General features: G+C 63.2%; 51 protein-coding genes and 2 pseudogenes (2 of these 53 only partly in view). 23 read left to right on the forward strand and 30 right to left on the reverse strand.

Features of this window, described 5'->3' with window-relative positions; translation table 11 throughout:
• The 3 genes in view from purL to Q9293_RS05475 are tightly spaced (at most 41 nt apart) and all read left to right on the forward strand, a layout consistent with a single transcriptional unit that may run on beyond the window.
• Positions 1-560, forward strand: the 3' portion of a protein-coding gene (gene purL / locus Q9293_RS05465; protein ID WP_306250824.1) for a phosphoribosylformylglycinamidine synthase subunit PurL. The gene continues 1,741 nt to the left of window position 1, outside the view; the window shows 560 of its 2,301 coding nt (coding positions 1,742-2,301); the start codon falls outside the window, past its left edge; its stop codon occupies positions 558-560.
• Positions 561-601: 41 nt separating this feature from the next.
• Complete coding sequence (locus Q9293_RS05470) at positions 602-1,060, forward strand: isoprenylcysteine carboxylmethyltransferase family protein (protein ID WP_306250826.1); 459 nt, start codon at positions 602-604, stop codon at positions 1,058-1,060.
• A 2-nt stretch (positions 1,061-1,062) separates the two neighbouring features.
• Positions 1,063-1,602 (forward strand): hypothetical protein, encoded by a 540-nt coding sequence (locus tag Q9293_RS05475; protein ID WP_306250828.1) that lies wholly within the window; start codon positions 1,063-1,065, stop codon positions 1,600-1,602.
• Between the two features lie 6 nt (positions 1,603-1,608).
• Here Q9293_RS05475 and Q9293_RS05480 read toward each other — a convergent pair whose 3' ends face one another.
• Positions 1,609-1,794 carry a hypothetical protein gene (locus tag Q9293_RS05480; RefSeq protein WP_306250830.1) on the reverse strand — a complete coding sequence of 62 codons (186 nt, stop codon included), beginning with the start codon at positions 1,792-1,794 and terminating at the stop codon, positions 1,609-1,611.
• Between the two features lie 125 nt (positions 1,795-1,919).
• Here Q9293_RS05480 and Q9293_RS05485 point away from each other — a divergent pair, with 125 nt between their 5' ends.
• Genes Q9293_RS05485 through Q9293_RS05495 form a run of 3 tightly spaced genes read left to right on the forward strand, consistent with a single transcriptional unit; the run spans position 1,920 to position 4,254 of the window.
• Positions 1,920-3,524, forward strand: a complete 1,605-nt coding sequence (locus tag Q9293_RS05485; protein WP_306250831.1) for an amidase — start codon at positions 1,920-1,922, stop codon at positions 3,522-3,524.
• A 48-nt stretch (positions 3,525-3,572) separates the two neighbouring features.
• Positions 3,573-3,866, forward strand: coding sequence for an Ada metal-binding domain-containing protein (locus tag Q9293_RS05490; protein ID WP_306250833.1), 294 nt, complete (start codon positions 3,573-3,575; stop codon positions 3,864-3,866).
• A gap of 31 nt (positions 3,867-3,897) precedes the next feature.
• Positions 3,898-4,254: a hypothetical protein gene (locus Q9293_RS05495; protein WP_306250835.1), complete on the forward strand. Its 357-nt coding sequence runs from the start codon at positions 3,898-3,900 to the stop codon at positions 4,252-4,254.
• A gap of 66 nt (positions 4,255-4,320) precedes the next feature.
• On the opposite strand, the gene Q9293_RS05500 is transcribed toward Q9293_RS05495, so the two are convergent.
• From Q9293_RS05500 to purS, 3 genes are all read right to left on the reverse strand, one after another.
• Positions 4,321-5,181 (reverse strand): AraC family transcriptional regulator, encoded by an 861-nt coding sequence (locus Q9293_RS05500; protein ID WP_306250837.1) that lies wholly within the window; start codon positions 5,179-5,181, stop codon positions 4,321-4,323.
• 107 nt (positions 5,182-5,288) lie between these two features.
• Positions 5,289-5,987, reverse strand: a complete 699-nt coding sequence (gene purQ, locus Q9293_RS05505) for a phosphoribosylformylglycinamidine synthase subunit PurQ (RefSeq protein ID WP_306250839.1) — start codon at positions 5,985-5,987, stop codon at positions 5,289-5,291.
• Positions 5,987-6,223 (reverse strand): phosphoribosylformylglycinamidine synthase subunit PurS, encoded by a 237-nt coding sequence (gene purS, locus Q9293_RS05510; RefSeq protein WP_306250841.1) that lies wholly within the window; start codon positions 6,221-6,223, stop codon positions 5,987-5,989. The genes purQ and purS overlap by 1 nt, the downstream gene beginning before the upstream one ends.
• Positions 6,224-6,570: 347 nt before the next feature.
• Here purS and Q9293_RS05515 point away from each other — a divergent pair, with 347 nt between their 5' ends.
• Positions 6,571-7,839 carry a response regulator gene (locus Q9293_RS05515; protein ID WP_306250843.1) on the forward strand — a complete coding sequence of 423 codons (1,269 nt, stop codon included), beginning with the start codon at positions 6,571-6,573 and terminating at the stop codon, positions 7,837-7,839.
• 14 nt (positions 7,840-7,853) lie between these two features.
• A complete protein-coding gene (locus Q9293_RS05520) occupies positions 7,854-8,360 on the forward strand; it encodes a hypothetical protein (RefSeq protein WP_306250845.1) in 507 nt (168 codons plus the stop codon).
• 32 nt (positions 8,361-8,392) lie between these two features.
• Here Q9293_RS05520 and Q9293_RS05525 read toward each other — a convergent pair whose 3' ends face one another.
• Both Q9293_RS05525 and Q9293_RS05530 read right to left on the reverse strand, forming a co-directional pair.
• Positions 8,393-8,743 carry an MGMT family protein gene (locus Q9293_RS05525; protein WP_306250847.1) on the reverse strand — a complete coding sequence of 117 codons (351 nt, stop codon included), beginning with the start codon at positions 8,741-8,743 and terminating at the stop codon, positions 8,393-8,395.
• Positions 8,744-9,106 (reverse strand): DUF2203 domain-containing protein, encoded by a 363-nt coding sequence (locus Q9293_RS05530; RefSeq protein ID WP_306250850.1) that lies wholly within the window; start codon positions 9,104-9,106, stop codon positions 8,744-8,746.
• Positions 9,107-9,134: 28 nt separating this feature from the next.
• On the opposite strand from Q9293_RS05530, the gene Q9293_RS05535 reads away from it, so the two are divergent.
• Genes Q9293_RS05535 through Q9293_RS05545 form a run of 3 tightly spaced genes read left to right on the forward strand, consistent with a single transcriptional unit; the run spans position 9,135 to position 11,543 of the window.
• Entirely contained in the window at positions 9,135-9,842 is a 708-nt protein-coding gene (locus Q9293_RS05535; RefSeq protein ID WP_306250852.1) for a hypothetical protein, read from the forward strand.
• On the forward strand, positions 9,839-10,972 hold the full coding sequence (gene lpxB, locus Q9293_RS05540; RefSeq protein ID WP_306250853.1) for a lipid-A-disaccharide synthase: 1,134 nt from the start codon (positions 9,839-9,841) through the stop codon (positions 10,970-10,972). Before Q9293_RS05535 ends, lpxB begins: the two co-directional genes overlap by 4 nt.
• A gap of 52 nt (positions 10,973-11,024) precedes the next feature.
• Positions 11,025-11,543, forward strand: a complete 519-nt coding sequence (locus tag Q9293_RS05545; protein WP_306250856.1) for a hypothetical protein — start codon at positions 11,025-11,027, stop codon at positions 11,541-11,543.
• Here the strand turns inward: Q9293_RS05545 and Q9293_RS05550 are convergent.
• From Q9293_RS05550 to Q9293_RS05590, 9 genes are all read right to left on the reverse strand, one after another.
• Complete coding sequence (locus tag Q9293_RS05550) at positions 11,530-12,741, reverse strand: hypothetical protein (protein WP_306250858.1); 1,212 nt, start codon at positions 12,739-12,741, stop codon at positions 11,530-11,532. The genes Q9293_RS05545 and Q9293_RS05550 overlap by 14 nt on opposite strands.
• A 53-nt stretch (positions 12,742-12,794) precedes the next feature.
• Complete coding sequence (locus Q9293_RS05555) at positions 12,795-13,610, reverse strand: cell envelope integrity protein TolA (protein WP_306250860.1); 816 nt, start codon at positions 13,608-13,610, stop codon at positions 12,795-12,797.
• Positions 13,607-14,035: a biopolymer transporter ExbD gene (locus Q9293_RS05560; protein WP_306250862.1), complete on the reverse strand. Its 429-nt coding sequence runs from the start codon at positions 14,033-14,035 to the stop codon at positions 13,607-13,609. Before Q9293_RS05560 ends, Q9293_RS05555 begins: the two co-directional genes overlap by 4 nt.
• A 54-nt stretch (positions 14,036-14,089) precedes the next feature.
• Entirely contained in the window at positions 14,090-16,228 is a 2,139-nt protein-coding gene (locus Q9293_RS05565) for a bifunctional diguanylate cyclase/phosphodiesterase (RefSeq protein WP_306250864.1), read from the reverse strand.
• Positions 16,229-16,317: 89 nt separating this feature from the next.
• The gene (locus tag Q9293_RS05570; protein ID WP_306250866.1) at positions 16,318-17,448 is read right to left on the reverse strand and encodes a sorbosone dehydrogenase family protein; all 1,131 of its coding nucleotides are present in this window, start codon (positions 17,446-17,448) and stop codon (positions 16,318-16,320) included.
• A 131-nt stretch (positions 17,449-17,579) separates the two neighbouring features.
• Entirely contained in the window at positions 17,580-18,434 is an 855-nt protein-coding gene (locus Q9293_RS05575; RefSeq protein ID WP_306250868.1) for an MBL fold metallo-hydrolase, read from the reverse strand.
• Positions 18,435-18,552: 118 nt separating this feature from the next.
• On the reverse strand, positions 18,553-20,520 hold the full coding sequence (locus Q9293_RS05580) for a thiamine pyrophosphate-dependent enzyme (protein ID WP_372342198.1): 1,968 nt from the start codon (positions 20,518-20,520) through the stop codon (positions 18,553-18,555).
• Positions 20,521-20,713: 193 nt separating this feature from the next.
• The gene (locus tag Q9293_RS05585; protein WP_306250872.1) at positions 20,714-21,706 is read right to left on the reverse strand and encodes a GAF domain-containing protein; all 993 of its coding nucleotides are present in this window, start codon (positions 21,704-21,706) and stop codon (positions 20,714-20,716) included.
• A gap of 194 nt (positions 21,707-21,900) precedes the next feature.
• Positions 21,901-22,446, reverse strand: coding sequence for a NifU family protein (locus Q9293_RS05590; RefSeq protein ID WP_306250874.1), 546 nt, complete (start codon positions 22,444-22,446; stop codon positions 21,901-21,903).
• A 72-nt stretch (positions 22,447-22,518) separates the two neighbouring features.
• Here Q9293_RS05590 and Q9293_RS05595 point away from each other — a divergent pair, with 72 nt between their 5' ends.
• The 10 genes from Q9293_RS05595 to Q9293_RS05640 all read left to right on the forward strand — a co-directional run bounded on the left by Q9293_RS05595 (position 22,519) and on the right by Q9293_RS05640 (position 35,442).
• Positions 22,519-23,187 carry a hypothetical protein gene (locus Q9293_RS05595; RefSeq protein ID WP_306250876.1) on the forward strand — a complete coding sequence of 223 codons (669 nt, stop codon included), beginning with the start codon at positions 22,519-22,521 and terminating at the stop codon, positions 23,185-23,187.
• Entirely contained in the window at positions 23,184-24,659 is a 1,476-nt protein-coding gene (locus Q9293_RS05600) for an SDR family oxidoreductase (RefSeq protein WP_306250878.1), read from the forward strand. Before Q9293_RS05595 ends, Q9293_RS05600 begins: the two co-directional genes overlap by 4 nt.
• A 22-nt stretch (positions 24,660-24,681) precedes the next feature.
• Positions 24,682-25,458 carry an inositol monophosphatase family protein gene (locus Q9293_RS05605; protein ID WP_306250880.1) on the forward strand — a complete coding sequence of 259 codons (777 nt, stop codon included), beginning with the start codon at positions 24,682-24,684 and terminating at the stop codon, positions 25,456-25,458.
• A gap of 226 nt (positions 25,459-25,684) precedes the next feature.
• Entirely contained in the window at positions 25,685-27,388 is a 1,704-nt protein-coding gene (locus Q9293_RS05610) for a DUF1800 family protein (RefSeq protein ID WP_306250882.1), read from the forward strand.
• Positions 27,389-27,397: 9 nt separating this feature from the next.
• Positions 27,398-29,341, forward strand: a complete 1,944-nt coding sequence (locus Q9293_RS05615; RefSeq protein WP_306250885.1) for an IPT/TIG domain-containing protein — start codon at positions 27,398-27,400, stop codon at positions 29,339-29,341.
• 375 nt (positions 29,342-29,716) lie between these two features.
• Positions 29,717-30,205 carry a hypothetical protein gene (locus Q9293_RS05620; RefSeq protein WP_306250888.1) on the forward strand — a complete coding sequence of 163 codons (489 nt, stop codon included), beginning with the start codon at positions 29,717-29,719 and terminating at the stop codon, positions 30,203-30,205.
• Between the two features lie 10 nt (positions 30,206-30,215).
• Entirely contained in the window at positions 30,216-31,916 is a 1,701-nt protein-coding gene (locus tag Q9293_RS05625) for a DUF1800 family protein (protein WP_306250890.1), read from the forward strand.
• A 9-nt stretch (positions 31,917-31,925) separates the two neighbouring features.
• A complete protein-coding gene (locus Q9293_RS05630) occupies positions 31,926-33,884 on the forward strand; it encodes an IPT/TIG domain-containing protein (protein WP_306250892.1) in 1,959 nt (652 codons plus the stop codon).
• Positions 33,885-33,925: 41 nt separating this feature from the next.
• On the forward strand, positions 33,926-34,105 hold the full coding sequence (gene tatA, locus Q9293_RS05635; protein WP_306250894.1) for a twin-arginine translocase TatA/TatE family subunit: 180 nt from the start codon (positions 33,926-33,928) through the stop codon (positions 34,103-34,105).
• Between the two features lie 446 nt (positions 34,106-34,551).
• Positions 34,552-35,442: an IS481 family transposase gene (locus tag Q9293_RS05640; protein ID WP_306250896.1), complete on the forward strand. Its 891-nt coding sequence runs from the start codon at positions 34,552-34,554 to the stop codon at positions 35,440-35,442.
• A 205-nt stretch (positions 35,443-35,647) separates the two neighbouring features.
• Here the strand turns inward: Q9293_RS05640 and Q9293_RS05645 are convergent, their stop codons facing one another.
• The 5 genes from Q9293_RS05645 to istA form a co-directional block, all read right to left on the reverse strand.
• Positions 35,648-36,337, reverse strand: coding sequence for an HAD family hydrolase (locus tag Q9293_RS05645; protein WP_306250899.1), 690 nt, complete (start codon positions 36,335-36,337; stop codon positions 35,648-35,650).
• Positions 36,334-37,323: an ATP-grasp domain-containing protein gene (locus Q9293_RS05650; protein WP_306250900.1), complete on the reverse strand. Its 990-nt coding sequence runs from the start codon at positions 37,321-37,323 to the stop codon at positions 36,334-36,336. The genes Q9293_RS05645 and Q9293_RS05650 overlap by 4 nt, the downstream gene beginning before the upstream one ends.
• A gap of 249 nt (positions 37,324-37,572) precedes the next feature.
• Positions 37,573-38,469 carry a beta-1,6-N-acetylglucosaminyltransferase gene (locus Q9293_RS05655; protein WP_306250902.1) on the reverse strand — a complete coding sequence of 299 codons (897 nt, stop codon included), beginning with the start codon at positions 38,467-38,469 and terminating at the stop codon, positions 37,573-37,575.
• 559 nt (positions 38,470-39,028) lie between these two features.
• Positions 39,029-39,919, reverse strand: a complete 891-nt coding sequence (locus Q9293_RS05660) for an IS481 family transposase (protein ID WP_306250904.1) — start codon at positions 39,917-39,919, stop codon at positions 39,029-39,031.
• A gap of 175 nt (positions 39,920-40,094) precedes the next feature.
• Entirely contained in the window at positions 40,095-41,141 is a 1,047-nt protein-coding gene (istA, locus tag Q9293_RS05665) for an IS21 family transposase (RefSeq protein WP_306250906.1), read from the reverse strand.
• 598 nt (positions 41,142-41,739) lie between these two features.
• Between istA and Q9293_RS05675 the strand changes: the two are divergent.
• Positions 41,740-41,934, forward strand: a pseudogene (locus Q9293_RS05675) (IS5/IS1182 family transposase); the annotation flags it as partial.
• A gap of 75 nt (positions 41,935-42,009) precedes the next feature.
• Here the strand turns inward: Q9293_RS05675 and Q9293_RS05680 are convergent.
• The 10 genes and pseudogenes from Q9293_RS05680 to cutA form a co-directional block, all read right to left on the reverse strand.
• Positions 42,010-42,249, reverse strand: a pseudogene (locus Q9293_RS05680) (RNA polymerase sigma factor); the annotation flags it as partial.
• 239 nt (positions 42,250-42,488) lie between these two features.
• Positions 42,489-43,979, reverse strand: coding sequence for a glutamine synthetase family protein (locus Q9293_RS05685; RefSeq protein ID WP_306250908.1), 1,491 nt, complete (start codon positions 43,977-43,979; stop codon positions 42,489-42,491).
• Between the two features lie 167 nt (positions 43,980-44,146).
• Positions 44,147-46,201, reverse strand: coding sequence for an OPT family oligopeptide transporter (locus tag Q9293_RS05690; RefSeq protein WP_306250910.1), 2,055 nt, complete (start codon positions 46,199-46,201; stop codon positions 44,147-44,149).
• A gap of 124 nt (positions 46,202-46,325) precedes the next feature.
• Positions 46,326-48,104 (reverse strand): M1 family metallopeptidase, encoded by a 1,779-nt coding sequence (locus tag Q9293_RS05695; RefSeq protein WP_306250912.1) that lies wholly within the window; start codon positions 48,102-48,104, stop codon positions 46,326-46,328.
• Between the two features lie 130 nt (positions 48,105-48,234).
• Positions 48,235-49,866 carry a dipeptidase gene (locus tag Q9293_RS05700; RefSeq protein ID WP_306250914.1) on the reverse strand — a complete coding sequence of 544 codons (1,632 nt, stop codon included), beginning with the start codon at positions 49,864-49,866 and terminating at the stop codon, positions 48,235-48,237.
• A 40-nt stretch (positions 49,867-49,906) separates the two neighbouring features.
• Complete coding sequence (locus Q9293_RS05705) at positions 49,907-51,913, reverse strand: M13 family metallopeptidase (protein WP_306250916.1); 2,007 nt, start codon at positions 51,911-51,913, stop codon at positions 49,907-49,909.
• 56 nt (positions 51,914-51,969) lie between these two features.
• Positions 51,970-53,994 carry a M13 family metallopeptidase gene (locus Q9293_RS05710; RefSeq protein WP_306250919.1) on the reverse strand — a complete coding sequence of 675 codons (2,025 nt, stop codon included), beginning with the start codon at positions 53,992-53,994 and terminating at the stop codon, positions 51,970-51,972.
• A gap of 32 nt (positions 53,995-54,026) precedes the next feature.
• Positions 54,027-54,491 (reverse strand): DUF4442 domain-containing protein, encoded by a 465-nt coding sequence (locus Q9293_RS05715; RefSeq protein WP_306250921.1) that lies wholly within the window; start codon positions 54,489-54,491, stop codon positions 54,027-54,029.
• 4 nt (positions 54,492-54,495) lie between these two features.
• Positions 54,496-55,476 (reverse strand): class II fructose-bisphosphatase, encoded by a 981-nt coding sequence (gene glpX, locus Q9293_RS05720; RefSeq protein WP_306250923.1) that lies wholly within the window; start codon positions 55,474-55,476, stop codon positions 54,496-54,498.
• A gap of 25 nt (positions 55,477-55,501) precedes the next feature.
• Positions 55,502-55,828 (reverse strand): divalent-cation tolerance protein CutA, encoded by a 327-nt coding sequence (cutA, locus tag Q9293_RS05725; RefSeq protein ID WP_306250925.1) that lies wholly within the window; start codon positions 55,826-55,828, stop codon positions 55,502-55,504.
• A gap of 422 nt (positions 55,829-56,250) precedes the next feature.
• On the opposite strand from cutA, the gene Q9293_RS05730 reads away from it, so the two are divergent.
• Positions 56,251-57,051: the 5' portion of a hypothetical protein gene (locus Q9293_RS05730; protein ID WP_306250927.1), read on the forward strand. 336 nt of this gene lie beyond the right edge of the window; the window shows 801 of its 1,137 coding nt (coding positions 1-801); the start codon lies at positions 56,251-56,253; its stop codon lies beyond the right edge, outside the window.

A 57,051-nucleotide genomic window follows, 5' to 3' on the forward strand; every position in this document is an offset into this window, starting at 1 on the left:
CGGCCCTGGCCAAGGTGGGCAACCGCATCTGCGGCTCGGGCTTCCGCGCCGCCCACGATGGCATCTTCCTCCTGGGCGAAACCCGGGACGAACTGGGCGGCAGTGAATACCTGCGCCTGCGCACGGGCAAGACCCAGGGCGCCTGCCCGGAGCTGCGCCTGGACGAGGAACTGCGCCTGCAGGCCTGCGTGCGCGAAGGCATCCGCCTGGGCCTCATCCGCAGCGCCCACGACACCAGCGAGGGCGGCCTGCTGACCGCGGCGCTGGAGAGCGCGTTCGGCGGGAACATGGGCTGCCAGCTCCTGCTCCACAAGGGCGCCCTGCGCCTGGACAGCCTGCTCTTCGGGGAATCCGTGGGTCGCATTGTGGTGAGCGTGAGCCCCGAGGGCGAGGCCAGCCTTGCCACGCTCTGTGCCACCCACCGCGTGCCCTTCGCCAAGATCGGCACCTCGGGTGGCAGCCGCATCACCGTGGCCGTGGACGGCCAGCCCCTGGTGGATGCCGACGCCGCCGAGCTGAAGGCCCTCCATGCCAACGCACTGGAAGCGGCCCTGAGCTGAATTCAGCTGGCCAAACAGGCACCCGCACCAGGAGGCCTCCATTGAATCCCACCGGGAAAACGCTGCCACCGCCGCTGCTATTCCTGGGGTGCCTCCTGGCGGGGTGGGGATTGGGGTTCCTGAAGGCCCTCCCCACCCATCTCGGGGAAGGGCTCAGGCTCAGCCTTTGGCTGCTGCTGTGGATGGCCGCGGCAGGACAGGCTGGTTGGGCGATCCTCACGTTCAGGCGCCATCACACCACGTTGAAGCCCCATGGTGTCGCTTCGGCGCTGCTTACATCGGGGCCCTTCCAGTTCACTCGCAACCCTCTGTATGTAAGCCTTGTCAGTCTGCTCGCCGGATTCGGGCTCCTGCTGGATTCCGCCTGGCTGTTGATGCTGGTGCCGGTCCTTGCAGGACTGTTGGATCGCTTGGTCATCGCCCGCGAAGAGGTCCGGTTGCGAACCCAGTTTGGCGAGGCCTACTTGGCCTACTGTCATCGAGTCCGACGGTGGTGCTGAACATGGATTACCGTTTCGCAGGCCTTGTGGCCGTTCTGATCGGGATTGGCCCCACGCTCCACGCCCAATCCATCGAGAACCGTCGGCTGGTGTGGGAGGACTTCAAAGGCACCCCGGATGCCGCCAGCCCCTACGACGCCTACACCTATTGGTCGGTGCGCTACACCTTCGATCCCCCCCAGCGCACGGCGACGGGATTGCGGATCCGCTTCCACGTGTCGAACCGCCTGGGAGAACGCTCCTGGGTGAAACGGGGCACGCCGCGGGAGAGCCAGTTGGCCGAACTGCTGAACCATGAGCAGGGCCATTACAGCCTGGGCGTCATCTGCGCCCTTGAGTTCAAGAAGGCTGCCGAGGCCTTTTCCTTCACCTCCAACTACCGTGCCGAGGCCTCCCGCCTGTTCGGGGAAACCCTGGACCAGGTGCTGAAGCTGGAGAAGGCCTACGACGCCGAAACGCGCCACATGTACGACCGTGCCCAGCAGAAGGCCTGGGACGCGAAGCTCGCACGGAGGATCGAGGAACTCTGGGAGTATCGCTAGGCCCGTTTAACGGAGCAATCGGCTGGGCAGCAGGAAAAGCCCGCGTACCAACCCGAAAGCGCCCTCCACGGCGAAACCGAGGATGCGGAACGGCAGGAGCAGGAGCCAGATCAACGGATAGAGGATGAGGAACAGGATGGCCAGGGGCCAGCAGATCACCAGCAGGATGAGCCAGAGCAGGAACGCGGCCATGGAAGCCTCCTGACCAAGGATCCGCGCCGCCACCGCCGCTGGCGCGCTTGGATCGGCGAACAGGCTCTGGGCATCGGCGGATGGTCCGTCATTGGTATGATCCTTCCAAATCCCCGGGGCCCTCGATGCCGAACCAAGACGCCTTCCTGACGCTCGATCGCCGAGCCTTTCTGGGCGCAGGATTGGCCACGGGGGCCATGGCGCTCCTGGGTGGGGATGGCAAGGCGCTGCCAATGGCCTCGGGCCTGGTGCTGGAAGAAGCCACGGTGGCGCAGCTCCAAGCCGGCATGGCCGCCGGGCAGTGGACATCAGCAGAATTGGTACGTCGTTACCGGGCCCGGATCCGGGCCTTTGATCAAGCTGGGCCGAAGGTGAACGCCGTGATCGAATTGAATCCAGAGGCGGCAGCCATCGCCCGCGCGCTGGATGCAGAACGGAAGGCGGGCAAGGTGAGGGGGCCGCTGCATGGCATTCCCGTGCTCATCAAGGACAACATCGATACCGCTGACCGGATGAAAACCACGGCAGGCTCCCTGGCTCTGGTGGATGCCCCCGCGCCGAAGGAGGATGCGTTCATCGTGAAAAGGCTGCGGGAGGCAGGCGCGGTCATCCTGGGCAAGACCAACCTCAGCGAGTGGGCCAACCTGCGCTCCACCCGCAGCAGCAGCGGCTGGAGCGGCCGGGGCGGGCAGACGCGGAACCCCTACGCCCTGGACCGGAGCCCCAGCGGATCCAGCTCGGGCTCAGGTGCTGCCGCCGCTGCCAGTTTTTGCGCCGTGGCTGTGGGCACAGAGACGGATGGCTCCATCGTGAGTCCGGCCAGTGCCAACGGCCTGGTGGGCCTGAAACCCACGCTGGGCCTGCTGAGCCGCAGCGGCATCATCCCCATCTCGCACACGCAGGATACGGCCGGGCCCATGACCCGCACGGTGCGTGATGCTGCACTTCTGCTGGGGGCCTTGGCGGGCAGCGATGCCAAGGATGCCGCCACCCTTGAGGCCGCTGCGCGGCGGGAGTCGGACTACACCCGCTTTCTCACGAAGGATGGCCTCAAGGGTGCCCGCCTCGGCGTGGTGAAGAACCTCCTGGGTGTCCATGCCCATGTGGATGCGGTCATCCAGCCAGCCTTGGATTCGCTGAAGGCGCAGGGCGCCACGCTGGTGGAGGTGGAGCTGAAAGCCAGTGCCTACGAGGAGGCAGAATTCGAGGTGCTGCTCTACGAGTTCAAGGCGGATCTCAACGCCTACCTGGCTGGACGGGGCGGCGCCGTGAAGGACATGGATAGCCTCATGGCCTTCAACGAGGCCCGGGCGCAGGAGGAACTGCCCTTCTTCGGCCAGGAGCTGTTGAAGCAGGCCCAGGCCAAGGGACCGCTATCGGATCCCGCCTACCTCAAGGCCTTGGATACCTGTGCCCAGGCCCGCCGAGACATCGTCCAGCTGCTGGCCAAGGAGAACCTCCAGGCCCTCGTAGGGCCCACGGGGACGCCGGCCTGGCTCATCGACCACGTGAACGGCGACAGCTCTGGGTTCAGTTTTTCCACGCCAGCGGCCGTGGGCGGATGTCCCCACATCACCGTGCCCGCGGGTTTTGCCTTTGGTCTGCCCGTGGGCCTTTCCTTCGTTGCGGGGCCCTGGCAGGAGGGCCTGTTGCTGAAGTTGGCCCATGCCTTTGAGCAGGCCACACACGCCCGCCGGGGCCCAAGGTTCGCCACCACGGCCTCCCGTTGACAGGACCAGGCTGACCTCTCACCCTGGCCATTCCCCACAGGAGAATTCATGAACCGAGCCCTGCTTTCCCTGCTGTTGGCAGCCTCATCCGTCCAGGCCATGGCCCAGGCCAAGCCCACGCCCGCTCCCGCGGCCAAGCCCGCTCCAGCTCAGGCCGCCAAGCCTGCCCCGGCACCGGCCAAGGCCACCGGCGCCATCCTGGCCAACAAGGATTCCAAGATCTACCACCGCGCCGACTGCAAGGCCGCGGCCAAGATCAAGGACGCCAACAAGACGTCTTTCGCCTCGGCGGCCGAGGCCGACAAGGCTGGCTACAAGGCCTGCAAAGTCTGCAAGCCCTGACCGCCACCATCCCACCCTTCCGGAGGATTCCATGAAGCTGTTCGTTCCGCTCCTGATCAGCGCTTCCCTGGCGCTTTCCGCCCAGATCCCCACCAAGGAGGAACTGAAGGCCAAGGCCGACGCCGCGGTGGATGCTGGCAAGGCTAAGGCTGATGCCAAGGCCGACCAAGGCAAGGCCAAGGCCGACCAGAAGGCCTCTGAGGCCAAAACCAAGATCGATGCCAAGGCGGGTGGTGTCCCCGTGGCTGGGGAGAAGGTGAAGGCTGCCACCGCCAAGGGCGAGGGTTCTGCCAAGGCCGGTTCGGACAAGGCCAAGGGGAAGACCAAGAAGGGCACCGACAAGGGCGCCACCAAGGCCAAGGAAGTGACGAAGAAGGTGGCCGAGTAAGATCTCCGAACCTTAAAGCAAAAGCCCGGCTCAGCCGGGCTTTTGCTTTTTCATGCGGTGCGTCCGTCAGGATTTCTTGGGGAACTGCCGGTCGTAGGCTTCCTGCGCGTACTCGCTGGGGGGCACGCCGAAGCGGCGCTTGAAGGCGCGGGTGAAGGCGCTCGCATCGTAGAAGCCGAGGATCTTCGCCACATCGCTGGGCCGCTCACCGTTGGCCAGCAGCGTGACGGCGCGCTGCAGGCGCCGCTCGATGAGGTACTGGTGGGGCGTGGTGCTGGTGGCCTCGCGGAAGAGGCGGATGAAGTGGTCGGGCGTACAGCGGGCCATGGTGGCCAGCTCGGGCACGCTGTTCTTGGCGCCCAGGTGCACTTCCATGTGATCCAGCACCAGCTGCAGGGTGGAGCGGTTCAGGCGGTAGGGGAAGCGACCGCGGTCTTCCTTCTCGGTGAGGCGGGACAGCTCCGCGCCCAGCAGGATGAGGAACAGCTCACGGGTCATGAGCTGCACACCATCAGGGTTCGCCAGCTCCTGGCTGAAGATGCTGAAGAGCTGCTTGAGGCTGAGGCTGCGCAGCACGGCGAAGCTGGATTCCTGCCACTTGCGGGGCGGGTGCTGCAGCGAGGAGAGCAGCGGCTCCGGGAATGGGCCTTCCATGAACAGCGCGGTGAACCCGAAGGGCGTGTTGGCGTGATGCCGCTTCAGGGTGTGGCCGAAGCCCGGCAGCAACAGGGCCAGATCGCCGGAGCGGATGACGCCCTCTTCGCGGTCTTCGCCCGTGCACACGCGAACGGCGTGGGTGGGCTGCAGCAGCGTCCAGGCGTCCCGGGCAGGCAGCAGTTTGCTGGGGACGGGGTCGCGCTTCAGCACGGCTAAGCGGAGCGGTCCGCTGGTGTAGGTTAGGAGGTTTTTGGTTTCAGAATCGCTCATGGCTCAGGAAGAAACAGAGATGCCTACCGAGGCGTTCCGGAAGAATGGCAGGAAAAATCATCCCCAGGGCATGAAATTTTCACACCCTCGTTTCTTTGTGATACTGGTCAGACCGTGGCGAAGGTTTCGGCAAGACTCTGAAATACGCCCAGACCGCCCGTGGGGCCCAGTTTGGGGTCCACGGCCCGCTCGGGGTGGGGCATCATCCCCAGCACGTTGCCCCGGATATTCACGATGCCCGCGATGCCGTTCATGGCGCCGTTGGGCACATGGGCTTCGCCGAGTTCGCCCGCCGGTGAACAGTAGCGGAAGGCGACGCCGCCCCGGGCTTCCAGATCGGCCAAGTCAGCCGGGTCAATGGTGAAATTGCCCTCGGCATGGGCGATGGGCACCTGAAACACGGCGCCGGGTTTCATGGCGCGGGTGAAGGGCAGGTCGGCCCGCTCGACGCGCAGATGCACGTCCTTGTGGATGAAGCGCAGGGATTCATTGCGCAGCAGGGCGCCGGGCAGCAGCTGGGCTTCGCAGAGGATCTGGAAGCCATTGCAGACCCCCAGCACCAGGCCGCCATTTTCGGCATGGCGCTTCACGTCGGCCATGATGGGCGCCAGGGCCGCGATGGCGCCGCAGCGCAGGTAGTCGCCGTAGCTGAAACCGCCGGGCACGACGACCAGTTCGGTGTTCTCAGGCAGCCGCGCTTCCTGATGCCAGACGGGAATCGCCTCCCAGCCCATCACCGTGCCGCAGGCATGCAGGGCGTCATGGTCGCAGTTGGAGCCGGGGAAGACCGGCACAGCCACCCGCATCACACCACCTCGATGGAGGCCTTCTCCATCACGGGATTGACCAGCAGCTTCTCGCACATGGCCAGGGCCTTGGCCTTCACTTCGGCCGGATCGGTGCCCGGTACGTCCATCTCAATGAGGCGCCCGATGCGGACGTGGTCCACGGCAAATCCGAAATCGTGGAGGCCATGTTCCACCGCCTTACCCTGGGGATCCAGGATCCCGGGCTTCAACTGCACCGACACACGCACCTTCATGGGGCCCTCCGCGAACCAGTGTACCCGGAGTGGGGAGGTGGGGGCGTGCCCACACCTCCATGCGCCCAGGGAAAACGTCCCTTCCTGGCCTGGAGAGCAGGCTGCAGATTCAGGTCTGAAGAACTGATCTCATTTTCCACTTATCGGAAACAGTGACTTCAATAAATTACAAGATCAGTTCTAACCGTTTCATTTTCAACCGATGTGCGTAATTTATCAATCGAGTGTGTAAGAAAGTGTAAGTTTGATCGGGTGAAAATATTGTTAAAACATTAATATTTTCATTATTTATAGACATATTTGCAACGCTTGAAAAGCCTGAAAATCCGGAATACATTTGAGCACTTATGTTTCACGAAAAATTAAGATCGATACGCCAGCAACAGCGAATTTCGCTTGATAAGCTGTCATTGCTTGCGGGGGTGAACCGGGCCACCATCTATCGTATTGAGATGGCTGCTGTTTCTCCCCGTGTTGACACGCTAGAGGCCATCTGCAAGGCCCTAGGTGTATCGATTATTGACCTGTTTATGGAATGGCCTGCCGCGGTCAATGATCCAAAAAATGAGGTTTATCCATCCAGCGACTTTGAAACCCGATCCAAGGGAGGAGTGACCCTCAATGTTTCGCCTTTCCCAGCTGGGTTGGGCCAGCGGCCGAGGGCCCCGAAGGGCGGGAAACGCGGCTCCAGGGGACGGCAGGTGGCGTGGGTGCATGTGAATGAGGCGGTTGCGGAACTGATCCACATCCGCAATGCAGCTGACTTCGCCACGCGGCCCATTCAGTTTGAACCCGCGCCTTTTCTGCCACTCATTCCGCAGAGAGATCCGAACCTGCACCGCGTGCTCGAATCCACCCTGGATTGCTTTTCGGCGAACCTGGGCCTCCTGCGCTCGAATCCCTGCCTGCGTGTGAACCTGGTGTCGCCGGAACCCGCTTGGGAAACGAGGGGGGAAGGGCCCACGGCCGTTCCGGAGCACGGCATCTCCATTGACTGGACCTGCGCTCTGGACCGCAAGGGATTGGCCTCCATCGAAGAGGCCCTGGCCGCATCCCTGCCCCGTGAGGAGGCCGGCCAGGAGTCTTCGATCCGGGTGTCCTGGGCGGTGGAGCCGCCCGGCCTTGCGGAGGTTGCGGCTGAGGCGGTCGGGAGCGCGACAGTGAGAATCCGGATGGCTTGTCAGCTGCAGCCGCACACCCCAACACGGGAGGAATGCATGGGCCAAAGAGAAACACACGCCGCCACGATTCTGGTCGTCGAGGACGATCAGATGCTCCGCCAGTGCATGGTTGAATACCTGGGGCTGATCGGCCACCCCTCCCTGGAAGCCTCCAACGGGATCGAGGCGGTGGAGATGGTGAGGCGCCACGGGCTTTCGCTCGGCCTGGTCTTCATGGATATCGACATGCCGCTGATGACCGGGCTCGAGGCCATCCAGGAGATCGAAGGTGAGTTCCCGCTTTCGCGCATCGTGGTGATGTCGGGGGCAGACCCCGATCTAAGCGAGATCCGGAGTGGGATGAACGCCTTGCAGGGTTTCATCCATAAGCCGTTCTCGCTCAAAGAAATCTTCAGCGTGATCGCCCGGCTCGAAGCCAAACCCATGGCCTGTTGAGCCGGGAGCACCCCATGACCCACGTGTGTTCCTGGTGCAAGACGAACATCTATCTTGAGGAGGATCCCGAGTCCTTCGGGGGAGTCACGCACGGCATCTGCCAGGCCTGTGCACGGAAGCTGTTCCAGGAAATCCCCATCCAGATGGACCACTACCTCAACGAGATGGACACGCCGGTGCTGCTGGTCAATCAGGACATCACCACCACCTTCGCCAACCAATCCGCGCTTCAGATGCTTGGCGCGGGAGATGGGGAGCTTTCCGGCCTGAAGCTGGGAGCGGTGCTTCTCTGTCCGTACGCCCAGTTGAAGGAGGGCTGCGGCCGACAGATCCATTGTTCGGGCTGCACCATTCGGCGCTGCGTGGAGATCACCCGCGATACAGGGGCGCCCTTCTTCGAGGTGCCAGTCACCCTTTCCCGCGCAGGGACCTCAGAGCCCTCGGAACGGCCCTTCCTGCTCTCCTCGATTCGTCTGGGAAGCATGGTGGTTCTGAAGTTGGACCCCCTGGCCGAAGCCTGAGGCGGCACGACGGTGGATTGCCGATCCGGGTCCTATCGGGGGTTCCAGCGGTGGGCCTCCAAATCAAGGTTGCCCAGGTCATCCACGTCGATGCCCTCGTCACGCAGTCGTCCGATCTGTTCGAAAGCGCCCCACCAGCGCCCACGGCTGGGCACGTAGCCGCGGGTGTTGACCACCCGGTGCCAGGGCAGCTTGGTGCCCTCCGGCAGGCCCGACAGCACCATGCCCACCTGGCGGGGCCGCCGCGGGAATCCCGCCAGGGCCGCCACTTGGCCATAGGAGGCCAGCTTGCCCTTCGGAATCCGTCGCACCACGGCCAGCACGAGGGCGCGGAAATCCTTTTCAGGAGATTCGTCGGACGGCTGTGCCTTTGCCCGGGGCATTTAGGCCTGCACGCCCGGGCGTTGATGGGCCGGCACGCGAGAGCCGAAGCCGCCTTCGTAACTGTGCCAGTGCCCCAGTTCGCCCTCGGGGTAGGCCCAGCACCAGTAGCCATCACCGGAATCGAAATCCACCAGCCAGAGGCCCTTCACTTCGGCCTCGAGATCCTGCATGCTCTGCTGCCAGCTTTGCACCAGGACCTGCAGGCGCTCCCGGAGAGCCTCGGCGCGGTCATCGTCGTTGGCTTCTTCGGCCTGACTCAATTCCTCCGCCAGGCTGGCTGCCAGGGTGTAGACGGGTTCCGTGGTGGCCTTCACCTGGGGCATGAGGGCCCTCGCTTCATCCAGGGTGAAAATGCGGCCCATGGTGCCTCCGATGCTCCATGATAAACCCATGCGGTTCGTGCCCCTGATTCCATCCTGTTTCGATCCTGTTCCGTGGCAGTCCCTGGCGCCCCTCATGCTCCGCTGGGATGGCTCCCTCCACGATGGTTGGGCCCCCGCCGCCCGCAAAGGGTTGGAGATCCATGCGGTGATCCTCCCCGGTCTCGCTCCCGTTGAAGAGGCGCTGGAGGTTCTGCGTCATGGCCTGGGCCCGGATTTCCTTGTGCTCCCCGTCCAAAAGCCTGAAAACCGCGAAGCGGGGTTCCGCCTTCTCAGGGCCCTGGAAACCCTTCTGGAGGCCACCTCGGGAAGGGGCGTCAAGCTGGCGCTGCGGCTCGAAGGCGGTGCCGAGGCGGCGGTGCTGGACCTCCTTCGTCAGGCCCATGGCGATGCCGTGGGTTTTTGCTGGCATCCCGGCATCCGTGATGCTGAGCCGCTGGCAGACCGGCTCTGGTGCGGCCAGTGCGAACCTGGATCCGATCTGCGGTCCTTGCAGGCCCTGGGGTATCGCTGGGACATGGCGATCGAGGCGGAGCACCCCCAGGATTTCCGAGCCAAGGCGGCCCTACTGGAAGCCACCCACCCAACGGTGCTCTTCCCGGCGGAGATGCCCACCACGGCCCTGGGCCGTCCCGTGGTGCCTGATGACAGCGTGGTATTCGGCCGACACCTCCAGTCCGAGGACCCCTTGTTGGACCGACGGCAGGGGCGGGCATGAGCCGGACCCAAACCCTTCTGGTGATCGCGGGCGAGGATTCGGGAGATTTGCATGGCGCCGAGTTGCTGCGTGAGCTGAAACGGCGACGGCCGGACCTGCGCATCATCGGCGTCGGCGGCCCCCGCATGACGCCCTACCTGGATCGCAAGCTGGCGGATGTGAAGGATCTCGCGGTGGTGGGGTTCATCGAGGTCATCAAGCATCTGCCGCGGCTGAACCGGCTCTTCAAGCAGATTCTGGCGGCGTCGCATGAAGAGGCCATCGCAGGCGCCCTGCTCATCGACTATCCGGGATTCAACTTGCGGCTGGCCAAGGCCCTGCGCAAGCAGATGCCCTCGGTGAAGCTGCACCAATACGTCTGCCCGCAGGTGTGGGCCTGGAAGAAAGGCCGCATCCCGGATTTGGGCCGCACCCTGGACACCCTCTACTGCCTGTTCGATTTCGAGCCGGAGTTGTTCCGGGGCTATCCCGTGGACGCGCAGTTCGTGGGGCATCCCCTGGTGGAGGTGGTGAAACCTGAATGTGACCGCGCCGCTTTCTTTGCGGAGACGGGCCTGGATCCCCTTCGGCCGCTGGTGGCTCTGCTGCCGGGCAGCCGCAAAGGGGAGATCCAGCGGTTGCTGCCGCCCATGGCCGACCTGGCCCGGCGCTGGCGGCAGGAGCAGCCTGAGGTGCAGTGGGTGCTGCCCGTGGCCCCCACGCTGGACCCAGCCTTTGTGCGGGCGTATCTGGGCGATGCCCCCATCCTGCTGGTGCAGGATCGCACTTACGCCGCACGGGCCCATGCGAACGCTGCGCTCGTGGCCTCGGGAACGGCCACCCTGGAGACGGCGCTGCTGGGCACGCCCTTCGCCATCGTCTACCGCCTTAACGCCCTCACCTACCAGCTGGCCCGCCGCATCGTGAAGGTTCCCCACTTCGGCCTCGCCAATGTGGTGGCTGGCCGCGAGGTGGCCCGCGAACTGCTGCAGGATGACGTTTCGGCCGAACGGCTTGGGCAAGAGCTTCGTCGGCTGCTGGACCCGGATGTGGCCTGCAAGGTCCGGGCGGAGCTGGCTGAGGTGCGCGGTCACTTGGGCGATCCGGGCGCCGCCGGCCGGGTGGCGGAAGACCTCCTAAAAAAACTCTGACGCCATTCAACCGGATGTCCGCCTCGGCGCATCTCATGGGGTGGAGGTGTCTATGAACCCACTGTTCTTGATGATCCCCCTGGTGGCTCTGCAGACCCCGGATGCCCCCATCCCCGACGTCGAGGCCAAGGACCTGCCCGCCGCACCGCGGGGGCCCATGGTGCCCAAGGCTCGTGACATGGGCGCTGAGCACGGCATCACCGGCGCCCTCCGGCGGGGTGCGCGGAGCGGGCCCTCCATTCCGGCCCTGCAGCTTCCCGCGGGCAATGTCCGCGTGAAGGACAAGATTCCCGACATGAGTGGGTGGCGAGCCTATGCCATCGAAGTGCCGGCCGGTGGATCCGTGAAGGCCCATGTGGTCGAAGGTCGCAAGGCCTGGTTTCGGGTGCTGGGTGTGAATGAGTGGGGCCGGGACGAGCCCGGGCTCCTGCAGAACCGCATCTACCTTGGCGAGCCGCAGGCCACCTACAAGAACCCGAATCCAGAGGCCCGTACCGTCTACTTCATCGTGGACACGCAGGACGCCAACATGGTGGGCGAGCCTTTCACCCTTGAGGTCACTCGGGGCTAGGTGAAGTCGCCGCGGCGCTCTTGGGAAGCGGCTGGGGCAGAGCATCCCCGAAGGCCTGACGCAGGGTCTTCGGGGCTTTGAACCAGGCGTTGAGCGCCTCAGTGCGGCTGCCAAAGGTGCCATAGCAGGCCTGCCAGATGCGGAGGCCGTCGCGCCGGAAATAGGGCAGGATGAGGATTTCCTGAACCTTCGGCCCGGCGATGCGGGCCACCTGTTTCAGCCCTTCGGTGCGCCCCGACACGACCATCCGAATGGTCCAGGACCCATGAGGGGCGGCGCTCCGCCGGGTTTCGCCCCAGTGGAACGCCTCGGCCAGATCCATCTGGTCCAGGGGCTTGGCGGCCTCCTCGGGGTTCTCCAGGTCCTTCTCGGTGAGTACGCGGCGGGGCTCTTCCACGCGCACTTCCACGCTGCGCGAGGAGCCGCCCATGAGGTTGCTCACGCTCAGGGTATAGACGGTGGTCTTGTCGGGTACCACAGCGATGCTGGAGCGGCCATCCAGTTCAAGGCCGCCGGGCTCCAGGCGCACCTTGGCGTCGCCCTGGCAGATCCATTTCAGATCCACCTGTTCGCCGGGCTTCACAAGGGTGCGGCTGGCCTCGAAGGTGCAGACCGATGCAATACCTGCGGCGATCCCCGTGGCTGGAGGTGCGGCAGGGGCCACGCGGCCCAGCACGGCGACTTCCACCGTCCGGCTCTGTCCGCCGGCAGCGTTATTGGCGGTGATGGTGTAGCGGGTGCTCTCCAGGGGCGTGACCGTGACCTCGCTCTTGCCGTCCAGCTCCAGGCCACCGGGCTCCAGACGCACCTTCGCGCTCCCCGCACATTCCCAACGCAGCACCACCGGATCGCCAGGCAGCACGGCCTTGGCGCTGGCGTCGAACGCGCAGATGCGGGCGGGATCACCCAGGGCCAGCCCTGGCGTGATGCGCACTTCCGCGTGGCCCAGTTCCAGGCCGCCCGGCCGCGCATCGAACACGCGGTAGGTGGTGGTGTAGGCGGGCCTCAAGGTCACCTGGAAATGGCCCGGCAGCACCATGCCGCCAGGCTCCAAACGCACCTGGGGCACCTGGGGGCAGTCCCAGGTCAGCAGGACGGATTCACCGGGGCGCACTTCCCGAGGCTCCAGGGTCATGGCGCACGGTGCGGGAGCCTGGGCGAGGCAAAGCAGAGGGGCCAGGACAAAGGGGACGGGCATGGTCGGAGTCTATCAAGATCTTGGCCGGGGATCTTGACTGGGGGCCCGGGCCGTCAGTTTCCCAGGTAGGTGAACCAGAAGCGCACGCCCAGGTATTGTCCTTCGAAACCTTCCGGAAGGCGTTGCAGGGGGGCGGAGCGCAGCACGGCCATGCGGGCGCTTTCATCCATGGCGGCGTTGCCGCTGGGGATCTCCACGCGCACCCGGTCGAGGCCGCCGTCCTTGGCGATGCGGAAGTAAATCTGCACCCGGCCCTGGGTGCTCGACACCCGGTTCCAGTTGCTGGTGATGCGGGCCTGCACCTGCTGCAGGTACCAGGTGAAGGGGAAGTCGCCATCCACGCCTCCCACGAGGCCCAGTCCGCCCTGAACGCCGGAGGTGGGATTGAGGCCCGGAATGCCGCTGCCTGCGCCGAAGGCGGCGCCATTGCCCGTGCCCACGGCCCCGGCCACGGGGTTGGTTGCCGCGGTCTTGCCCTTGGCGGCGGTGGTGCCGGTGCCCTGGCTGGCGGCATCCTTGTTGTCGCCCTTGGCGGCGGCCTTGGTGGTCTTGAGGGCGAAGGGATCTGGGGCCGTGGCCGAGGGCGAAGTGTCCCGCACCGGGGCAACCTCCTCCACGCGGCGAAGGCGCTCACCGGACTTGCCGACTTCCATGGCCTCGGACCCGCCGGAGGCTCCGGCCTGAGCCGCGGGGAGGTTCACCCAGGTGACTTTCACATCCTCGGCCTTGTCCGTCCCGCTGCCCCGTGGCCAGAAGAACGCTGCGCCCAGGGCCAGGTGCAGGCCCAGGCTCAGGGCCAATCCCGGGCCCCAGCGCAGCTCACCCAGATGGGAGCGGCTGCGGAGGAAGGCTTGAAGATCCTGGCTCATTTCGTTTCGGAAGGCGGCGCGGCGGGCGCGGCGGCGGTGACGAAGCCCACCTGGGTGAAGCCCGCTTCGCGGATGGCATCCACCACCTGGATCACGCGGCCGTAGGGAACGTTGTGATCGGCCCGTACCAGCACGGGCCGCTTGCCATCGGCCTGGGCCTTGGCCTTCAGCTGGTTGGCGAGGACGGGCAGGGCCAGGAAGCTCTGGCCGAACTGAAGCCGGCCGTCAAAGGTGATGGACACCGTGAGGGCCTCGCTCTCCAGGTTCCGGCCGGTCCGGCTTTCGGGCAGCTTCACTTCCACGCCGGTGGTCATCATGGGGGCCGCGATCATGAAGATGATCAACAGCACCAGCATCACGTCGATGAGCGGTGTCATGTTGATGTCGGCCATGGCGCCGCGCCTGGAACCGGGTGTGAAGGCCATGGGACTCCTGGACTGAAGGTTCCAGTCTAACAAGTTGGCTCCGGGACGAGGTTCCTACTCCTGCTCCGGATCTCTCTTGCCCATGCGGTTCCAGTAGAAGGTGCGGAAATCTCCGGGGCTCATGGGGTGTCCGTAGAGGAAACCCTGGGCGCGGTGGCAGCCGCGGTCCAGCAGGAACTTGGCCTGATCGGCGTGCTCCACGCCCTCGGCGATGAGTTCCATGCCGAGGCTCTGGCCCATGGCGATGATGGCGGTGGCGAGGCTGCGGCTCTGGGAGGCGTTGGTGAGCGACTGCACGAAGGATTGATCGATCTTGAGGATGTCGAAGGGGTACTGGTGCAGGTAGCTGAGGGAGCTGTAGCCTGTTCCGAAATCGTCCAGCGCGAGGGTGATGCCCAGTTCCTTCATGCGTTGCAGGGTGGCGATGGCCCGGTCGGAGCTTTCCAGGAGGACGCTCTCCGTGACCTCCACTTCGAGGCAGCGGGGATCGGCGCCGCTGAAGGCGATGCACAGTTCGAGACGCTCCATGAGCTGGGGATCCAGCATCTGGACGCTGCTCAGGTTCACCGCCACGCGGATGGGCGGCAGCCCTTCCTCTTGGAGGCTCCGGGTGAAGCGCAGCGCTTCCCGGAAGACGTATTCGCCCAGCTCCACGATCAGGCCCGTTTCTTCCGCCACGGGGATGAATTTGGCTGGGGCGATGGAGCCCATCTCCGGGTCATCCCAACGGAGCAGGGCCTCCATGCCGAGAATCTCGCCAGAGCGTGCGTCGATCTGGGGCTGGAAGTGCACGTGGAAGGCGCCATGGGCCAGACCGTGGCGCATGCCCTCCTCCAGTCGGAAACGCTCCTGCAGGCGAGAGCTCATGGAGGGATCGAAGAACTGGAAACGGTTCCGGCCCGCCTCTTTGGCGGCATACATGGCGCGGTCCGCGTTCTTGAGGACGGTGTCGGCGTCCCGGCCATCCTGGGGCATGAGGGCGATGCCGATGCTGGGCGTCACCACCAGCTGATGGCCTTCCAGCGAGATGGGCTGGCGCAGCACGTCGAGGATGCGGGTGGCCACCCGGGCGGCATCCGTGGGAGTGGTGATCTGGCTGAGGATCAGGCAGAATTCGTCGCCCCCGATGCGGGCCACGGATTCGCCATCGCTGTTGTCGGCGCGGGCCAGCAAGTCTGAGGGGCGCAGGACGCCGGAGATCCGGGCGGCCACTTCCTTGAGCAGATCGTCGCCCAGGGCATGGCCAAGGGTGTCGTTGATCCGCTTGAAATTATCCAGGTCGAGGTAGAGCAGGGCGGCTGCCTTGGGATAGGGCGACGTCTCGCTGCGGGCGAGGTCGATGAAGAGCCGCTCCAGGGTGGAGCTCAGGGCGTAGCGGTTCCACAGGCCCGTGAGGGCGTCGTGATAGGCCATGTGCCGGATGCGCTGCTCGAAGACTTTCCGCTCGGTGATGTCGCGGAGCATCACCAGCACTTTGTCCTCGGCGCAGGCGATGAAGCGGCCCTCCCAGAACCTGGGCTCCTCCTGGAAGGGATCTGCAAATTCCAGGCAGCGCATCTCCGCGGGATTCGCCAGGGCCTCCTGGCAATGCTGCATCGCCAAGACGGCCAGATGGTCTGGCAGCAATTCGTCGATCTGGCCCAGCGGCGGTCGGCTCGTGTTGCTCTCACCCTGGATGCCGGAATGAACCAGGGTGACCACACCCTTCGCCGTGAGCGTGAAGATGGGATCGGGATGGGCCGCAAAGAGGGAGTTCAGGGTTCGGGTGCGCTCCTGCAGGGCAGCAAAGGCTTCGTTGGCACGCAGGACGTGTCTCAGCCGATAGGGCAGATGCTTCCAATGCAGGGGCTTGGTGAGGAAATCGCTGGCGCCCACCTGGTAGGCCCTCTGGATGGAAGCCAGATCCTCCATGCTGGTGAGCATCACCACGGGCAGGTCTTCCTTGGACCAGGTCTTCCGGATTTCACTGCAGATGCCGAAGCCATCTTCGCCGACCAGTACCACGTCGAGCAGCACCAAGTCCGGCCGGAGGTCGCGGATGAGTTGAAGGCCGTTTGTCCCATCGCGCGCGGTGCGGCAGATGAAGCCGTCGGCTTCGAGGGTGTGCTCGACGGCGCGCAGAATGATCGGGTCATCATCAATGGCGACCACCAACCGCTTGGACCCTTCGGAAGGATGGAGGGGTTCCTCCATCCGGCCTTCCATGGGGCCCTTGGGCTGTTGAGTCATGGCATGACTGTAGTGGATTTAAGGCAAATGAGGTACTAGGTAGAATCGGCCGATCAAGGGTTGGTGTAGGTCACCCGCTGCAGGGCGCCCCCGCCCCCCCGGCAGAGCACCAGGACCGAGCCATCCGAAGCCACGCGCAGATCCACCGGGCTGGAGAACCCGGTGAGCCAGTCGCTGACGGTTCCCGTGCTGGGATCCATGGTGCGGAGCCAGCCCCCGCAGTAGTCCATGAACAGATACTGGTGGAGAAAGGCGGCCGGGAAGGCGGGGGTGGTGGGATCGTAGAAGTCCGCACCCACGATGGAGCACCCATTCACCGTGCCGCCGCTGTGGGGGTAGGCATAGAGGGGCGACGCGTAGGCGGGATCCGTGGTGAGCCCTTCCGTTCCGGGCCAGCCGTAGTTGGCGCCGGCGCGGCCGACGTTAACCTCCTCCCAGGTGTTCTGGCCCACATCGTTGATGAACAGGCGCCCGGTGCCGGGCTGGAAGGCGAAGGTGTAGGGGTTGCGCAGGCCCATGGCCCAGATGAGCCGGTTCTTGCCCGTGGTCTGGCTCAGGAAGGGATTGTCGGCGGGAACACTGCCATCGGGGTTGAGGCGGAGCAGCTTGCCCAGGAGGTTGTTGAAGCTCTGGGCGTTGGCGCCGTTGGCATTCTCGCCTACGCCCACGTAGAGCTTTCCGTCGGGCCCGAAATGGAGTGCGCCGCCGTTGTGGTTGTTGGCTGAGCTCAGGTCATCCAGTTCGAGGAGGATGGTTTCACTGCCTGCCTGGGCCACGTCCCCCGCGGCCACGAAGCGGCTGAGGCGGTTGTGGGTGGTCGGGGTGGCGGCTGTGTAATAGACGTAGACGTAGCCGTTCTGCACGAATTGGGGATCCACGGAGACGCCGAGCAGTCCGCGTTCTCCGGCGATGCTGGTGGGCACGGTGACGAAGGGTGTGGCGAGCAAGGCGCCCCCCTTGATCACGCGGAGCGCACCACCCTGTTCGCAGATGAAGATGCGGCCATCGGGCACCAGGGCCAGGGCCGTCGGCTGGGCGAGCCCCGTCACCAGCGCAGCCACGTGGAAGGACCCTCCCGTGGGAGGTGTCACCGGAGGCGGTGTTGGGGCGGGTGTGCTTTGCTTGCTTCCCGATCCGCAGGCCAGCAGGCAGGTCAATAGCAGGATGGGTATCCAGTTCTGCATGGGGGCTCCGGCGTTGGGCCTTGGATGCCGCTGGAATGCAGATGGTTTCGAGGCAAATGACGAGCCAGACCTTTGATCGATCCTTGGCCAGACCCTTCGGTGTAGGAACCTTCGGCCCCGGCTTCTTCGCTTCAGACTTGGACTGGGGTCACCAGGTACTTCCCTTTGGCGTCGCGGCTGACGGTGCCCGCGGGAATGTCGGGATCGTGCTCGAAGATGCAGATGGTGCCGCTGCCCGTGACTTCATCCAGCAGTTTCTGGCGCTCGTTCACGCAGGTGACCACGTCCAGGTCATAGCCCATGCACCAGGCGGGCTGGATGTGGCGCGCGGTGGGAATGAGGTCGGCCAGGTAGACGAGGCGACGGCCGCCACCCTCCACGACCACGTTCTGCAGACCTTCAATGTGCCCCGGGGCAGGCCGCACGGAGATGCCGGGCAGAACCTCCGCCGCGCCCGCCACGGTGTCCAGGAGGCCCGCAGCCTCCAGAGGCTCCCAGGTCGGCGGCAGGTAGCTGGCCTTGACCCGCAGGTGTGGGGCCTTGGCATCGGCCAGATCCCGAGCTTGCACCAGGTAGCGGGCGTTGGGAAAGCTGGGGACCACCCGCCCCTCCGCATCGAAGCGGGTGCTGCCGCCCGCATGATCGAAGTGCAGGTGGGTGAGGATGCAGAGGGTGATGTCGGCGGGTTTCACGCCATGCCTGGCGAGGCTGGCATCCAGCACGCCCCGGCCCTCGAACTTGAAGCGGGCCATGAAGTCGTCACTCTCCTTGTCGCCGTTGCCGTTGTCGACCAGGATGACGTGGCGTTTGCAGTCCACCTCGCCACGGATCAACAGGCAGTTGGTGGCCATGGGGATCTGGTTGTCCTCATCGGCGGGGTAGACCTTGTTCCACACCACCTTCGGCACCGAGCCGAACATGGCGCCGCCATCCAGCCGGAAGGTGCCACCGCTGACGATCTGCACATCCCAGTGACCGAATTGCATGGGCGACTCCTGTTCAGGAAAAGAGAACTGAATCATCCACAGATTCCACAGATTTCACAGATCAGAAACGGGAATCTGTGTGAATCGGTGAAATCTGTGGATCCAGCTTTTCAATCGTTTAGAACTCGAGCACCTTCTTGGCCGCCGCCAGCACTTTATCGGCGTTGGGCAGGGTGGCGCGTTCGAGGATGCGGTTGAAGCCCACGGGCGTGAACTCGGAGCCCACGCGCTCCACGGGCGCATCCAGCCAGGGGAAGCACTCGGAGGCGGCGATGGCCGCCAGCTCGCCGCCGAAGCCGCCGAAGACCTTGTCTTCATGGGCGATGAGCACCCGGTGGGTCTTCTTGACAGACTTGACGATGGCGTCCGTATCCAGGGGGCTGAGGCAGCGCAGGTCGATCACCTCGGCGGATTTGCCTTCCTTCTCCAGCTTGGCGGCGGCCTCCAGGGCGAAGTGCACCGGCGTGCCGTAGGCCAGGATGGTGAGGTCGGTGCCTTCGCGGCGGACGCGGGCCTTGCCGAAGGGCACCGCGAAGTCCGGCGGGATGACCGCATGGGCCATCTTCGCGTTGTAGAGGAACTTCGGCTCGAGGTAGAGGGTGGTGCCACGGCTGCGCATGGCAGTGCGCAGCAGACCCGCCGCATCGTCGGCGAAGGCGGGCACCACCACGCGGATGCCGGGCAGGGTGGTGAGCCAGCCCTCGACATTCTGCGAGTGGTACAGGCCGCCGCCGATGTAGCCACCGGAGGCGATGCGGATGGTGATGTTGGGTGAGAACTGGCCGTTGCTGCGCCAGTAGTCGTGACTGGTCTCCACGATCTGCTCGGCGGCCGGCCAGATGTAGTCGGCGAACTCGGCACCTTCCACCACCACGCGGATCTTGTCATCCAGGCGCGAGAAGCCGTTGGCGGTGCCGACGATGAAATCCTCGGCGATGGGGCCATTGAACACGCGCTTTTCGCCGAACTCCTGCTGCATGCCCTTCGACACGTTGAAGATCCCGCCCTTGTCCTTGTTGGCCATGTCCTGGCCCCAGATGAAGGTGTCGGGGTTGTGCCGGAATTCCTCCTTGAGCGTCTGGTTCAGGGCGGCGATGACGCTGAGGGTCTCGCCGGTGGCCTGGTGAGTGCCGTCGGGGTACTGCGCGGACACCCAGCCCTCGGGGATGACAAAGGTCTGGATGCTGGCGGGATCAGGGTTCGGCGCCGCCATGGCCTTGTCGTGGGCGGCCAGGTAGTGGGCCTGGTTCTCGGTTTCGATGGCCTTCAGCTCATCCTCGCTGAGGCCCTGCGCCAGGCAGTAGGCCCGGAACTTCGGCAGGGGATCCTTGGCCTTGGCCTCGGCGCGTTCGGCGTCATCGCGGTAGAGCTCGTGGCGGTCGGAGTTGGAGTGGCTGCCGATGCGCACGCAGGTGGCGTAGACCATGGCCGGTCCGGCGCCGGTTCGCACATAACTGACGGCTTCCTGCATGGCGCGCATGGAATCGGGGAAATCCAGGCCGTCGCATTTGATGATCTTCAGGTTGGGGAAGCCGCTGAAATTGTCACAGATGTGCTCGTTGGCGCTCTGATCCTTCTTGGGAACGGAGATGCCGTAGCCGTTGTCCTGGATGATGAAAACCACGGGCAGCTTTTCCCGATCCGCGCCGTTGATGCTCTCGAAACAGTAGCCCTCGGAAAGGGAGGATTCACCCTGGCTGCTGAACACGATGGCGTCGCGGCCATAGTATTTCACGGCACGGGCCAGGCCCACGGCGTGCTGCGTGTGATTGCCGGTGAGGCTCGACACGTTCTGGATGCCGATGGAGGGCTTCCCAAAGTGGTTGCTCATGTGGCGGCCGCCGCCCGCGACATCCGTGGCCTTGGAGATGCCGTTGAGGAGGATCTCCTCGGCGGTGATGCCCCCGGCGAGGCAGGTCAGCAGGTCGCGGTAGTAGGGGAAAAGGAAATCCTGGCCCGCGCGGAAGGTGAGTCCTGCAGCGAGCTGGATGCCGTCGTGGCCCGCGCAAGGTGCGTGGTAGGACCAGCCGATGGCCTGCTTGAGGTAGTTCGGAGCCTTGTCGTCCAGGATGCGCCCGAGGTGCATCAGCTCATACCAGTGCGAGAGATCCTCGTGACTGGGGCCTTCATGGCCATCCAGCGCGTTCAGGGCCGCCTTCACCAGGGTCGGAGTGTCCAACATCCACCTCCAAAAAGCCGGGCTTGACCGGCGGTACCAGAGCCTTCCATCATCCCATGGACCTGGGATGCGGGCCAGTGATGAGGTGTCCGGACACCCTTCAGCCGTGGTTCCACACGCGGGGTGAGCTGTCTCGATTGGCGTCCGTAAAGGCTTTGGCGACGCGGCTCAAAGCGGACTTCATGGTCATGTCTTTGCCGTCCGGAAGCCAAAGGGCCGCGCCCGTGGGATGGTGGCCGAGGCTCTGCCGCAGGCGGTCCAGCAGCACATCAGCGCCGGTGTCGCCGGTGTGGGGCAGCAGCAGCAGATACTGATCCGTGGACAGCTCGACCAGCAGATCCTCGCCCCGCAAATGGGCAGCCGCGGCGGCCAGCTTGCCTTTGGTGCCGGGCACCATGGGCTGTGACCAAAGGGCCAGGGCCATGGGTTCGCGCCGCCGCCGGGCCATGAAGAGCGAGGCTCGCAGCCAAATGTCGAGGTAGCGGCGGTTGGGTAGGCCAGAGCGAGCACTCACCAGGGCGCTGTCCTCGACCACCGCGCTGCTGAGTTCCAGCGCATCCATGGCCGCTTGCAGCTCCTGTTTGATGTTCTCGGTCTCCAGCGTCCGCTCCACCAGGTGGCCGAGGGTTTTCAGCAGGGCCAGCTCCGCCCGGGTGAAGACGCGGGGTGCGTGGTGCTGAACGCACAGGGTCCCATGCACCTGGTCACCCACCATCAAAGCCACGCCGGCGTAGGAGCGGATGCCCAGTTCAAGATGGCCCGCGGATTTTCGCCAACGGGGTTCGTGAGCCGAATCTTTGATGGTGAGGGGCCGCTCCGGATGGGCGATGACAAAAGGGCAGAAGCCCTTCTCCGGCGTTTCAAAAATGCCCGTCAAGGGGGCGTCCGGCGCGGAGGCCCACCAAAGCACTTCATGGCCGAGGTGCGTGACCCGCGTGAGCAGCGCCTGATCGATATGGAGGGTCTGCACCAGCATCTCAAGGCCGTGCTCAAAGAGCCGTGCCGCATCACTGCGACTGTCCTGGAGCAGGTTGGACAGGGCTGAGAGGTGGCCGGATGTGCCAGCACGACGCTTCAGGGGTTTGACCACCACTTCACGGCTCTCCAGTGACTGCTCCTAGAGTGGCGCCGTTTTCGCTGGTTGCAAGCCTTACCAGCTGTCAGGTTGGCTCTTCATCTTACCTACCAGCTGACCACGCGGAGGCTGGGACTGATTTCCACTCGGCACGGCCTGCGGCCGCACCGAGGTGCCCGGTTGCGTGTTGGACCAGGCCTCGGACGTGCCGATTACCAGCTGACCACGCGGAGGCTGGGACTGATTTCCTCTTGGAGCAGGCCCTCGATGTAGCGCAGGGTGCCGCTGGTGGAGGAGGGGCAGGAGCCGCAGGCCCCGTGGTAGCTGATCTGAAGGGTCTGGCCGTCGAAGGAGATGACCTCCAGGCCGCCGCCATCCCCCGCCAAGCCAGGCCGGATGCGGGAATCCAGCAGCTGGTTGATGCGCGCCAGGGTGGCGTCCGCGTCGCCGCCGGGGGTGAGCGGGGCGGAGTCGCCCAGGTCGTTTTCGGGCAGCTTCAGATCCTCGATGGCTTCGCAGATGGGATCGATGAGATCGCTCCATTCCGCGGACGGTTCCTTGTTCACGGTGACGAAGCGGTCCATGTAGAACACGGAGGTGACCTTGCCCAGGCCGAAGAGGCAGGAGCCCAGCGGATCACCCACGGCGGCCCCGAAATCCTTGAAAGAGCGGGAACCCGCCTTGAGGATGGCCGGATGCACCAGGAACTTGAGTGCATCGGGGTTCGGCGTGGGTTCGATGTTGATGACCTTGGGCATGGCGGTCTCCCGTTAAAGTTTACCAAATTCGTCAGGATTTGCGAGGGCCCATACTTTGAGGCGGGAGTTCCCATGACGAGACCCAAGGCCCTGCTGAGTTGGTCCAGCGGCAAAGACGCCGCCTGGGCGCTGCACATCCTTCGGCAGGCAAGAGAGGTGGACGTGGTGGGCCTGCTCACCACCACCAACGAGGCCTTCGAGCGGGTGGCCATGCATGGTGTGCGGGAGGCACTGCTGGAGGCCCAGGCCGAGGCCGCTGGTCTGCCGCTCTGGAAGGTGCCGTTGCCTTGGCCCTGCTCCAACGAGGCCTACGAGGCCCGCATGGCCGCCGTGTGCGCGGAAGCCCAGGCCCAGGGCATCGAGGCCATGGCCTTCGGCGATCTCTTCCTGGAGGATGTGCGGGACTACCGCATCCAGAAGCTGGCGGGAACTGGCCTGCGGCCCCTCTTTCCCATCTGGAATCCGGATACTGCGGGCCTGGCCCGGGAGATGGTCGGGGCCGGGCTCCGGGCCACCTTGGCCTGCGTGGATCCCCGCGTGCTGGCCGCGGAGTTCGCCGGACGGGATTTCGATGCGGGCTTGTTGGCCGAGCTGCCCGAGGGGGTGGATCCCTGCGGCGAACGGGGCGAATTCCATACCTTCGCCTGGGGCGGGCCCATGTTCCAGCATCCGGTGGCCATCCGAAGAGGTGAGGTGGTGGAACGGGATGGCTTTGTCTTCGCCGACCTGCTGCCGGCATGAACCCCGCGAAACCCCAGGGGGCCACGCTTATGGACCCCGGCAAGCCGCTCATTCTGGTGACGGGCGCCACGGGCTACATCGGCGGGCGCCTGGTGCCGAAGTTGCTTGAAGCCGGGCACCGGGTCCGCTGCTTGTCTCGCAATCCCGAGCGCCTGGCGGGCCGATCTTGGCCGGGCGTGCAGATGGTGAAGGGCGATGTGTCCGATTCAGCCTCTCTGGAAGCTGCTTTGGCGGGCGTGGCCCAGGCCTACTATCTGGTGCATGCCATGGGTGAGGACCGCCCCGATTTCCGGGGCCGGGACCTGCGGCAGGCGCTGGCCTTCGCGGAAGCCTGTGCGAAGGCCGACGTACGTCGGATCATCTACCTGGGCGGTCTGGGCGATCCCACCCGCCATCGCAGCGATCACCTCGCCAGCCGCCAGGAGGTGGGTGCCGCGCTGGGTTCCACGGGCGTGCCGGTGCTGGAGTTCCGGGCTGCTGTGATCGTGGGCAGTGGCAGCGCCAGCTTCGAGATGATCCGCCACCTGACCGAACGGCTGCCTGTGATGATCACGCCCCGCTGGGTGAACACCCGCTGCCAGCCCATCGGCGTGCGCGATGTGCTGGCCTACCTTCGCGAGGCCCTCAGCCACCCGCAGGTGGAAGGCATCTTTGAGATCGGCGGCGGAGACGTGCTCAGCTACCGGGAGATGATGCTGGCCTACGCGGAGACAAGAGGGCTCCGCCGCACGATCCTGCCCATGAATGTTCCTCTGCCCATCCTGTCGGTGCTCTGGGTGGATCTGATGACGCCCATTCCCCTGGCGCTGGCGGGGCCCCTGGTGGAAGGCGCCAGCACCGAGGTGGTGGTGCGGGATCCGCGCGCGCTGGACGTGTTCTCGGTGCGGCCCCTGACCTACCGCGAATCCTTGGCCCTGGCCTTGCAGCGACTGGATGAGGATGCCGTGGAGACCACCTGGGCCTCCAGCCTCGCGGGCGAACCCGAGGGCAGTTCGCTGGGTTCCCATGAAGGGATGCTGCTGGCACGGCATTCCCGGCATGTGAAGGCTCGCCCCGAGGCGGTCTTCCAGGTGTGCTGCGCCCTCGGCGGAGAAAACGGCTGGCCCGCCGGCAACTGGCTGTGGCAGATGCGCGGCTGGATGGATCGCGCCCTGCGCGGCACAGGCATGCGCCGCGGTCGCAGGCATCCACGGGAACTGCGCGTGGGCGATCCCGTGGATTTCTGGCGGGTGGAGGCCCTGGAGCCCGATCACCTGCTGCGGTTGCGGTCGGAGATGAAGGTGGATGGCCACGCCTGGCTGCAATTCATCATTCGGCCTGAGGGAACGGGCACCCGCCTGGAACAGACCGCCTTCTTCGAGCCCCATGGCCTGTTGGGATTGCTCTACTGGTATGCGGTGCTGCCCTTCCACTGGTTCGTGTTTCCCGGCATGATCCGCGCGCTGAAGAAACGGGCCGAAGCGGTCATGTGACAATCGAACCGGGATGGTGACCATGTTCGAGACGCAACGGGATGCCTGTGTGGCCGCAGCCGAGGCTGGCGGCAAGGTGCTGCTGGGCTACTTCCGCCAGCTGGATCCCGCCACCATCACCGAGAAAACCAAGAACGATTTCGTGAGCGATGCGGATCGCGCTTCCGAGGCGGCCATTCGCGCAGAGCTGGAGTTCCGTTTCCCGCAGTACGGATTCGTCGGCGAAGAGGGAGGTGCCTCCGGCGACACCGAGCGGCGCTGGATTGTGGATCCCCTGGACGGCACCCTGAACTTCGTCCAGGGTTTCCCCCACTGGTGCGTGTCTGTGGCGCTGTGGGATGCGGAGGGCCCCGTGGCGGGTTGTGTGCTTGATCCCCTCCGCGGTGACTGCTTCCTGGCAACGCGGGGGCAGGGCGCCACCTGGAACGGCAAGCCCATGGGGGTCTCCAAGCAGCCGGGCCTGGATGGGGCCTTCCTGGCCACGGGCTTCGCGTACCAATTGGGAGATCGCTGGCCCCGCTTCCATGCGGCGCTGGGTCGTGTCTTCCCACGCGCCATGGGCCTCCGCCGCGCGGGCAGCGCCGCGCTGGACTTGGCTCACACCGCCTGCGGCATCTACGACGGCTATTTCGAGCTGGGCCTCAAACCCTGGGATCTCGCCGCGGGCGTGCTGCTGGTGCAGGAGGCGGGCGGCCTCCTCGTGGATTGGGAAGGCGGTCAGTCCTGGTTCGACAGCGGCAACCTGGTGGCGGGCAACCGTGACGTGGTGCCGGGGCTGCTGGCGGAGCTGGCGGGCTGAAGCAGGCCGGCTAGATCCAAAGACGGATTCCGCGCTCATCCCTGTGAGCGTTCATGTGAGTGGACCAGCGGTTTTTATGTGAGGCGGACCTATGCCTTGGGTTCGCCTCCGGTGTTTATGGGTGATCAGTCCTTTTCTTCACAGGTGCGCGACTTCACCGCCGATCCGCATGCACCCCTTCAGCCGCGCCCAGATTAACCAGGGTCCCCGTTCCAAGGAGAAAGCTATGGCCGGTGTTTTCGACGTACCCCAAACCAGCTGGACCACGGACGATGTTCTGCATTTCGCGCGGCGGGCCGGTTTTCACCTGAAACCGGAAGCCGCTCAGGCCCTGGTGGCAGGAGGGCCCGCCGCGGCGGTGTCGGCGTGGATCAGCGCCAGCGCCGACGAAACCGCCTACCTGCAAGCCCGCAGCACCAAGGGCGATGTCTACTACGACGCCGATGTGGATGGATCCAACCAAGGGCCCCACGGATTCACCATCCGCCCCATCGGATCGATTTCCGAGGCGCAGGGGCACACCTGTTTCTCCCTCATGTTCAACCCGAACCAGGCCAAGGAGCGCATCGCCCTCTTCTGGCACCAGTTTTTCGCCACAGGCGCCGCCAAGGTGGATAACCCCACCCTCATGGCCAATCAATTCCAGCTGTTCAGGGACATGGGTCGGGGAGCCTTTCCGGATTTGCTCAAAGCGGTCAGCCACGACCCGGCGATGCTGCGCTGGCTGGATGGCATCGCCAACAGCGTGGATGGCTCCGGCAAGGCCCCCAACGAGAACTACGCCCGGGAAGTCATGGAGCTCTATTCCCTGGGCCCCTACAACGGCTACGGCGAGCCGGACATCAAGGCCATGGCCCAGCTTTTCGCCGGATGGACGTTCTACGCCAGCGGATCCGAGCTCTTCGAGGATTCCGGCCAGACCTACGCCACCACGGGGCATGCGGTGGTGGCCATGGGGCAGGCCAATCCGGTCAATGCGCCGCTCCTTCTGGACGGCCTTGGCGATACGCTGGCGGCCAATGAGAAGCTGCCCGAGCGCCGGGTGTTCCCTGCCAACGCCGCCGTCACCCTGTTCGGAAGCCAGGTGCCGGTGATGGGCGCCGACTTCGGCGATAACGCGCTCGCCCTCATCACCACCACCCGCAGCACCGAATGCGCCCAGTTCCTCGCGCGGCGCCTGCTGCGGCATTTCCTGGCGCCGGAATCGGATCTCAGCGCCACCGTGTTCAACGATTTCGCGGCCACGCTGAAGGCCTCCCATTTCGACATCGGAGCCTGCCTCACGAAGCTGTTCACCAGCCAGGAATTCTACCGGCCCCAGTACCGCTACTGCCTGGTGGAAGGCCCCGTGGCCTGGATGATCCGGCAGGCCCGCGCCCTTTGCCCCGATCTGGCGAAGGCATTGGCGACTCCTTTGAATGGAACCCCGGGAGTGCCAAGCTTTCCTGTGTTTGCGGGCGCCCAGAACAGTGACGAAGACGAACAGATCGCCTGGTACACGGGCTTCGCAGGCCAGAAGCTGCTCAATCCCAAAGGGCCCAACGGCTGGGCCGAACACCTGGGCTGGATCAACAGCAACGCGGCCCAGTACCGCAGCAGGCTGGCCGCTGCGCTTGCCTATGGCCCCACGGATTTCACCGGAGATGGGCGCGATCACCCAGGTTCTCCGACCGTCGGCTTCTTTCCCACGGGCGATATCAGCCTGTGGTTTCCCTCGAAACCCGCCGGGCCCACGGACGTTTGGAACCGGCTTATGGATCTCCTTCAGCCCGCCCCCATCCCGGCGGCGGCGCGCGACCAGCTTCTGACGGGGGACAATGGCCTCTGGGGACCCGGGCAGACCTTCGCGGCTTGGAACGCCACGGACCAGCGCAAGGCCCGGGATCTGGCCTTCCTCATCCTGTCCTCACCCCAGGCTCAGGTCCACTAGGAGCGCGCCATGACGACACGACGCACGTTTCTTCAGGTGATGGCTTCTGGGGCCACGGCTGCCCTGGGCCTTGGATGCTCCGGAGGCGGCAGAAAGGGGACGACCGCCGAGGGCGGATCACCCGGGACGGCTCCGAGTCTGGATAGCCTCTCGCCGACGCATGGCCTGCCCGGCGACTCCGTCACCCTCAACGGAACCAATCTGGCGGGTGTCACCCAAGTGCTGTTCGGCACGACCAGCGCCGTGCCAGGCAGCGTGGCGGCGGCCCGCCTGGTGGTGACGGTGCCGGCGGGGTTGGCTACGGGGGCGCTCAGCGTTCGCGCGCAGGCGGCGGCGGGCGCCAGCAATGGCCTTTCCTTCACCGTGGATGCCGCGACCCTGCCCCAACTGACCTCGGTGGTTCCGGCCAGCGCCGCGCCGGGGGCCACCCTGCAGGTGGCCGGACAGCATCTGGCTTCCGTGACAGAACTCCGTTTCGGAACAGTGCCGGCCACCCCGTCCGCGCTGACCGACACCGGCTTCCAGGTGGTGGTGCCCGTCGGCCTCACCGCGGGAAGCCTCTCCCTCTTGGCGCACAGTGCGGCGGGAGACAGCAATGCGCTGGCCTTCCAGGTGGGCTCCGCGGGGGGCGCCGCCGTGGCTGATCCCATCCTCGTGCACCTGTACCTGGACGGTGGCAACGACCTGCTGGACACGCTGCCTCCGCTGGGAGGGGCTGAGGGGGCCGCCTACCTCAAGGCCCGTCCTGTCCTGCACATTCCAGCAACCGAGGCTTTCGACACGGGCCTGGGCTTCGGCATCAGCGACCGCTTTCTGCACGCGCGGCAGTGGTGGCAACAGGGGCGGCTGGCGCTGCTGCCGGGCATTGGCATGGACAATCCGGACTTCAGCCACTTCGTGAGCCATGATCTGTGGAATTGGTCGACGGCTGGAACCCCCGACAACACTGGCTGGATGGGCCGCTGGGCGGACGCGGCCTTTGGCGCCCAGGATGTGCTGCGCGGTCTTTGCGTGGAGACCTCCCTTCCAGGCCTGGCCCAGGGGCGCACGCGGCAGCTCGTGGCCATCAGCAGCCTGGACGGTTTTCGCTGGCCCTCCATGCTCGCTCCGGACGACGCCAAGGCCTTCGGCCAGGCCACCTGGGCCGCAGAGGACCGACTCCGCTCTCTCTACCAGGTGCTGTTGGATGCGGGAAAGGGCGACGGTCATGCGTCCGTGGTGGGCACGACAGGCGGATACAGCCTGTTCTATGCGGCGCAGGTGGATTTCAACCAGCGCATGGCGCGGTTCATGGCTCCCGGTCGAACCTTGGAGCCCTTCGAGAAGGTGCTCTATCCGGGTGACGAGGGCTACACCATCGATGCGGCTCTTCCCCTTCCCGCCGATGCCCGGGCCCGGATCATGGCGAGGTTTGGAGATGATTGGAACCACCGGGCCCTGATGCTCCAGCTGCGCTTCATCGCCCAGATGATCGCCGCGGACATGCCCACCCAGGTCTACACCGCCTCGCTGGGAGAGTTTGATACCCACGCCGACCACAAGATCACCCACGAGTACCTGATGGCTGCCCTGGGCGGGTGTCTGGAAGCCTTCTTCCAGCAGCTGCGGCAGATCAGCACCGCCAAGGGGGCAGCGGAGGACCGTGTGATCGTCGTGGTGTGGAGCGAATTCGGACGCCGCATCGAAGAGAGCGACAGTGGCACCGACCATGGTGCCGGCGGGCTCGCCTTCGCGGTGGGTAAGCCGGTGAAGGGCGGGGCCTACAGCGCGTACCCCAGCCTGGTGAAGGGTCTGGCGGATCCTGTGCTGGATGGCAACCTTGAAACCACGGTCAACTTTCTCCGCCTGCAAGCCACGCTGTTGGAGAAGTGGCTGCCAGGGGGCTCGGGGACTTCGGCCGCGAATCTGGGTTCCAGCGACCCGAAATACATCCAGCCCATTCCCTTCCTCTAACGAACCAGGTTCCCTCCGATCCGCTGATCTGAAGCCTGCATGGGTCAGGTGGCCCCGGCGACGTTCTCCGCTCTTGCCGGGGCTGCTCCACATCAGAGCTGGATTGACGGAAAGGGTCGGCTAAGGCGAGAGACCCTCCTCGATCCAAAGGTGGATCCTGCGCCCATCCATAGGGATCTGTGTGGGAGTGGACCAGAGGTTTTTCTGTGGAAGCGGATCTATGCATCGAGGTCGGTTCTGACATTGATGGAGACATCGTCCACCCGCCCAGTTGGCCGTCGGGGCAGCTCCTGACATACAGCCACCCTTCCTTTCCTCCTGATTTGTCCACCACTGATCCATCCCTGGTGCGCGAGTCTTCCACCTGCCTGCTCCATGACCGCCCACGTCCAATCCTCTGCACCCGCCCTGCGCTTCCTTGCCGCTCTCCTGTGCGTGGCGGTGGCCCTGGCCTGCTCGGGGCACTCGGCGTCTGCACCCGCCCTCCCTCCGCCACCACCCCCTGCAGCGGTGACGTTCTCCATCGACATCCAGCCCACTCTGCTGCTTCCGTACTGCGGATCCGCCACCAGTGGTTGCCACGGCCAGAGCCCGCTGCCACAGGGCTTCGTCCGCTTCGATGTCAGCGACACCCGGAACCTCCGTCAGTGCTATGACGAACTGAAGGCCTACCCCCTCAGCTTGCCGGGCTGGGAGGTGGTGAAACCTGGCGATTCGGCCCACTCACTGCTCTACGACAAGCTGGCCAGCGGCCAAGAGAATCGCCAACCGGTCACGGGCCATCCCATGCCCCCCAACGCCCAGCTGGATCCCAGATTCGTCACCCTTGTCCGCACCTGGATCGACCAGGGCGCCCCCTTTTAGCGAGGCAACCATGGCAGGACTGTTTGATGTCGCCAAAAGCAGCTGGACTTTGGACGACGTGCTTCACTTCAGCCGCAGGGCAGGATTCCACCTGAAGCCAGAGGACGCCCAGGTGCTGGTGGCAGCTGGCCCCTCCGCTACGGTCGATGCCTGGCTGGATGCCACGGCGAGTGAGACCGCCTACACGACGGCTCGCGATACGCAAGGCGATGTTTACTATGAATCCGCGACCGAGGGCACCAACCAGGGGCCCCACGGGTTCACCCTGACCCCGCGGGGCTGGATGAAGGAAGCGCAGGGCCATTTCTGTTTCTCGATGCAGTTCAATCCCAACCAGGCCAAGGAGCGGCTGGCGCTGTTCTGGCACCAACTCTTCGCCACCGGCGCCACCAAAGTCGATAACGTCGCCTTGATGGCCAACCAGATCCAGCTGTTCCGGGATCAGGGCCGAGGTCCCTTCGCGGATCTTCTGAAGGCGGTGAGCCATGATCCGGCCATGTTGCGTTGGCTGGATGGCATTGCCAACAACGTGGATGGCACTGGGAAGGCACCTAACGAGAACTACGCCCGCGAGGTCATGGAGCTCTTCTCCCTGGGGCCCTACAACGGCTATGGGGAAGCGGATATCAAGGCCTTCGCCCAACTGTTTGCCGGGTGGACCTTTTATTCCAGCGGGTCCGAACTGGTCGCTGATGCCGGATACCCATGGGTGGTCAGCAATGGCCACGCCATCGTGGCCACGGGGCAGACCAATCCCATCGGGGCCCCCATGGTGTTGGACGGGTCGGGAAGCACCCTCGCGGCGAATGAGAAGCTGCCCAACCGCCGGAATTTCCCCGCGAGTGCCACCGTGACCTTGTTCGGAACCACTGTGCCGGTGATGGGTGCGGATTTGGGAGAGAACGCGCTGGCGCTCATCACCACCACCCGAGCCACCGAATGCGCCCAGTTCCTCGCCAAAAGGATCCTCCGGCATTTCCTGGCCCCGGAAACTGATCTGAGCACGACCGTGTTCAACGATTTCGTGGCCACGCTCAAGGCGGAAAAGTTCCACATCGGGAATGCCCTGAAGAAGCTCTTCAAGAGCGACACCTTCTATCAGGCTCCTTACCGGTTCGCCTTGGTGGAAGGCCCCGTGGCTTGGATGATCCGACAGGCCCGAGCCCTCTGCCCTGATCTCGGCAAGGCGTTGGTCACGCCGCTTAAGGGAACTCCCGGCGTGCCTAGTTTTCCCGTGTATGCAGGAGGGCAATACAACGATCTCGAACAGATGGCCTGGCATCTCGAGTACGCGGGCCAGAAACTTCTGGATCCCAAGGGCCCCAACGGCTGGGGTGAGCACCTTTCCTGGATCAACAGCAACACGGCCCGCTACCGCAGTCGGTTGGCAGCGGCCCTGGCCTACGGCCCCAATGATTTCACGCGGGATGGGCGGGACCATCCCCAGTTATCGGATGTGGGTTTCTTCCCCTCGGACCCAGTGGTGTGGTTCCCGACGAAACCTGCCACCCCGGTCGATGTGTGGAACCGCCTGGTGGATCTGATCCAACCTGCGCCCATTCCCACAGCCTTGAGAGATCAGACGCTCACGGGCCCCAGTGGCCTCTGGGGTGCGGGTCAGGCCTTTGCAGGATGGAACGCCACCGATCAAAGCAAGGCTCGCGACCTGGCTTTCATTCTTCTCTCCACGCCCTACGCCCAGGTTCACTAGGAGCCCGCCATGACCACTCGGCGCACCTTCATCCAAGTGATGGCCTCCGGTGCCACGGCCGCCCTGGGCCTTGGCTGCGGGGGCAGCGGATCCAGCAGCAAGGGGTCGGGCAGCAGCAGCACGCCGACCAATGGCCCCAGCCTCGATTCCCTCACGCCCGGACACGGAAAGGCCGGAGATAGCCTCACGCTGAACGGCCAGAACCTCACCGCCACCAGCCAGGTGTTCTTCAACACCACCAGTGCCACTCCCACGGCCATGACGGCTGCCACGGTGGTGGTGACGGTGCCCGCCGGACTCACGCCCGGGCAGGTGTCCATCACAGCGCGGGTGGGTTCCGTCACGACCAATGCCTTGGCCTTCACGGTGGATGCCATCGCCCTGGTGCCCCAGCTCACCAGCGTGGCTCCGGCCAGCGCTTCCGCGGGCACCTCCATCCAGATCACGGGTGTGAACCTGGCGGCAGTGGATGCGGTCAAATTTGGCACCGCGTCTGTGGCCCCGCAAAGCGCCACCGCCACCACCCTGAATGTGCTGGTGCCTGCAGGCCTGGCTCTCGGAGCCACCTCCATCGTGGCCCACAGCTCCGGCGGTGACAGCAATGCTCTGAACTTCACGGTGCTGGCGGGCACAAGCCCTGTGGTGGCTGAACCCATCCTGGTTCACATCTACCTGAACGGTGGCAACGATCTCCTCGATACCCTGCCTCCGTTGGGTGGCGCCGAAGGGGATGCCTATCTCAAGGCCCGTGCCACCATGCACATCAACGCCGCCGACACCTTCGACACGGGCAAGGGTTTCGGCATCAGCAACCGCTTCCTCTACGCCAGCAAGTGGTGGAAGGATGGGCGGCTGGCCCTGCTGCCGGGCATCGGCGTGGACAACCCGAACTACAGCCACTTTGTCAGCCATGACGTGTGGAACTGGTCCACGGCGGCCACCCCTGACAACACCGGCTGGCTGGGCCGATGGGCCGATGTCGCCTTCAGCAACACCGACGCCATGCGGGCCCTTTGCGTGGACAGTTCCCTGCCTGGATTGGCTCAGGGCAAGAACCGCCAGTTTGTCGCCATCAGCAGCATCGATGGTTTCCGCTGGCCTTCCATGCTCGAGCCCTATGAATGGAATAACAGCAAAGATTTCGGCGTGGCCACCTGGTCCAAGGAGGATCGGCTGCGAAGCCTGTACGAGCCCTTCCTCGCCGCGGCGAAGACCGATGCCCATGCCTCCGTGCAGGGCGTGGGCGGCGGGTACAGTCTGTTCTACACGGCGCAGGATGAATTCAATCGGCGCATGGCGGCGTTTCTAGATCCCAACCGAACGGTCCAGCCCTTCGAGAAGGTGCTCTACCCCAGCGATCCCACCTATGTCATCGATCCGGCCCTCCCGCTGCCATCGGGCGCGGCCAGCCGGATCACTGCCAAGTTCGGCTCGGAGTACAGCCACACCTACCTGGCCAATGAACTGAAATTCATCGCCCAGATGATCGCCGCGGACATGCCCACCCAGGTCTACACCGCCGAACTCGGTGGCTTCGACACTCATGCTGGCCACCAAGCCACCCATGAGTACCTCATGGCTTCTCTGGGCACCTGCATCGAGTCCTTCTTTGAGCAGCTGAAGCTGATCAGCACGGCCAAGGGAGCGGCCGAGGATCGGGTGATCGTGGTGGTGTGGAGCGAGTTCGGGCGCCGCATCACTGAAAGTGACAGCGGCACCGATCACGGCGCCGGCGGCTTGGCCTTCGCCGTGGGCAAGCCTGTGAAGGGTGGTGTCTACAGCGCCTATCCCAGCCTCGTCAAAGGCCTGGCGGACAAGACGCTGGATGGGAACCTCGAAACCACCGTCAACTACCTGCGACTCCAGGCCACCCTGCTGGAGAAGTGGCTGCCGGGCGGGGTTGGAACCTCGGCCACCATCCTGGGCTCCAGCGATCCGAAATACATCCAGCCCATTCCCTTCCTCTAACACCACCACCACGACTCTCCATCCTTGAATAGGAGCCAGCGATGGGCAACCTGGGCATCACCGAAATCCTGCTGATCGGCCTCGCACTGCTGTTGTTCTTCGGGCCTTCCCGCCTGCCCGAATTGGGCAAAAGTCTGGGCAAGGGCATCCAGGAATTCAAGAAGGCCGGGAAGGAACTGACCGAGGCCGTGAGCGAAGAAGTCCGTAATGAGCGGAAGTAGGGTTCCGGTTTAGGGCATCAGACACAACGGGAAGACCATGGAGGGCATCCCCTTCGTGGTCTTCCCGTCTTCCCGTCTTCTTGGTCCAGGTGGTTCTCTATTTCACGCGACGGGCCGTAAGCAAATCAGCAGATCATGGAACGGGCTCAAGCCCTGAAGCATGTAACCGAAGGAAATTCCTTTTGAGGGGCTTCGTGGCGGTCCGCCTAGACAATGGGAGGCCATTTTCTGATTCTGACGGTGGTGGTTCAGTTTACGAGGGAATGTGTGGCCCCGGGCCAAGCCCAGGCTGAGTGGCAACGATGTGGCCGAGGCCCTAGCTGTAAGTGCCAATCAGGTTGTTCACCCGAGATCTGGGAAGCTGAAAGCGCCAACAAACAGCTTTCTCGGAGCCTCGGGTGAACCTCCACAGTTCAGCAAAGTCTTGCCCCGCCAGTCGAGCATTAATGGTGAAGCGCGTTCTGGAGGAGGACTGGACGGTCCGGGATGCGGCTGAATCCATAGGAATCAGCAGGCGCAGGGCCTACCGATGGCTCGCTCGGTTCAAAACAGAGGGTCCGGCCGGGCTCCTGGATCGCTCCAGCCAGCCGCATCGCCTGGCGCGAAGCCACGAGCTTGGCCTCGTCGTCGAGGCCGTAGGTCGAAGGCGGCGGGGCCAGGCGGCGATCCGGATTGCCTCGGAACTGGGCGTGCCCCGTTCCACCGTGGGCTTCTGGCTCCACAAGGCGCGCATCTCCAAGGCTTCGGACCTCCAGCCCAAGGAACCCGACAACCGCTACGAACACGCGGCCCCCGGCGACCTCCTCCACCTGGACACCAAGAAGCTCGCCAACTTCCACGAAGTGGGCCACCGCGCCACAGGCATCCGCCACCACAAGAACCGCGATGCGGGCTACCAGGTGCTCCATGTCTGCTCGGACGACCACTCGCGGGCCTGCTACATGGAAGTGCTCCCGGACGAGAAGAAGGAGACCACTGCCTCATTCCTCCAGAGGGCGCTGTTGCACTTCCAGGCCCGGGGCGTCACCGCCCGCAAGCTGCTGACCGACAACGGCTCGCCCTACCGGTCCAAGGCGTTCAAGGCCATGCGCGAAGCCTTCGGCCTCACGCACAGCCGCACCCGCCCCTACCGCCCACGGACCAACGGCAAGGCCGAGCGCCTCATCCAGACCGCCCTGCGAGAGTGGGCCTACGGTCCCACCTGGCAGAGCTCAGACGAAAGAAACCAGGCGCTCGGCGCCTGGCTCCACTTCTACAATCACCACAGGCCCCACAAGGCCTTAGGTGGTCAGCCCCCGGTTACCCGGCTGGTCAACCTCGTTGGCACCGACAGCTAGTAAATGGCTGAAACCAGATTGAAGTCAAAGCCTCGGGTTCTGCTCAGGATTCGATGAGGTGGAGGCCCCCCCTGTGCGACCCCCCGATGCTCCAGAGGGCTGTTCATGGTTGAACAATTAGGCCATCAGGCTCTGCCAGGGAAAGCTTACCAAGGATGCCCTGCACTGGACTGATTGAGAGAACTCATTTCGAGCCCTTTTACTCCTAATTAGGGCTATGGCTAGGGGGTTGAAAACCTACACCTAAAACATGCCAAGGAACCTGCTCTAGTGATGTTACGAGAATATCAGCATGATATTCCGGTTCAATCACCGTGAGATCATATAAGCCTCGATCAACCATTACCGTTTGCCATCCTAATTTTCGGGCAGTAATAAAATCCTTTTTAGGGTTATCACCACAGTAGATAAAATCATCTGCATGTTTTGACATTTCATTTATAAGACGGATATAAGGACGGGGAGAGGGTTTCCAGCTGTCGGGTCCTTCATCATCGCTGAACACAATAGCCGTAAAAAAGGGTTCAATTCCAAGCGCCGCAACTTTACGACGTTGCACCATCCTATAACCATCCGTTATCAGTCCCAAAGGCACGCTCCTTGATAAAGATGTCAAGACGACTCGGGCATCATTATATAATGCAATTGCAGGGCTATGACTTCTATATACATTTATGAGGTCCAGAACAGGAATCTCCATTTTGTTAGCGTTCAAGACCCGATCAAAGATATCACCACGAATTCCCTGATTGAAAAGAGTAATACATTGAGTTCCAAAATCCTTCATTCCATAATATTTAGACACATGCCAACCGACTGCCTGGAATCCACTGATATTGTAGCTCGACTCAGGATATAGTGTGTCGTCTAAGTCAAAAATGACGGCTTTCCTCACTTTATCCTGGCCTCGGGAACGATGATCTCATCATCGAAACGGAGCATGACGAGACCGTCGCGCCAAGCGTTCATTTGTGCACCGCAAGGCAAGCCTAAATATTCTTGAATAAGCCAGCGCGGGAAATCTGCGCCGGCCTGAAGAGAGAGAGTAATTCCCCCCGCAAAACGAGGATTAATCTCAGTAAAACACAACCTTCCGTCCAACCTTCGGAAGCACTGCACAGTGAGACCACCGACTACCTCCGGAAGGGTCGTAATTAATTTTTCTACAGCAGTTATGATCGACTGGTCCTTCACGGTTACACTCTTGCTGACTTCCCCCGACCTAATTGCGATTCGCCTACGCGGGACAACGCATTTGATTTGTCCACTTATCCCACAAAGCACGTCGCACGTAAACTCTGATCCAACTATGAATTCCTGAATCATGGCGTTAGGTATATAGCTGCTAAAAAACTCGAGCTCCCGGGGAGTTGTGATTTTTGTAACCCCGATGCTCGAACTACCATTCCATGGCTTGATTAACAATGGGAAATCATTTGCCTTGATAGATTCCAGTTCTTGCGTTGTGAATAGATGTGGAGTGTCGATAAAATGTTGTTGAAAAAATGCATTGGTCAACCGCTTATCATTTGCAATATCTATGGCTTCGGGTGAAGAGATGATTATTTGAATACCTTTTTCAAAAAATCGCTGGCGATTTCTGGCGAGTATTCCCAAATCCGAATCGATGAGTGGGAATAGTAACGAAACTTGGAGTTCGATGCACTGCTCAAGCAGGGTATCAATATAACTCGATGATTCAATACGAGGCAGGAGGACAAAACAATCTGCCACAAAGGCCGTAGGAACATTACTTGACGCATCTCCCGCAAGGATCTTGCCCGGAATTCCAAGCTCAACAAGTGTACGCTGAAAATGGCGTAACAAGTTTACCCTCCGGCCAGAAGATGTGAACAAGATGTTCAATGGGCGCTGCTTCATAACTGATATCCTAATCGCGTGTGCCTACCATCAAGGAATAAAATCTCTTTGAAGGATAAATATTAATTTCGGAGTTTTATACATTAATCCACCAAAAGAAATGTACTAAGTATATATAATTGACATTATTTTCAACAATTTATCAATTACCATATCAACTCAATTTCAGTATATAGGGAAAACAGTGCGGACTTGAGGTCACTATAATAATTTTATCAGAAGGTTGAAAAATCCGGTCCGACCATTACCCTATAGAATCTTTACCCCTTCGCTTTTTTTGATTTTTTTTACAAGCAAATTGATGATTTTATCATCACGATTCATATTAAATTTTCTAGCAAAAAAGGCAATCTCTCCAGCCTTGGTTAGTTCATTAAAATCATCAGAATTAAATGTGTAAGGTGAATTTTTCTCCCTTCTTTTCCAGTCAATATAACGTAAATTTGTTGTCATATTTTTACCCCCAAGACTAAGTCTTTCTTTAAATGGCGAGTTTAAAATTAGAGTTTGCATAAAAACTTCGTCGCACGTCAATCCATGGCGGAAGGTTTTTTCTATCCACTCTTCTTTGTTAAGAACGTACAGGGCAAAAGAATGGGATATTGAAAAATAGGCCGATCCGTGATGGAAGCCCCCTGCGGGTTCTTTAGAAAAGTGAATTCCAAAAATCTTTTGGAACTTCACTAGCGCATACCTCATAGCCCGAAGAAATTTATTTTTTCTATACGAAGAAAATTCAACAAAAAAATGATAATAGGTAGCCTTTTCAAAGGCTTCATTTTTATACTTTGGCTCAATATTAATATATTCAATTTCCGAATTTTCAAGATATTCGTGAATGATATCCTGACTAACAAGAGGTAGGTCTACACCTGTAAGCAAATGATAATAGATATATTCGCCCTTCGTTGCTTCCCTGAGAAGCTCCAGCACTCCTTTGATAACGGAGTACCCACCCCAAAATATTGGGAAGGGCTTTAAAATTTGTAACTTTGACTTAGTTAGTCGAAGTTCCCACAAAAGAATGTCTCCCTTCGAATCAGTTTGGAGATAAATATCATTGCGTTCATCATCGAGAAGAGATAATAATCGACAAAGCTGGTCATGGTTTTCATGAGCCATAACTAAATACGCGTGACGTTTCATAATATTTTGCCTTCACATAAATTAAATAATAAATTATCAATTTAATGATATTTCGATAATATTGCATATTGCAATTCGATTGATATTTATTTCAAATTCTACTTATCTTCAAATACAATAAATCTAAAAATACAAACCAAGATCGCTACTTCAATTTAGCTTCCGTCGATTCCTCTTTATTTTTTGGATTTAATAATAATAGATGAAATTATCATTTCTTCAGCTTTATACGTTACTTTTCAAATAAAATCTATATTAAAATTCTGGAAACCAATTGATGGCCAAGAGTAGCGTCTATAGGGTTAATCCTCCCAGTTTTCTTGTGCATGTTCAATGTGGAAGATCGACCCTCTGAGAGACCCATGGCCAGCGTGCCCGACCTTGGGAGGGGTTGATCAAATGAGGATACGCCCTCTCGCGAATGAGGGTGAATTAGGCAGGAGAAGGCCAGCCCGCACGGCGCTGGGTTCTACCCAGGCGTCCATCACCTTTCCTGCAAACGCACTGCCATCGTCTGCAATGATTAACATGGATTTCCTCCGCGCCCGAACAGCCATGTCTAGGTGTCGGTGCCAACGAGGTTCACCAGCCGGGTAACCGGGGGCTGACCACCTAAGGCCTTGTGGGGCCTGTGGTGATTGTAGAAGTGGAGCCAGGCGCCGAGCGCCTGGTTTCTTTCGTCTGAGCTCTGCCAGGTGGGACCGTAGGCCCACTCTCGCAGGGCTGTCTGGATGAGGCGCTCGGCCTTGCCGTTGGTCCGTGGGCGGTCGGGGCGGGTGCGGCTGTGCGTGAGGCCGAAGGCTTCGCGCATGGCCTTGAACGCCTTGGACCGGTAGGGCGAGCCGTTGTCGGTCAGCAGCTTGCGGGCGGTGACGCCCCGGGCCTGGAAGTGCAACAGCGCCCTCTGGAGGAATGAGGCAGTGGTCTCCTTCTTCTCGTCCGGGAGCACTTCCATGTAGCAGGCCCGCGAGTGGTCGTCCGAGCAGACATGGAGCACCTGGTAGCCCGCATCGCGGTTCTTGTGGTGGCGGATGCCTGTGGCGCGGTGGCCCACTTCGTGGAAGTTGGCGAGCTTCTTGGTGTCCAGGTGGAGGAGGTCGCCGGGGGCCGCGTGTTCGTAGCGGTTGTCGGGTTCCTTGGGCTGGAGGTCCGAAGCCTTGGAGATGCGCGCCTTGCGGAGCCAGAAGCCCACGGTGGAACGGGGCACGCCCAGTTCCGAGGCAATCCGGATCGCCGCCTGGCCCCGCCGCCTTCGACCTACGGCCTCGACGACGAGGCCAAGCTCGTGGCTTCGCGCCAGGCGATGCGGCTGGCTGGAGCGATCCAGGAGTCCGGCCGGACCCTCTGTTTTGAACCGAGCGAGCCATCGGTAGGCCCTGCGCGTGCTGATTCCTATGGATTCAGCCGCATCCCGGACCGTCCAGTCCTCCTCCAGAACGCGCTTCACCATTAATGCTCGACTGGCGGGGCAAGACTTTGCTGAACTGTGGAGGTTCACCCGAGGCTCCGAGAAAGCTGTTTGTTGGCGCTTTCAGCTTCCCAGATCTCGGGTGAACAACCTGATTGGCACTTACATCTAGACCTCCTCCCGGATCACATGGTCCAGGAACTCCAGAAAGCTCATCTCACCTTTGGCACCGGCCTCCAGCAGGCCATCCAATCGTTCTCGGGTGCTCACCAGCTTCAGGCGGGTCAGGTGGCGCTCCAGCCGCTCCATGCGGGGATCTACCATGCTTCACCTCCCACGATGGCGGCGTAGTGGGCCAGGGGCGACGGATCTCACAGGGCTTCGCTGAAGCTTTCGCCCCACCCACCAGACCCTCCACATGCCCAGGGTCCTCGATGACTTGGTGGCGACCGGGGTGCACCGTGTGCTCGGCGATAACCACACCTCGGGACATCACCTGGATGAGTTCGAACTCGACCCTGACCTCCAGGGTGATGCCCACGAACTGCGGCGGGACACTGTAGCGGTTGGTATCCACGTCGATCCGGCCATCGCTGGAAGCCTTCTGGGTGAAGTGCCTCACCCGCAGGTGGCTCGGGTGGTTCCCCAGAGGTTTGAGGGCAACCTTCTCCATCTCGAACCGGTCGATGGGTCGTTCATGGGTGGTGCCGTGCACCCGCACATCGGCCACCGCCCGCATCCACCAGGTTAGGTGCTTGTCCAGAGCCTCGTCACTCTCCCATTCCAATCGGCCCAGGGCATTCCCTTTGGCATACCCCACGACGTTCTCCACCTTCCCTTTGGTCCGGGCGCGGAAGGGTTGGCAGGCCCTCGGCACCACGCCCCAATGCCGACAGAAGGCTTCGAACTCCGGGTGGAACTGAGGCCGTCCGCCCTTCCGTCCCAGCACCAGCGGTTTCACGTTATCCGTCAGGATCTCCTCCGGCACCCCGCCGAAGTGCCGGAACGCATGCTCCAGGCCCATGATCCAGTCCCGCTGACGCAGGCTGCCGGAGATCTCGATGTAGCACCGGCGGGAGAAACCCAGGGTTGCCACGAACACATAGCGTTTCTGGCGCTCGCCCTCGATCCGCAGCCACTTCTCCCCGAAGTCCACCTGCATCTGTTTCCCGGGCATGGTCTCGAATCGCAGGGTCGCCTTCTGCGCCCACTCCCAGGCCTGGCGGAAGGGCTGAACCTCCCGCTCGACCGTCCGCAGGCTCACGGCGATCCCTCTGGCCGCCAGTTCCTGCCCAGCACGTCGAAGTTCCGAACCCCAGCATGGAACCGAGCTCGGAGCCACTCCCGATGGGGCGTCAGAATCCCTGGGCGGCCCTCGTCTCCCCCATACCGGCGGCTCTCGCCTGACCTGAGCCAGTCCCGGACGGTATTCCGCGACACAGCCGTCTCCTGAGAGATACGCTTCGCTCCCCAGCCCAAGGCCTTCAACGCGAATACCTGTGCCACGGCCCCCTCACCCAGCATCGTGGCCTCCGATCTCCGGACGCCAGGATCCTCCCGCTCCACTTCCATTGCTTTCCCCCCCTCAGGGGGTCAATATTCGTGTCGCCAAGGGGTCAGTTTCTGATGTCGCCCGACACCAGGCTCAGGTCTGCCACCAGGCGGATAGGACCCCCCGGGCGGCCGTTGTCTGGGCAATACAGGCTTCCAAAATCGGCCTCCAGCCTGCTCCAATCCATGATCCGGACAAATTGCTTCATTCGTACGCCAGAAATCGCCGGGCGTACCTCACTTTCTGGTGTACCAGATACGCCTAAGATTTCCTCAAATTGTTGCCAAATCTACATCTGTGACTTGTCCAGGGGCGACTAATTCGGAGCCAGAAGCGTAAGGTGAAGAACAAGATCTACAGCCAGCATGCCCCCGAAGTGGAGTGCATCGGAAAAGGGAAAGACCATCGCCCCTATGAGTTCGGCGTAAAGGTGAGCTTGGCTGTCACTCACAAGGAGGTTTTCTACGTGGACATTCAGGCTTGCCCCGGCAATCCCTTCCATGGGCGCAGGCAGGGGGCCCCGCTTCCGGCCCAGGTCGTGGCAGACGTTGACGGCGATGCGAACGAGCCAGGCCTCGAAGGGTTCGCCCAGACGAAAGGTGTGCAGAGAGCGGAACACGCGGAGGTAGGTTTCCTGGGCGGCATCCTCGGCCAGGTGGCGGTCCCCGAGAAGGCGCCATGATAGGGCCAGGACCCGGGCCTCGGTCTGCGCCATCAGGGGCTCGAAAGCCTCCACATCACCGGCGCGAAGGCGCCGGATCAGGGGGGTCAGCGGATCTTCCACCCGCGCTGCCGGAAGGGGTTCCATCCCCTCCTCCATCAGCACGGCTTCGGATCCTGGCACCACCGCACGATTCCTCCCTCATCAATGCATACCGGGAGATCGGATCAAGTGTTGACCCGAAAAATCGAATTCCGAATAGAAAAACCTCCATGCCGTGTTGTCTCAAGCCAGCACAACGGCGAACGGCGCTGGCCATTTTTGCTCGTGGTTCCGCTGCTTCTGGCTTGAGGCAGAGAGATGAATGGGAAGGTGGGACTCGCTACCCAGCCCCAGCTTCAACCGCAGTGGAGGTGCCGGTTCACCAGATCTTTCAGGGAGTCGGCATTGCCGAACATCTTTTCGCTCATGTTGAGGTCGTTGAAGGCCTGGAGGTTCTTGATGAGCGAGTCGATGAGTCCTGCCGGGAAGACGCCGCCATCCTCGTAGCGGGCTCGCTCGCGGCCCAGGCACTCAGCGGATTCAAAGCAGGAGGCCGGCAGCTGCTTGAGGGAGGCCACCTTCGAGGCATCCGCCTTCACATAGAGCTGTTCGGCGACCTTCAGGGCTTCGGGGTGCTCCAGCCCATAGCGCGCGGCCACCGCCATGCCGGCCAGCAGCAGGTGGATGTTGGCGCTGCCGTCGGGGCTGCGCAGCTCCACGGTCTGGTTGTTCTCGATGGCGCTCATGGTGTCGGCGGGTTCCTGGGGGTTGGCATGGCGCAGCATCTTGTCGCCGACGCCCAGCCAGCCCAGGGGCACGCGCACCAGCACTGAGCGGTTGCGGTCGCCCCAGCAGATGCTGGTGGGGGCTTCCTGGTGGGGCACCAGGCGCAGGAAGGAGGTGGGCACGGTGTTGCCGAAGGCTGTCAGGGATTCGGAGCTCATGAGGTAGCCCGCGATGACCTTTCTTGCGGTATCGGTCAGGCCCCGGTCATCGGCCATGACGTTCACGCCGTCCTTCATGAAGCGGGTGTGCACGTGGAGCCCGCTGCCAGCATGGCCCACGATGATCTTGGGGGCGAAGCTCACCTCCAGGTCGTGCTTGTAGGCCACCTCGCGGATGGCCCATTTCGCCATCACCAGTTGATCGGCGGCATCTTCGATGGGCGTCGGCAGGAACTCAATCTCGTGCTGCACCATCTCCAGGTCGCCGTGGAGGATGTTGCCCACTTCGGCGTGGCCGTACTTGATGGTGCCGCCCATCTCGCTGATGACCTGCATGGCCTCTCGCCGCACCAGGCCCCACTTCGAGAAGGGATGGGACTCGTGGTAGCCCTTCTGCTCGGTGATGGGGTAGATGCGATCGATCTCCGAGAAGAGGTAGTACTCCAGCTCCCCGAGGGCCTCCATCACCAGCCCCGTGCGCGCTTTCAGTTCGCGCTGGGCCTTCTGAAGGATGTATTCCGGGGCGCTCTCCAGGGGATCGCCCTGGTTGTTGAAGAAGGAGCAGATGACATCGATGGTAGGCACTTCCGTAAAGGGATTCATGAAGGCCGTTCGGTAGCGGGGAACCACGTAGAGGTCGCTCGACTCCGCCTGCACAAAGGGGAAGAGGCTGGAGCCATCCACCCGCTCGCCCATGGACAGCACGCGGTCGAGATGGGCCTTGCTGTTGATGACGAAGTTCAGTTTTTTGAGGCGCCCGTCCCCAGCCACATACCGGAAGTTGAGCATCCGGATGTTGTTCTGCTCGATGTAGCGGATGAGGTCCTGCTTGGTGAATTCCCCGGCGGGCTTCCCGAGGGCCTTGACGATCTTGTTGGGATTGAGGGCGATGCTGTCGTTCATCTGGAAACTCCTCGCAACGGCGCGAGTCAGTTTGACAGCGGGCCGGGGCTCCCCGCGGCGACCTGTGCTGTGGATCAAAAGCAAGCAGCGCACCCTGGGAGGATGCCTTTGCGATCCGTTCCGGGATCAGGCTCTTCCAGGGCGCGGGCTGTCTGACTTTGGTGTCCCTAGGCTTCGGCTTTCGCTCGGCGGCTGTAGACCACCACGTAGAGGGCCAGGGCCACCAGGGCGATGAGGCCGATCCACTCGCCGAGCGCGCCGGTGGCCTGGGCCTCGCTGAGCACAGGGAAGCCCTCGCGCCAGGTGTCCTTCGCCTTGATGGCCGCGGCGATGACACCCATGATGGCGCCGCCGGCCATGAGGCCGCTGGCGATGAGCACGCCGCGGTTTTCGCGGGCCTTGGCGTCGGCTTCAGAGGTGCCCTTCTTGGGCCGGTTCACCCAGTGGGCCATGAGGCCGCCCAGGAAGAGGGGGGTATTCAGTTCGATGGGCAGGTACATGCCCAGCGCGAATCCCAGCGCTGGTAGCTCGACCATGCGCAGCACGATGGAAAGCATGATGCCGAGGCCGAAGGCGTACCAGCGCAGGGGCATGGACACGGTGCCGAAGATGCCTTCAAGGATGGCCTTCATGGCGCTGGCCTGGGGGGCGGGCAGGGCATTGGTGCCGATGGCGTAGGCGCCGTCGGGCAGCTTCTGGTTGGCCAGCAGCCACATGGCGATGCCCGTGAACAGCGCAGCCACGAGGGTGCCCACGAACTTCCAACCGATCTGGCGGGCGGGCGTGGCGCCGATCCAGTGGCCAATCTTGAGGTCCGTGCTGAAGGCGCCGGAGGCCGCCAGGGCCGTGCACACGATGCCGCCCACCATCATGGTGAGGAACATGCCGTAGCCGCCGGAGAAGTGCAGCTTCAGCATCAGGCCGCCCGTGATGACCAGGGTGAGCATGGTCATGCCGCTGATGGGGTTGGTGCCGATGGTGGCAATGGCGCGGGCTGCCACGGGTGCGAAGAAGAACGCGATGAGCATGATGACGCCGGTGGCCACCAGGGCGGGCACGAAGGACTTCTGGATGCCCAGGCCGAAGGAGAGGAAGAGCAGGGTGCCCAGGGCGCAGGCCACCAGGCCCACGGTGATCATGCCGCCGGTGAGGGTGCGGTCCGTGCGTTTGGGCACGAAGGTGGTGCCATCGGACTTTTCTCCGGTGAGCAGCGCCTTCATGTTGCTGATGATGGAACGGATCATGTTGGGCATGGAGGCCAGCACGCCCATGACGCCCGCGCCGGCGATGGCGCCCACACCGATGATGCGGATGTAGGCGGAGAAGACCTGTTCGGGGCTCATGTCCGAGATCAGCCTGGTGCCCGGCGCGATGATCTGGGGCACGTGCTGGCCGATGGCGTGGAAGAGGGGCACCAGCACGAACATGCTGAAGATCGAGCCCGCGGCCATGACGGCGCTGTAGCGCAGGCCGATGATGTAGCCGATGCCCATGGTGGCGGCGTTGTTGAGGAAGTTGAAGGCCAGGAAGCGTTCCCGGAGCGCGGTTCCCACCCACACTGTTTTCAGAGTGATGTTCTCGCCCATGACGCGGAAGATGCTGGTGAGAGAGTCGTACAGTGCGCCAATGCCTGCGGCGACGGCCAGTTCCGTGGCCTGGTTGCCGGCCTTCTCGCCGGTCACGAGGATCTCTGCCGTGGCGGTGGCTTCCGGCCAGGGGAAGATGCCGTGGTTCTCCACCATGAAGTGGTGGCGCAGGGGCAGGATGAAGAGGATGCCGATGCAGCCACCCAGGAAGCTCACCAGGCAGACCTGCCAGAGGGTGGGTGTGGGCACGCCGCTGCCGGGGGTGTTGGCCAGCACGTAGAGGGCCGGGATGGTGAAGGCCGCGCCGCTCACCACGTGGCTGCTGTTGGCGCCGATGGACTGGACGATGACGTTCTCAAGGATGGTGTTCTTGCGGGGGAAGAACCGGCTGAGGCCCACCGCCAGGGTCGCGATGGGGATGGCGGCTTCGATGCCCTGGCCCACCTTCAGGGCCAGATAGGCCGCGGCCATGCTGAAGATGGCGCAGAAGACGAGGCCCATGGTGATGGCCCGGGGCGTGACTTCCGGCACGCCGTCCTGGGGCACCAGCGGGATGTAGTCTTCGCCTGGTTCCAAAGCCCGCCGTGCATTGGCAGGCAGGCCTTTGATCTCCTGGGATTCAAATCCTTGGGACATGGGGCTCCTCTTGGGGGGAAGGGGTTCACCACGGAGGCACGGAGATCACAGAGAAAAGCTCACGGAGGGGAAAGAACTCTTCTCCGCGAAACCTCCGTGCCCTCCGTGCCTCCGTGGTGGATCTTTACGCGGGATAAGCTTCGAGGACGGACTGGACCACGCGGCGCGACAGACCGTGGTAGCCGGGGCTGGCGGCGGCGAAGATCTCGCGGGCCAGGGCGCGGGTACGGGCATGCTGGCCCAGGGCCCCGTAGAGCGGGCGCAGGTACTTCATGCGGCCCACGCGCATCAGCACCTCGCGAATGCGCGGGAAGGCGGGTTCATACTCGGCCGCGGCGGCCAGGGTGAGCCACTCCACGAGGATCTCGTGGTTGCCGCGACCCATGAGCTTGAAGTGCTCATCCAGCCAGGCACAGTCGGCCTGGGTGAGTTGGCGGGGCAGCTTCTGGAGGTAGACCTGCAGCTCTGCAGGCTTCCAGGAGGCGATCTGATGCGCGCTGGGACGGCCGCCATCGGTCCAGCTTTCGGCCAGCACCGTGAGGGTGTCCAACTGGACGCTGTGGAACTCGGGAGCGGTCTCCGGCAGGCCGGGCTTGTCGAGGTAGGCGCTGGCGTTCACAGCCTTCAACGCGCCGGGCAATTTGGCGTCCACGAAGGCGCACCATTGTTCGGTGGTGATGGACGTGAAGCGGAAGGCATCCATGTACTCGCGGATGAAGCGGAGGAAGCGGTCTTCGCCCACCTCCTTCTCCAGCGCGGCCACCAGGCGCGCGCCTTTTTCGTAGGGGATGCTGGAGAAGGCGTCATCGGGATCGATGCCTTCCAGGTGCAGGCGCAGCACGGTGAGGTGCGGTTCGTTCTTGAAGCGGGCCAGGCTGTCTTCGAGGGCCTTCTGTCCCATGGCCCAGCCCAGGGCCGCGGCGTCATCGCCGTGCAGGATGCGCAGGATGCGGCGCTCGGCCCACACCGTGAAGCCCTCGTTCAACCAGAAGTGCTCCATGCTCGCGTTGGTCACCAGGTTGCCCGTCCAGCTGTGGGCCAGCTCATGGGCCACCACGTCCACCAGGCTGCGGTCACCGGCCAGCAGGGTGGGCGTGAGGAAGGTCATGCGCGGGTTCTCCATGCCGCCGTAGGGGAAGGAGGGCGGCAGCACCAGCATGTCGTAGCGGTCCCAGGGGTAGGCGCCGAAAAGCCCCTCGGCCTTCAGGATCATGTCTTCCACGCCCGCGAACTCCCAGGCGGCGGCGGCCACCGTTTCCGGCTCGGCCCACACGCGGGCGCGGGGGCTGAGGTCGCGGGATTCCAGTCGGCCCACGGCCAGGGCCATGAGGTAGGAAGGAATGGGCTGGGGCATGTTGAAGCGGTAGAGGTGACGGCCGTCGGGCAGGGCCTCATCGCCCGCGGGGCCCGCAGACATCACGGCGGTGAGCCCCTCAGGCACAATGACCTCCGCCTGGTAGGCGATGCGGGCCACGGGCGTGTCCTGGCAGGGCACCATGGTGCGGGCGTGGATCTGCTGGCACTGGCTGAAGAGGTAGGGTGCCACCTTGCCTTCGGTCTGTTCGGGATCCAGCCACTGCAGGGCCATGGCGTCAGGGCCCGTGCGGTAGGTGATGGCCACTTCCTGCGTGCCTTCGCGCGCCTGGATGCTGAGGCGCTGGCCGAGGATGGCGTCCACGCTGCCGAGTTCCCAGGCGACGGGGCCCTGGCCTGGCACCTGCACAGACAGGATCTCCAGGCCCTTGGTGTCGAGATCGATGGGCCCGGCAAAGGCGCTGCCGAATTCCAGCACCACTTCGCCGTCGATGCGTTTGGCTTTGAAATCCACGCCCAGCCTAAGCCGCAGGCGGCGGGCCTTGGGTTGGGCGGCATCGTAGTAGGAATGCGGATCGGGGCGGTGCATGGGGACCTCGGGGAACCGGCCATCATCCCACGGGCCATGGATCGGCGGGCGTCACAAGTGAGAGCTGCGGGACACAGAAAAGGCCCCGGAATCGGGGCCTTTTCGATGGCGATGGTGGTCAGACCAGGCCCTATTCTTCTTCGGGGGCCAGACCTTCGACTTTCTTCACCTTGATGACGTCGCCGTGGTCCTTGACGATGCAGCGCAACCAATCCTCGGGGGCCTTGGGATGGGTCACTTCACCCTTCTCATTGCGCACGTTGCCATCCAGGTACTTCCAAATGAGGAACTCGCCCAGCTTCTTCCAGCGGGCCATGAGCTGGCTGGAGTTCTTGGCGGCCAGCTGGGTCAGGTAGTCACGGGCCAGGGTGGGGTTCTGCTTGTAGAGGTCGAGGGCCATGCGATCCACTTCGGGCTGGTCGGCGAGGTAACCGCCCTCGAATTCGCGCTGCACCTTCTGGACATCGACGATCATGTCGCTCCAGCGGGTGTAGGTGTAGTTGGACACGAAGTTGAAGGTCCAGAAGGCGCTGTCCCAGTTGAACTCATTGAAATTGCCGGTGCCTTCGGCGAAGGCCTTGGGAGCCTCCTTGATGCCACAGGAAATGGGCTGGTAGACGGTGAGGTAGGTGTCGTCCACGCCAAACCAGATCACGCCGCCCACGGGATCGGGCAGCCAGGAGCGGCTCTGGGTCACGAAGGAGAAGCCCGTCTGCTGGGTGGAGATGGCGCGCTCGTGAACGTAGTCCTGGCCGTCGATCTTGAAGCCCATGGGCCGCCAGCGGTAGGGCAGCTTGTAGGGCCCGGCACCCACATCCTTGGTCATGTCGAAATCCGTGCCTTCGAAGTGATCGCGCATGAGCTCCATGGCGTCGCGCACGTCCAGCTTCTGGTCGGGCTTCACGAAGAGCGGCATGGGCTTGGCGCCCTTCTCGGCCTTCACGTAATCCATGCTGATGTGCTGGCTCTTGGCGGCGCGGTTGAAGATGCTCCACACCCGGGCCTCGCAGCCGCGCAGCGATCCGAAGCTCAGGGGCGCATAGGCGTCCACGAAGCTGAAATCCTTGTCCTCGCCCTTGAAGTAGCCGGCCTTGCGGGCGAAGGGGATGAGGTCCTTGCTGAAGAGGGCCGACTTGGGATCGTTCTGGGGGAACTGGCGGATGCGGGCCTGGTTGGCGTGGGCGCTGATGGTGCCGTCGGGCAGTTTGTAGGCCACCCAGAGGGCGCCCTTCTGGCCCTTGCCCTTGCCGATCATTTCAAGGATCCACACTTCATTGGGATCGGCGATGGAGAAGCTCTCGCCCTCGGAGGCGTAGCCGTAGGTCTCCACCAGGTTGGTCATCACTTCGATGGCCTCGCGGGCGGTCTTGGCGCGCTCCAGGCCGATGTAGATGAGGCTTCCGTAATCCACGAGGCCGCTGGGGACCTGCAGCTCCTTGCGCCCGCCGAACGTGGTCTCGGCGATGACGAGCTGGTGCTCGTTCATGTTGCCCACGCGCGTGTAGGTCACCGGCGCTTCGGGAATGCGACCCAGGAACTTGCCCGTGTCCCATTCCACGATGTCGCGCATCTCGGAGGCCAGGTGGCGTCCGCCGTGCTTGAAGTAGAGCTCGCCGTACAGCGTGTGGCTGTCGGCAGCGTAGGTGATCATGGTGGAGCCGTCCTTGCTCGCGCCCTTGGTCACGAGCAGGTTGGTGCAGGCATCCAGGGCCGCGCCTGCCGTAAGCAGGGTGGCCAGGAGGACGAGGGGTTTCAGGCGCATGGGAATCCTTTGAATCAGGAGGTGGGACAGGGGTGGCAGCTTACCAGATGGCGGGGCGATCCTTCTCGGCCCGCTTCATGGGATCGCCATCCTTGCAGCCGAAGGCTTCATAGAATTCGGGCAGGTTGGAGAGGGGCCCATTGACGCGGAACTTGGCGGGGCTGTGGGGATCGGTGTTGGCGCGCAGGCGGGTGGCCTCTTCGCGGGTGAGGGTGCGCCAGGTTTCGGCGTAGCCCAGGAAGAACCGCTGCTCCGGCGTGAAGCCCTCGATCTTGCCAACTGGGGCCTTGCCCTTCTGGCTCAGCTTCCAGGCATCCCACGCGATTTTGAGGCCGCCCAGGTCAGCGATGTTCTCGCCCAGGGTGAGGTGGCCATTCAGATGCAGGCCGGGCAGGGGCTCGTAGGCGTCGAACTGCTTGGCCACCAGCTCGGCGCGGACGTTGTAGGCCTTCTCGTCTTCGGCGGTCCACCAGCTCTTGAGGTTGCCGTCGGCGTCGTACTGGCGGCCTTCGTCGTCGAAACCATGCGTCATCTCGTGGCCGATGGTGGCGCCGATGTTGCCGTAGTTCACCGCGTCGTCTGCCGTGGCATCGAAGTAGGGCGGCTGCAGGATGCCTGCGGGGAAGGCGATCTCGTTCATGGAGGGGCTGTAGTAGGCGTTGTTGGTCTGGGGCGTCATGTCCCATTCGTTGCGGTCGATGGGCTGGCCCAGGTGGGCCAGGCGGCGCTGGAACTCGAATCGGCGGGTTTCCAGCACGTTCAGGACGTAGGGCTGGGGCTGGATGTTGAGCTTGGTGTAATCGCGCCACACATCGGGGTAGCCGATCTTCACGCGGATGGCGGCGAGCTTCTCCTTGGCCTTGAGCTTGGTGGGAGCGCTCATCCATTCCAGGCCTTCGATGCGGGCCTTCAGGGCCGTGCGCAGGTTCTCCACCATCTCCAGCACCTTGGCCTTGCTGCTGGCGGGGAAGGCGCGCTGCACGTAGAGCTTGCCGAGGGCCTCGCCCAGGCCGTTGTCCGCAGCGAACATCACGCGCTTCCAGCGGGGATGCTGGGCCGTGGTGCCTTGCAGCCGGGTGCCGTAGAAGGCGAAGGATTCCTGCTCGAAGGCCTTGGGCAGGGCCGAGGCGGTGCTGCGCAGCAGGTGCCAACGGAGGTAGACGCGCCACTGATCGGCGGGCAGTTCCTGGATCATGCGCCCAAGTTCGGCCAGGAAGGCGGGCTGGCGCACCACGAAGCGGTCAGGAGTGGGGATGGCCAGGGCCTTGAGGTAGAGGTCCACCGGAAAACCCGGAGCGGCGGCCTTGAGTTGGGCTGGCGTCATGGCGTGGTAGATGGCGTTGGGATCGCGCTGCTCCACGCGGGTCATGCTGGCCTTGGCCAGCCGCGTTTCCAGCGCGACGATGCGGTCGGCATCCTTGGCATCGAGGCGCGCCAGGCCAAGCATCTTCGCCACGTGGGCGCGGTAGGCGGCGAGGATCTCCTTGGACTTGGCGTCATCCTTCAGGTAGTAATCGCGATCGGGCAGGCCCAGGCCCCCCTGGCTCAGCATCAGGGAGTAGCGGGTGCTCTCCTTGTCGTCCTGCTCGACGCCGAAGGAGAAGCCGGCGAAGGCGAACCGCTGATGCAGATCCGCCAGCACCGCCATGAGGGTGGAGGCGTCCTTCACGGTGTCGATGCGGGCGAAGAGGGGCTTCAGCGGGGCGAGGCCCTGGGCTTCGATGCCCGCCTCATCCATGCCGCTGGCGTAGAAATCGCCCACCTGCTGGGTTTCGGAACCCGTCTTGGCCTTGGCCATGGCCGCGGTCTGCATGATCTCTTTCAGGATCTGGTGGGTGCGGGTGTCGATCTCCTGGTCCACCCCATAGCGGTCGTATTCGGGGGGGATGGTGGTGCGCTTGGCCCAGGCGCCCACGGCGTACTGGAAGAAGTCCTGGGTGGGCTTCATGCTGGTGTCGATGTTCGCGGGATTGAAGCCCTTGTAGGGCATCTGGGCGGTCAGGGGCGCCACCAATGCCAGGGCGAGAAAAGCGGGTCGGTGTTTCACGGAAACTCCAGAATGCAAAAGGCCCGGGCTCTTGGTCCCGGGCCCACGGACAAGGGCTACCAGATGGCGGGGCGCACCTTCGCGTCACGCTTCATGGGCTGGCCATCGGCGCAGCCGAAGGCCTCGTAGAATTCGGGCAGGTTCGAGAGAGGGCCGTTGACCCGCTGCTGGCCGGGGCTGTGGGGATCGGTCTTCAGGCGCACGGACAGCGCTGCTTCACGGATGTGGTTGCGCCACACGGTGGCGGCGCCCAGGAAGAAGCGCTGGGGCCCGGTGAAGCCATCGATGGGGGTAGGCGCGGCCTTCCCCTTGAGGCTGTTCTGGTAGGCGGCGAAGGCGATCTTGAGGCCGCCGATGTCGGCGATGTTCTCGCCCAGGGTGAGCTTGCCGTTCACATGCTCGCCCTTGAGGGGTTCATAGGCGTCGTACTGCTGGACCACGAGATCGGTACGGGATTCATAGGCCTTCTTGTCTGCGTCGGTCCACCAGTTCTTGAGGTTGCCCTCGGCGTCGAACTGGCTGCCGCTGTCGTCGAAGCCGTGGGTCATCTCGTGGCCGATGACGAAGCCGAGGGAGCCGTAGTTCACGGCGTCATCGGCTGCTGCGTCGAAGAAGGGCGGCTGCAGGATGCCCGCCGGGAACACGATCTCGTTCATGGTGGGGCTGTAGTAGGCGTTGACGGTGGGCGGCGTCATGCCCCATTCCGTGCGGTCGATGGGCTTGCCGAGCTTCTTGAGGTTCTCCTGGATGCGATGGGCCGAGGCCCGGCGCACGTTGCCGAAGTAGTCGTCGCGCTGGACGTCGAAGGGATAGGTCTTCCACTTGTCGGGGTAGCCGATCTTCACGCCAAAGGCATTGAGCTTCTTGATGGCCTGGGCCTTGGTTTCCTCGCCCATCCAGTCGAGGTTGGTGATGCGCTCCCGCAGGGCCACCCGCAGGTTCTCCACCATCTCGAGCACCTTCTTCTTGGCCTCGGGGGGGAAGGCCACCTTCACGTAGAGCTGGCCCAGGGCCTCGCCCAGGGTGTTGTCAGTGACGGCTTCGACGCGCTTGGCCCGGGGCTCCTGCTCCGGGGTGCCGTTCAGGATCTTGCCGTGGAAGGCGAAGGACTCATCGCCGAAGGGCTTGGGCAGGAGGCTGGCGCAGCTGCTGATGGCGTGCCAGCGCAGGTAGGTCTGCCACTGGGCAGCGGGCACTTCAGTGGTCAGCTTTCCGAAGGCCTGGAAGAAGGAGGGCTGGCTGAGATTCAGATCCTCCAGCTGCACGCCACGCCCGGCGAAGTAGCCTTTCCAATCGAAGCCGGGGGCTTCCTGGACGACCTGATCCAGCGTGCGCTTGTTGTAGCGCTTCTGGGGATTCCGCAATTCCACGCGGGTCCATTGGGCCTGGGCCAGGCGGGTCTCAAGCGCCAGCACCTCCTTGGCGTGGGCTGCGGCCTGCGCCGGGGCTTCGCCAGCCAGCTCGAACATCCGCGCGATGTGAGCTTCGTATTTGGTGCGGATCTCCTTGCTGCGGGCATCGTCCTTCAGGTAGTAGTCCCGGTCAGGCAGGCCGGTGCCGCCCTGGTTCAGGGAGCCCATGTAGCGGGTGGACTGCTTGGCGTCCTGGCCCACGAAGAAGCCGAAGCCGCTGGACAGCCCCTGACTATGCAGTTCGGCAAGCAGGGCGGGGAGCTGCTTGTTGTCCTTCAGGCCATCGATGCGGGCCAGGACAGGCTTGAGGGGATCGAGGCCGCGCTTGGCGATGGCGGCCTCATCCATGCCCGAGGCATAGAAATCACCCACCTTCTGCTCGATGCTGCCCTTGGCCCAGGTGGTCTTGGCGCTGGTCTCGGTGAGGATCTTCTGGAGGATGGCGCGGTTCCGCTCGCTCACTTCTTCAAATGCGCCGAAGCGGGGCTTGTCCGAAGGGATGCTGTGGCTCTTGAGCCAGCCGCCGTTGGCGTAGGCGTAGAAATCCTCACAAGGTTTCACCGTCGCATCGAGGTTCGCGGGATCGATGCCGGGCTTGGATTGGGCGGCAAGAACGAAGGCCGCGAGTCCGAGACTGAGGGCGAGGGAGGCGCGAAGGGGGGATGCCATGGGTAACCTCGTAAGTTGAGGGATAAAGCCTATCAGGAAGGTCGGCTCAGAGCTATGTGGATGACCTTGTCAACTTCGACATGAACCGCTCCGGCCTTGTCTTCAAGCTGAATTCGGTAGGTGCGATCCACCTTGGGTTGCGCTTGGAGAAGGCGGCGGATCTCCTCCAGTTCCGAATCATCCAACCGAAACGTCGCGTGGAGGGTGCTTCGGCCCGGTTTTCGGAAACGGATGGAGGCGGCCTTGTCCCAGACGACGTACCCCGGCCCCAGGTTCTTCATGAGCATGAGCATGAAGAAGGGATCCACGGCTCCGTACAGACTGCCGCCGAAGGTGGTGTTCACGTAGTTGCGGGTGCGCCAGGATAAGGGCAGGCACACGCGGATCTCCCGCCAGTCGCTGGCGATGAAGGTGACCCGCCCGCCGGTGCCCCGGTAGCAGGGCCAGAGGTTGAACCCCCAGCGTGCCAGTCGGGTGCGGATGGACTCGCCGCTCATGGCTTTAGAAGCGAACGGTGGTGAACTCGCCTTCCTTCATGTGGACGGTGTCGATGAAGCGCACCTGGCGGCTGCCGTAGGTGAGAATGAGGCTGGACGTGCGCACGCCATGGCCGAAATGCATGACGCCCTTGAGCAGGTTGCCGTGGGTGACGCCGCAGGCCGCGAACACGATCTGCTTGCCGGGGCAGAGGTCGTCGGTGAAGTAGATGCGGCCGAAATCCACGCCCATGGCCTCGGCCTTTTCGCGGCTGGCGGTGTTGGTGTCGACCTTGAGGCGGCCCTGGATTTCGCCGTTGAGGCACTTCAGAGCGGCAGCAGACAGCACGCCCTCGGGGGCGCCGCCGATGCCCATGACCGCATGGATGCCCGTGCCGCTGACGGCGGAGCTGATGGCGGCACTGAGGTCGCCATCGCCGATGAGCTGGATGCGGGCGCCAGCTTTGCGGATGTCAGCGATGAGCTGGGCGTGGCGGTCGCGGTCGAGCACGCTGACCGTGATCTCGGAGACCTGCCGGTTGAGGGAATCGGCGATGATCTTCAAAGTCTCGTGGACCGGGGCGTCAAGGTGCACCTTGCCCTTGGCGGAAGGGCCGACCACCAGCTTTTCCATGTAGAGGTCGGGCGCGTGCAGCAGGCCGCCCTTCTCCGTGGCCGCCAACACCGCGATGGCGTTGGGGGCGCCGGTGGCGCAGAGGTTGGTGCCTTCCAGGGGATCGACGGCGATGTCCACCTCGGGGTGGTCGCCATCCAGATCCGCGCCCATGCCCACCTTTTCGCCGATGTAGAGCATGGGGGCCTCGTCCCGCTCACCCTCGCCGATGACGATGGTGGCATCCATGCGAACGGATTCCATGGCCTTGCGCATGGCTTCCACGGCCAACTGGTCGCTGTACTTGCGGCGGCCATGGCCGATGGAGGTCGAGCAGGCGATGGCGGCTTGCTCAACCACTCGCAGGAATTCGAGGGACAGGGTCTGTTCCATGGGGCTACTCCTGGAGGCGAGCGGTTCAGGCCAAGCGGTTGACGCTCTGGCGGATCCAGTCGAGGAAGGGCTCGGAGCCCTCCTCCACCGAGAACATGAGGATTTCGGGGACCTCGTAGGTGTGCAGGTCGCTGATCACATCGGAGACCTGGGGGAAGAGCTCCCGGGTGGTCTTGATGATCAGCATGACCTCCTCATCCAGGTGGGTCTCGCCCTTGAAGTAGTAATAGCTTTTGATACTGGGGAGGATGTTCACGCAGGCGGCATAGGCCTGGTCCACCAGCGCGGCGGCGATGGTCAGAGCGGTCTCCTCGCTGCCACAGGTGGTCATGATCGTGCAGGCATCGGTCATCGTTGGGCTCCCCGCCTGGCAGGCGGAACCGGTCATTGTAGCTTGGGATGGGGGGCGTCACAGATCACGAAAGCCCTGAGCGCAGCGGGCCCGTGGTCTGACCACGGGTGGCGTGAAGCCTCACCCCAAATCGATCTTTTGCGATTCCACCGGCTGGGGCTCCTGTGCCGTCATCAGGGGAATGATCTGGAGTGGCTTCCATGACCGATCGGCGAGACCCGGGCGGAAGGGCAACCGCCCTGGCCTTGGTGATGCTGACCTGCCTAGTTCTTTTGGCTGTTTGTGTATAGATAATAGTGCATGGATCATTGTAAACATTGGTTATGAGTATGAAAATAAAGTCAAAATAAGCATGGCGCGGATGAATGCTCGACCTCACCCTGGGGACATCAGGAAACCCTGATTTGCCCAGGAGCCCCCCCATGAGCATGCTTCGATCTCTCACACTTGGCGCCATGCTGGCTGCCGTGCCGCTGGCCCTCACGATTGGTTGCGATAAGAAGACCGAAACCGAAACCGCCGAAGCCCGAGATCTGACCCAGAAGGTCACCGAGGCCGAAAAGGCCGAAACCCAGGCGCGAGGTACCGCCAAGGCTCAGAAGGAGGCTTTGGCCAAGGCTGGCGTTCAACCTGAAACCGCCGGGGTGCAACTGAGCGAGGCGCAGCGCAGCCTCCTCGAAGCCCGGGTGAAAGCGGAGAAGAACAACGGCACCGCGGCGCTGCTGCAGGAAATCCTGGATCGGGACAAGCAGATTGCGGATCTGGATGCCAAGGTGGCGAAGTTGCGCAGTGAACTGCCTCGCCCCGTGATCGCCAAGGAGAACGACAGCCACTTCGCCCTGGCGGTGCGGTATCTCAAGGGCCGGGGTCTCTCCGAAGAGAAGGCCAAGCTGGCGGCGGCCCGGGCCAACCTCCTGGAAACGTTGCAGCCGGGCTGGCAGATCTACCACCAATATGTCGGCGGAACCTACATCACGGCTGTTACCCAGGGCAAGGCGGACGTGGGCCCCACGGAGTACCTGACCAACCAGCGGGTGGCCCTCCAGAAGGAGCGGGATGACAGCATGCAATCGGCTCAGCGGCTGGCGACGCAGGTGGAAGGCCTGGTGGCAGAGCGCACCAAGGTGCAGGAGGACGTCGATGCCCTGCGCACCGAGAAGACCACCCTCCTCTCGCAGGTCAATGAGTTGTCCACCCTGAGCCAGGCCCAGAAGCTGAAGCTC

The organism is Geothrix sp. PMB-07, from assembly GCF_030758935.1.
GTDB lineage: Bacteria > Acidobacteriota > Holophagae > Holophagales > Holophagaceae > Geothrix.

Coding starts and splice junctions, on each gene's coding strand:
- Q9293_RS05605 (WP_306250880.1), top strand. CDS start 24,682: ATGTTCGAGACGCAACGGGATGCCTGTGTGGCCGCAGCCGAGGCTGGC.
- Q9293_RS05580 (WP_372342198.1), bottom strand. CDS start 20,520: ATGCACCTCGGGCGCATCCTGGACGACAAGGCTCCGAACTACCTCAAG.
- Q9293_RS05660 (WP_306250904.1), bottom strand. CDS start 39,919: ATGGTGAAGCGCGTTCTGGAGGAGGACTGGACGGTCCGGGATGCGGCT.
- Q9293_RS05695 (WP_306250912.1), bottom strand. CDS start 48,104: ATGCACCGCCCCGATCCGCATTCCTACTACGATGCCGCCCAACCCAAG.
- Q9293_RS05650 (WP_306250900.1), bottom strand. CDS start 37,323: ATGAAGCAGCGCCCATTGAACATCTTGTTCACATCTTCTGGCCGGAGG.
- tatA (WP_306250894.1), top strand. CDS start 33,926: ATGGGCAACCTGGGCATCACCGAAATCCTGCTGATCGGCCTCGCACTG.
- Q9293_RS05515 (WP_306250843.1), top strand. CDS start 6,571: ATGTTTCACGAAAAATTAAGATCGATACGCCAGCAACAGCGAATTTCG.
- Q9293_RS05640 (WP_306250896.1), top strand. CDS start 34,552: ATGGTGAAGCGCGTTCTGGAGGAGGACTGGACGGTCCGGGATGCGGCT.
- Q9293_RS05685 (WP_306250908.1), bottom strand. CDS start 43,979: ATGAACGACAGCATCGCCCTCAATCCCAACAAGATCGTCAAGGCCCTC.
- Q9293_RS05525 (WP_306250847.1), bottom strand. CDS start 8,743: ATGCCCCGGGCAAAGGCACAGCCGTCCGACGAATCTCCTGAAAAGGAT.
- Q9293_RS05610 (WP_306250882.1), top strand. CDS start 25,685: ATGGCCGGTGTTTTCGACGTACCCCAAACCAGCTGGACCACGGACGAT.
- Q9293_RS05595 (WP_306250876.1), top strand. CDS start 22,519: ATGACGAGACCCAAGGCCCTGCTGAGTTGGTCCAGCGGCAAAGACGCC.
- Q9293_RS05545 (WP_306250856.1), top strand. CDS start 11,025: ATGAACCCACTGTTCTTGATGATCCCCCTGGTGGCTCTGCAGACCCCG.
- Q9293_RS05520 (WP_306250845.1), top strand. CDS start 7,854: ATGACCCACGTGTGTTCCTGGTGCAAGACGAACATCTATCTTGAGGAG.
- Q9293_RS05690 (WP_306250910.1), bottom strand. CDS start 46,201: ATGTCCCAAGGATTTGAATCCCAGGAGATCAAAGGCCTGCCTGCCAAT.
- Q9293_RS05550 (WP_306250858.1), bottom strand. CDS start 12,741: ATGCCCGTCCCCTTTGTCCTGGCCCCTCTGCTTTGCCTCGCCCAGGCT.
- lpxB (WP_306250853.1), top strand. CDS start 9,839: ATGAGCCGGACCCAAACCCTTCTGGTGATCGCGGGCGAGGATTCGGGA.
- Q9293_RS05490 (WP_306250833.1), top strand. CDS start 3,573: ATGAACCGAGCCCTGCTTTCCCTGCTGTTGGCAGCCTCATCCGTCCAG.
- Q9293_RS05700 (WP_306250914.1), bottom strand. CDS start 49,866: ATGCGCCTGAAACCCCTCGTCCTCCTGGCCACCCTGCTTACGGCAGGC.
- Q9293_RS05655 (WP_306250902.1), bottom strand. CDS start 38,469: ATGAAACGTCACGCGTATTTAGTTATGGCTCATGAAAACCATGACCAG.
- Q9293_RS05560 (WP_306250862.1), bottom strand. CDS start 14,035: ATGGCCTTCACACCCGGTTCCAGGCGCGGCGCCATGGCCGACATCAAC.
- Q9293_RS05530 (WP_306250850.1), bottom strand. CDS start 9,106: ATGGGCCGCATTTTCACCCTGGATGAAGCGAGGGCCCTCATGCCCCAG.
- Q9293_RS05565 (WP_306250864.1), bottom strand. CDS start 16,228: ATGGAGGAACCCCTCCATCCTTCCGAAGGGTCCAAGCGGTTGGTGGTC.
- Q9293_RS05590 (WP_306250874.1), bottom strand. CDS start 22,446: ATGCCCAAGGTCATCAACATCGAACCCACGCCGAACCCCGATGCACTC.
- Q9293_RS05500 (WP_306250837.1), bottom strand. CDS start 5,181: ATGAGCGATTCTGAAACCAAAAACCTCCTAACCTACACCAGCGGACCG.
- Q9293_RS05475 (WP_306250828.1), top strand. CDS start 1,063: ATGGATTACCGTTTCGCAGGCCTTGTGGCCGTTCTGATCGGGATTGGC.
- Q9293_RS05575 (WP_306250868.1), bottom strand. CDS start 18,434: ATGCAATTCGGTCACTGGGATGTGCAGATCGTCAGCGGTGGCACCTTC.
- purQ (WP_306250839.1), bottom strand. CDS start 5,987: ATGCGGGTGGCTGTGCCGGTCTTCCCCGGCTCCAACTGCGACCATGAC.
- Q9293_RS05480 (WP_306250830.1), bottom strand. CDS start 1,794: ATGGCCGCGTTCCTGCTCTGGCTCATCCTGCTGGTGATCTGCTGGCCC.
- Q9293_RS05630 (WP_306250892.1), top strand. CDS start 31,926: ATGACCACTCGGCGCACCTTCATCCAAGTGATGGCCTCCGGTGCCACG.
- Q9293_RS05570 (WP_306250866.1), bottom strand. CDS start 17,448: ATGCAGAACTGGATACCCATCCTGCTATTGACCTGCCTGCTGGCCTGC.
- glpX (WP_306250923.1), bottom strand. CDS start 55,476: ATGGAACAGACCCTGTCCCTCGAATTCCTGCGAGTGGTTGAGCAAGCC.
- Q9293_RS05715 (WP_306250921.1), bottom strand. CDS start 54,491: ATGAGCGGCGAGTCCATCCGCACCCGACTGGCACGCTGGGGGTTCAAC.
- Q9293_RS05620 (WP_306250888.1), top strand. CDS start 29,717: ATGACCGCCCACGTCCAATCCTCTGCACCCGCCCTGCGCTTCCTTGCC.
- Q9293_RS05615 (WP_306250885.1), top strand. CDS start 27,398: ATGACGACACGACGCACGTTTCTTCAGGTGATGGCTTCTGGGGCCACG.
- Q9293_RS05600 (WP_306250878.1), top strand. CDS start 23,184: ATGAACCCCGCGAAACCCCAGGGGGCCACGCTTATGGACCCCGGCAAG.
- Q9293_RS05625 (WP_306250890.1), top strand. CDS start 30,216: ATGGCAGGACTGTTTGATGTCGCCAAAAGCAGCTGGACTTTGGACGAC.
- Q9293_RS05710 (WP_306250919.1), bottom strand. CDS start 53,994: ATGGCATCCCCCCTTCGCGCCTCCCTCGCCCTCAGTCTCGGACTCGCG.
- cutA (WP_306250925.1), bottom strand. CDS start 55,828: ATGACCGATGCCTGCACGATCATGACCACCTGTGGCAGCGAGGAGACC.
- purS (WP_306250841.1), bottom strand. CDS start 6,223: ATGAAGGTGCGTGTGTCGGTGCAGTTGAAGCCCGGGATCCTGGATCCC.
- Q9293_RS05555 (WP_306250860.1), bottom strand. CDS start 13,610: ATGAGCCAGGATCTTCAAGCCTTCCTCCGCAGCCGCTCCCATCTGGGT.
- Q9293_RS05485 (WP_306250831.1), top strand. CDS start 1,920: ATGCCGAACCAAGACGCCTTCCTGACGCTCGATCGCCGAGCCTTTCTG.
- Q9293_RS05535 (WP_306250852.1), top strand. CDS start 9,135: ATGCGGTTCGTGCCCCTGATTCCATCCTGTTTCGATCCTGTTCCGTGG.
- Q9293_RS05495 (WP_306250835.1), top strand. CDS start 3,898: ATGAAGCTGTTCGTTCCGCTCCTGATCAGCGCTTCCCTGGCGCTTTCC.